49 protein-coding genes and 2 pseudogenes (1 of these 51 running past the window's edge) are annotated in these 57,671 nt (G+C 65.7%); 28 read left to right on the top strand and 23 right to left on the bottom strand.

Annotation, left to right across the window (positions count from 1 at the left end; genetic code table 11):
• From LGM42_RS01080 to LGM42_RS01065, 4 genes are all read right to left on the bottom strand, one after another.
• Window positions 1-250 carry the 5' portion of a response regulator transcription factor gene (locus tag LGM42_RS01080; RefSeq protein ID WP_226231336.1) on the bottom strand. 434 nt of this gene lie to the left of the window's left edge, so only the first 250 of its 684 coding nucleotides appear in the window; the start codon lies at window positions 248-250; its stop codon lies beyond the left edge, outside the window.
• Between the two features lie 58 nt (window positions 251-308).
• Window positions 309-1,640, bottom strand: coding sequence for a sensor histidine kinase (locus tag LGM42_RS01075; protein ID WP_226093950.1), 1,332 nt, complete (start codon window positions 1,638-1,640; stop codon window positions 309-311).
• A 79-nt stretch (window positions 1,641-1,719) separates the two neighbouring features.
• Window positions 1,720-2,397: a response regulator transcription factor gene (locus LGM42_RS01070; protein WP_059585125.1), complete on the bottom strand. Its 678-nt coding sequence runs from the start codon at window positions 2,395-2,397 to the stop codon at window positions 1,720-1,722.
• A gap of 255 nt (window positions 2,398-2,652) precedes the next feature.
• Window positions 2,653-2,862 carry a hypothetical protein gene (locus LGM42_RS01065; RefSeq protein WP_060310803.1) on the bottom strand — a complete coding sequence of 70 codons (210 nt, stop codon included), beginning with the start codon at window positions 2,860-2,862 and terminating at the stop codon, window positions 2,653-2,655.
• Window positions 2,863-3,127: 265 nt separating this feature from the next.
• Between LGM42_RS01065 and LGM42_RS01060 the strand changes: the two genes are divergently transcribed.
• Window positions 3,128-3,433, top strand: coding sequence for a DUF4148 domain-containing protein (locus LGM42_RS01060; protein ID WP_059584948.1), 306 nt, complete (start codon window positions 3,128-3,130; stop codon window positions 3,431-3,433).
• A gap of 417 nt (window positions 3,434-3,850) precedes the next feature.
• Window positions 3,851-5,020 (top strand): porin, encoded by a 1,170-nt coding sequence (locus tag LGM42_RS01055; protein ID WP_060310802.1) that lies wholly within the window; start codon window positions 3,851-3,853, stop codon window positions 5,018-5,020.
• A 209-nt stretch (window positions 5,021-5,229) separates the two neighbouring features.
• Here LGM42_RS01055 and LGM42_RS01050 read toward each other — a convergent pair whose 3' ends face one another.
• The gene (locus LGM42_RS01050; protein ID WP_226231335.1) at window positions 5,230-6,231 is read right to left on the bottom strand and encodes an alcohol dehydrogenase catalytic domain-containing protein; all 1,002 of its coding nucleotides are present in this window, start codon (window positions 6,229-6,231) and stop codon (window positions 5,230-5,232) included.
• A 135-nt stretch (window positions 6,232-6,366) separates the two neighbouring features.
• Here LGM42_RS01050 and LGM42_RS01045 point away from each other — a divergent pair, with 135 nt between their 5' ends.
• A complete protein-coding gene (locus tag LGM42_RS01045; protein ID WP_226231334.1) occupies window positions 6,367-7,251 on the top strand; it encodes a LysR family transcriptional regulator in 885 nt (294 codons plus the stop codon).
• Window positions 7,252-7,396: 145 nt separating this feature from the next.
• On the opposite strand, the gene LGM42_RS01040 is transcribed toward LGM42_RS01045, so the two are convergent.
• Complete coding sequence (locus tag LGM42_RS01040) at window positions 7,397-8,314, bottom strand: LysR family transcriptional regulator (protein ID WP_059639631.1); 918 nt, start codon at window positions 8,312-8,314, stop codon at window positions 7,397-7,399.
• 117 nt (window positions 8,315-8,431) lie between these two features.
• Here LGM42_RS01040 and LGM42_RS01035 point away from each other — a divergent pair, with 117 nt between their 5' ends.
• Window positions 8,432-9,205 carry an alpha/beta fold hydrolase gene (locus tag LGM42_RS01035; protein ID WP_226231333.1) on the top strand — a complete coding sequence of 258 codons (774 nt, stop codon included), beginning with the start codon at window positions 8,432-8,434 and terminating at the stop codon, window positions 9,203-9,205.
• Here LGM42_RS01035 and amiE read toward each other — a convergent pair.
• Window positions 9,195-9,323, bottom strand: a pseudogene (amiE, locus tag LGM42_RS01030) (aliphatic amidase); the annotation flags it as partial. The gene LGM42_RS01035 and the pseudogene amiE sit on opposite strands and share 11 nt — an antisense overlap.
• 4 nt (window positions 9,324-9,327) lie before the next feature.
• Between amiE and LGM42_RS01025 the strand changes: the two are divergent.
• The 4 genes and pseudogenes from LGM42_RS01025 to LGM42_RS01010 form a co-directional block, all read left to right on the top strand.
• Window positions 9,328-9,447: pseudogene (locus tag LGM42_RS01025) on the top strand (DNA-binding response regulator); the annotation flags it as partial.
• A gap of 651 nt (window positions 9,448-10,098) precedes the next feature.
• Window positions 10,099-11,514, top strand: a complete 1,416-nt coding sequence (locus LGM42_RS01020; protein ID WP_226231332.1) for a sugar porter family MFS transporter — start codon at window positions 10,099-10,101, stop codon at window positions 11,512-11,514.
• 55 nt (window positions 11,515-11,569) lie between these two features.
• Window positions 11,570-12,298, top strand: coding sequence for an HAD family hydrolase (locus LGM42_RS01015; protein WP_226231331.1), 729 nt, complete (start codon window positions 11,570-11,572; stop codon window positions 12,296-12,298).
• Window positions 12,299-12,444: 146 nt separating this feature from the next.
• On the top strand, window positions 12,445-13,857 hold the full coding sequence (locus LGM42_RS01010) for a mannitol dehydrogenase family protein (RefSeq protein WP_226231330.1): 1,413 nt from the start codon (window positions 12,445-12,447) through the stop codon (window positions 13,855-13,857).
• On the opposite strand, the gene LGM42_RS01005 is transcribed toward LGM42_RS01010, so the two are convergent.
• On the bottom strand, window positions 13,846-15,096 hold the full coding sequence (locus LGM42_RS01005) for an FUSC family protein (protein ID WP_226231329.1): 1,251 nt from the start codon (window positions 15,094-15,096) through the stop codon (window positions 13,846-13,848). The genes LGM42_RS01010 and LGM42_RS01005 overlap by 12 nt on opposite strands.
• 802 nt (window positions 15,097-15,898) lie before the next feature.
• The gene (locus tag LGM42_RS01000) at window positions 15,899-16,996 is read right to left on the bottom strand and encodes a branched-chain amino acid aminotransferase (protein WP_060310796.1); all 1,098 of its coding nucleotides are present in this window, start codon (window positions 16,994-16,996) and stop codon (window positions 15,899-15,901) included.
• A gap of 183 nt (window positions 16,997-17,179) precedes the next feature.
• Between LGM42_RS01000 and LGM42_RS00995 the strand changes: the two genes are divergently transcribed.
• Window positions 17,180-17,638, top strand: coding sequence for an Lrp/AsnC family transcriptional regulator (locus tag LGM42_RS00995; protein ID WP_060311668.1), 459 nt, complete (start codon window positions 17,180-17,182; stop codon window positions 17,636-17,638).
• A 135-nt stretch (window positions 17,639-17,773) separates the two neighbouring features.
• Here the strand turns inward: LGM42_RS00995 and LGM42_RS00990 are convergent, their stop codons facing one another.
• Window positions 17,774-18,922 (bottom strand): porin, encoded by a 1,149-nt coding sequence (locus LGM42_RS00990; RefSeq protein ID WP_060310795.1) that lies wholly within the window; start codon window positions 18,920-18,922, stop codon window positions 17,774-17,776.
• Between the two features lie 443 nt (window positions 18,923-19,365).
• On the opposite strand from LGM42_RS00990, the gene LGM42_RS00985 reads away from it, so the two are divergent.
• From LGM42_RS00985 to LGM42_RS00970, 4 genes are all read left to right on the top strand, one after another.
• Complete coding sequence (locus LGM42_RS00985; RefSeq protein ID WP_226231328.1) at window positions 19,366-20,283, top strand: LysR family transcriptional regulator; 918 nt, start codon at window positions 19,366-19,368, stop codon at window positions 20,281-20,283.
• 215 nt (window positions 20,284-20,498) lie between these two features.
• On the top strand, window positions 20,499-21,548 hold the full coding sequence (locus LGM42_RS00980; RefSeq protein WP_060310793.1) for an Ldh family oxidoreductase: 1,050 nt from the start codon (window positions 20,499-20,501) through the stop codon (window positions 21,546-21,548).
• A gap of 151 nt (window positions 21,549-21,699) precedes the next feature.
• The gene (locus LGM42_RS00975; protein ID WP_226231703.1) at window positions 21,700-22,980 is read left to right on the top strand and encodes an MFS transporter; all 1,281 of its coding nucleotides are present in this window, start codon (window positions 21,700-21,702) and stop codon (window positions 22,978-22,980) included.
• Between the two features lie 44 nt (window positions 22,981-23,024).
• Window positions 23,025-23,756, top strand: a complete 732-nt coding sequence (locus LGM42_RS00970; protein ID WP_060310791.1) for an ABC transporter substrate-binding protein — start codon at window positions 23,025-23,027, stop codon at window positions 23,754-23,756.
• A 148-nt stretch (window positions 23,757-23,904) separates the two neighbouring features.
• Here the strand turns inward: LGM42_RS00970 and LGM42_RS00965 are convergent, their stop codons facing one another.
• The 6 genes from LGM42_RS00965 to LGM42_RS00940 all read right to left on the bottom strand — a co-directional run bounded on the left by LGM42_RS00965 (window position 23,905) and on the right by LGM42_RS00940 (window position 34,082).
• Complete coding sequence (locus LGM42_RS00965) at window positions 23,905-26,268, bottom strand: WD40/YVTN/BNR-like repeat-containing protein (RefSeq protein ID WP_226231327.1); 2,364 nt, start codon at window positions 26,266-26,268, stop codon at window positions 23,905-23,907.
• 29 nt (window positions 26,269-26,297) lie between these two features.
• A complete protein-coding gene (locus LGM42_RS00960) occupies window positions 26,298-28,595 on the bottom strand; it encodes a LamG-like jellyroll fold domain-containing protein (RefSeq protein ID WP_226231326.1) in 2,298 nt (765 codons plus the stop codon).
• 383 nt (window positions 28,596-28,978) lie between these two features.
• Window positions 28,979-30,169: a M20 aminoacylase family protein gene (locus tag LGM42_RS00955; protein ID WP_226231325.1), complete on the bottom strand. Its 1,191-nt coding sequence runs from the start codon at window positions 30,167-30,169 to the stop codon at window positions 28,979-28,981.
• A gap of 85 nt (window positions 30,170-30,254) precedes the next feature.
• Window positions 30,255-31,589: a DUF3100 domain-containing protein gene (locus LGM42_RS00950; protein WP_059584932.1), complete on the bottom strand. Its 1,335-nt coding sequence runs from the start codon at window positions 31,587-31,589 to the stop codon at window positions 30,255-30,257.
• 48 nt (window positions 31,590-31,637) lie between these two features.
• Window positions 31,638-33,155 carry an aldehyde dehydrogenase family protein gene (locus LGM42_RS00945; RefSeq protein ID WP_060310787.1) on the bottom strand — a complete coding sequence of 506 codons (1,518 nt, stop codon included), beginning with the start codon at window positions 33,153-33,155 and terminating at the stop codon, window positions 31,638-31,640.
• Between the two features lie 54 nt (window positions 33,156-33,209).
• On the bottom strand, window positions 33,210-34,082 hold the full coding sequence (locus LGM42_RS00940) for an NAD(P)-dependent oxidoreductase (protein ID WP_060310786.1): 873 nt from the start codon (window positions 34,080-34,082) through the stop codon (window positions 33,210-33,212).
• A gap of 143 nt (window positions 34,083-34,225) precedes the next feature.
• On the opposite strand from LGM42_RS00940, the gene LGM42_RS00935 reads away from it, so the two are divergent.
• A complete protein-coding gene (locus LGM42_RS00935) occupies window positions 34,226-35,134 on the top strand; it encodes a LysR family transcriptional regulator (RefSeq protein WP_060310785.1) in 909 nt (302 codons plus the stop codon).
• Between the two features lie 160 nt (window positions 35,135-35,294).
• Here LGM42_RS00935 and LGM42_RS00930 read toward each other — a convergent pair whose 3' ends face one another.
• Complete coding sequence (locus LGM42_RS00930; protein WP_226231324.1) at window positions 35,295-36,389, bottom strand: potassium channel family protein; 1,095 nt, start codon at window positions 36,387-36,389, stop codon at window positions 35,295-35,297.
• A gap of 60 nt (window positions 36,390-36,449) precedes the next feature.
• A complete protein-coding gene (locus tag LGM42_RS00925) occupies window positions 36,450-37,784 on the bottom strand; it encodes an NAD(P)/FAD-dependent oxidoreductase (RefSeq protein WP_060310784.1) in 1,335 nt (444 codons plus the stop codon).
• 200 nt (window positions 37,785-37,984) lie between these two features.
• Here LGM42_RS00925 and LGM42_RS00920 point away from each other — a divergent pair, with 200 nt between their 5' ends.
• Window positions 37,985-38,632, top strand: a complete 648-nt coding sequence (locus tag LGM42_RS00920; RefSeq protein WP_059639643.1) for a hypothetical protein — start codon at window positions 37,985-37,987, stop codon at window positions 38,630-38,632.
• 175 nt (window positions 38,633-38,807) lie between these two features.
• Here LGM42_RS00920 and LGM42_RS00915 read toward each other — a convergent pair whose 3' ends face one another.
• Window positions 38,808-39,017 carry a hypothetical protein gene (locus LGM42_RS00915; protein ID WP_059584925.1) on the bottom strand — a complete coding sequence of 70 codons (210 nt, stop codon included), beginning with the start codon at window positions 39,015-39,017 and terminating at the stop codon, window positions 38,808-38,810.
• 475 nt (window positions 39,018-39,492) lie between these two features.
• Between LGM42_RS00915 and LGM42_RS00910 the strand changes: the two genes are divergently transcribed.
• From LGM42_RS00910 to LGM42_RS00895, 4 genes are all read left to right on the top strand, one after another.
• Complete coding sequence (locus LGM42_RS00910; protein ID WP_226231323.1) at window positions 39,493-40,347, top strand: helix-turn-helix domain-containing protein; 855 nt, start codon at window positions 39,493-39,495, stop codon at window positions 40,345-40,347.
• Window positions 40,348-40,470: 123 nt separating this feature from the next.
• Window positions 40,471-42,144 carry an ATP-dependent helicase gene (locus tag LGM42_RS00905; RefSeq protein ID WP_226231322.1) on the top strand — a complete coding sequence of 558 codons (1,674 nt, stop codon included), beginning with the start codon at window positions 40,471-40,473 and terminating at the stop codon, window positions 42,142-42,144.
• 191 nt (window positions 42,145-42,335) lie between these two features.
• On the top strand, window positions 42,336-43,547 hold the full coding sequence (locus tag LGM42_RS00900; protein WP_226231321.1) for a DUF6402 family protein: 1,212 nt from the start codon (window positions 42,336-42,338) through the stop codon (window positions 43,545-43,547).
• A 26-nt stretch (window positions 43,548-43,573) separates the two neighbouring features.
• Window positions 43,574-43,945, top strand: a complete 372-nt coding sequence (locus LGM42_RS00895) for a hypothetical protein (protein WP_226231320.1) — start codon at window positions 43,574-43,576, stop codon at window positions 43,943-43,945.
• Between the two features lie 159 nt (window positions 43,946-44,104).
• Here LGM42_RS00895 and LGM42_RS00890 read toward each other — a convergent pair whose 3' ends face one another.
• Window positions 44,105-45,664 (bottom strand): methyl-accepting chemotaxis protein, encoded by a 1,560-nt coding sequence (locus LGM42_RS00890; protein ID WP_226231319.1) that lies wholly within the window; start codon window positions 45,662-45,664, stop codon window positions 44,105-44,107.
• A 146-nt stretch (window positions 45,665-45,810) separates the two neighbouring features.
• Complete coding sequence (locus tag LGM42_RS00885) at window positions 45,811-46,809, bottom strand: quinone oxidoreductase family protein (RefSeq protein WP_060310782.1); 999 nt, start codon at window positions 46,807-46,809, stop codon at window positions 45,811-45,813.
• A gap of 131 nt (window positions 46,810-46,940) precedes the next feature.
• On the opposite strand from LGM42_RS00885, the gene LGM42_RS00880 reads away from it, so the two are divergent.
• The 4 genes from LGM42_RS00880 (at window position 46,941) to LGM42_RS00865 (ending at window position 50,428) form a co-directional block, all read left to right on the top strand.
• Window positions 46,941-47,813 (top strand): LysR family transcriptional regulator, encoded by an 873-nt coding sequence (locus LGM42_RS00880; protein ID WP_226231702.1) that lies wholly within the window; start codon window positions 46,941-46,943, stop codon window positions 47,811-47,813.
• Between the two features lie 80 nt (window positions 47,814-47,893).
• Window positions 47,894-48,466, top strand: coding sequence for a GNAT family N-acetyltransferase (locus LGM42_RS00875; protein WP_226231318.1), 573 nt, complete (start codon window positions 47,894-47,896; stop codon window positions 48,464-48,466).
• 9 nt (window positions 48,467-48,475) lie between these two features.
• Window positions 48,476-49,324 carry a MerR family transcriptional regulator gene (locus LGM42_RS00870; RefSeq protein ID WP_059584919.1) on the top strand — a complete coding sequence of 283 codons (849 nt, stop codon included), beginning with the start codon at window positions 48,476-48,478 and terminating at the stop codon, window positions 49,322-49,324.
• A 123-nt stretch (window positions 49,325-49,447) separates the two neighbouring features.
• Window positions 49,448-50,428, top strand: coding sequence for a sulfonate ABC transporter substrate-binding protein (locus tag LGM42_RS00865; RefSeq protein ID WP_059639649.1), 981 nt, complete (start codon window positions 49,448-49,450; stop codon window positions 50,426-50,428).
• A 79-nt stretch (window positions 50,429-50,507) separates the two neighbouring features.
• Here the strand turns inward: LGM42_RS00865 and speB are convergent, their stop codons facing one another.
• Entirely contained in the window at window positions 50,508-51,476 is a 969-nt protein-coding gene (gene speB / locus LGM42_RS00860; RefSeq protein ID WP_226231317.1) for an agmatinase, read from the bottom strand.
• Between the two features lie 359 nt (window positions 51,477-51,835).
• Here speB and LGM42_RS00855 point away from each other — a divergent pair, with 359 nt between their 5' ends.
• From LGM42_RS00855 to LGM42_RS00835, 5 genes are all read left to right on the top strand, one after another.
• Window positions 51,836-52,507: a lysoplasmalogenase gene (locus LGM42_RS00855; protein ID WP_226231316.1), complete on the top strand. Its 672-nt coding sequence runs from the start codon at window positions 51,836-51,838 to the stop codon at window positions 52,505-52,507.
• Window positions 52,508-52,753: 246 nt separating this feature from the next.
• Window positions 52,754-54,334, top strand: coding sequence for a flavin-containing monooxygenase (locus LGM42_RS00850; protein ID WP_124657881.1), 1,581 nt, complete (start codon window positions 52,754-52,756; stop codon window positions 54,332-54,334).
• A 21-nt stretch (window positions 54,335-54,355) separates the two neighbouring features.
• Window positions 54,356-55,279, top strand: a complete 924-nt coding sequence (locus LGM42_RS00845) for an SDR family NAD(P)-dependent oxidoreductase (protein ID WP_226231315.1) — start codon at window positions 54,356-54,358, stop codon at window positions 55,277-55,279.
• Complete coding sequence (locus LGM42_RS00840) at window positions 55,276-56,181, top strand: metal-dependent hydrolase (protein WP_226231314.1); 906 nt, start codon at window positions 55,276-55,278, stop codon at window positions 56,179-56,181. Before LGM42_RS00845 ends, LGM42_RS00840 begins: the two co-directional genes overlap by 4 nt.
• A gap of 4 nt (window positions 56,182-56,185) precedes the next feature.
• Window positions 56,186-57,124 (top strand): alpha/beta fold hydrolase, encoded by a 939-nt coding sequence (locus LGM42_RS00835; protein ID WP_226231313.1) that lies wholly within the window; start codon window positions 56,186-56,188, stop codon window positions 57,122-57,124.
• On the opposite strand, the gene LGM42_RS00830 is transcribed toward LGM42_RS00835, so the two are convergent.
• Window positions 57,085-57,639, bottom strand: coding sequence for a putative glycolipid-binding domain-containing protein (locus LGM42_RS00830; protein WP_226231312.1), 555 nt, complete (start codon window positions 57,637-57,639; stop codon window positions 57,085-57,087). The two genes, LGM42_RS00835 and LGM42_RS00830, sit on opposite strands and share 40 nt — an antisense overlap.
• Between the last annotated feature and the right edge of the window lie 32 nt (window positions 57,640-57,671).

The following is a 57,671-nucleotide window of genomic DNA, read 5'->3' as shown; positions in this document are numbered from 1 at the left end:
CCTCGCCGATCAGCACCACGAGCGCGGCGCCGCCGCCGTCGGCAACGAAACGCGGCAGCATCGCGATCAGCGCGGCATCGCCGCCGGGCTCGAACGCGGTCGCGACGATCGCGTCGAACGCCTCCTGCGAGGCGAGGAACAGGCCGTCGCGCGGATCGTCGGCGCGCTGCACGCTGTGCCCGCTTTCCTGCAGCGCCTTGTGCAGCCACGACGCTTCCGGATGCGGCGAAGTCACGAGCAGGACACGCATCGTCAACCGGCCTCGCGGCGGAAATACGCAGGCACGTGCGGCCTCGTCCGGACGGCCGTCATCCCAGCGACCTCGGCCAGCATTCGATCGTCACGCGCGTGCCGGGCTCGGCATTGCCTATGCGCAACGTGAAATCGTGCACGTTGACGACCGTCGACACGATGCTCAGGCCGAGCCCGGCCCCGGCGAGATGCCCGGTACGGCGGCTGCGGTACCGATACCGCAGCACCGCCTCGCGCTCGTCGGCCGCGATGCCCGGGCCATTGTCGATCACGTCGATGCGCGGACCGCACGGCGTGTCGTGAAGTTCGAGGCGTACCGTATCGCCCGACGTCGTGTACTTGAGCGCGTTGTCGAGCAGATTGCTCAGTGCCTCGAACAAGAGGGCGCGATCGCCGTGTATCCGCGCGACCGGCTCGACGGCCTGCACGAAGCGGATCGCGCGACTGTCCGCGAGCGGTTCGAACAACTGCCCGACGTCCAGCACCAGATCCTCCAGCGACAGCGCCGCGAACCCGCCTCGCCGCTGCAACGAGCCGATTTCGGCGATACGCAGCATCGCGCGGAAACGGCCGAGCAACACGTCGGTCTCGTTGCGCGCACGCGAAACGAGATTCGCCAGCACGGCATCGTCGAACCGCGCCGCACGCTGCGCCGCCTGCGCGAGCAGCGTGTGCACGTGCGCGAGCGGGGTTCGCAAGTCATGCGCGATGCCGTCGCAGACACCCTTGACCTCGTTCATCAGGCGCTCGATCTCCTCGAGCATATGGTTGACGAGATGGGACAGCAGATCGATCTCGTCGTGTCCGCCGACCGGCAGCCGCTGGCCGAGGTCGCCCTGCGCAATACCCTGCGTGATGCGCCGGACCTCTTTCAGACGCCGCATTTGCCGCACGCTGAGCATCAAGCCGCCCACGACGCCCGCGCCCAGGCAAAGCAGCCCGCCGCCGACCAGCGCCTGGATGATCGCCGCGCGGATCCGCAGGATATGCGTGAGGTCGCGACCGAGCACCAGCACGTCGCCGTTCGCACGCCGCTCCGCCATCGCGCGCACGACCGGCGGCACCTGGTCTCCCGAGATCGGCATCGTGTGATCGAGCGTCACGCCGTTGCGGGTCGGCCGCATGCCCGCGGGCAACGCCAGCACATCGCCGGCAATATGCCTGCCGTCCGCGGTAAAGAGTCCGTAGTAGTTGGTGTGCATTCGCTCGTGCTCGATCCGGTGCTGGATCGCGGCGGGAAGCTGGCCGTCCTGTATCGAATCGAAGTAGATCATCTGCCAATCGATCACCGTATCGGTTTCCCGCTCCATGTCGTGCGTGATCACCGATGCGATGAAACCGAGCAGCAGCATGACCGACACGGAGAACGTGACCGCATAGACCGACACGAGCCGAAACGTACTCGAATACCAGCGTCGCGCGGGTGCCGGGTGGACGTGATGCGCGACGGACGCCACGGGATCCGGCTCAGCCAAGGCGATACCCTGCACCGCGTACCGTCTGGATCATCTGCTTCGCATCGGGTGGATCGATCTTCCGGCGCAACCGGCCCATGTGCACTTCGATCAGGTTCGTGCCGGGATCGAAGTGATAGCCCCATACGGCCTCGAACAGCATCGTCCGCGTGATGGTTTGCCCGGCATTGCGCATCATGTATTCGAGCACGCGATATTCGGTCGGCAGCAACACGATTTCTTCGCCGTCGCGAAACACCTTGCGCGAGATCAGGTCGAGCTTGAGCGGACCGACGACCAGCGTCGTGTCGAGCGCGGCCGGCGCGGCGTGGCTTCGCCGCAGCAGCACCTCCAGGCGAGCGGCCATTTCCTCGGGATCGAACGGTTTGGTCAGGTAGTCGTCGCCGCCCGCGCGCAACCCGCGAACCCGCTCGTCGACATCGCCGAGCGCACTCAGCATCAGCACGGGGGTGCGCACGCCGACGCTGCGCATCGTGGTCAGGATCGTGAGGCCATCGACGACCGGGAGCATCCGATCGAGCGTGATCACGTCGAACTCGTTGCCGAGCGCGCGGACCATGCCGTCGCGCCCGTTCGCCACCCATTCGACCGTAAAGCCACGCCTCTCCAGCTCCCCGACGATTTCGTTCGCGGTGATTTCGTCGTCTTCGATCGCGAGTACGTGTGCGATGGCCGCTCGGCCCTCGGCCGGCTCGTCGGGCAGCGCGGGCTCGTTCACCGGGAAAGCTGATGATGCCATGTACGATTCTCGTCTTCGTCGAAAGGGAGTTGCGTGTCGATACCCAACGGTCGAACGCGCTCGAGTCGAGCTTATACGCGCACGCGTAAAGGATGCGCATCCGCTTCATGAAGAAAGTTTCATGTCCGGCAACATCGCGCGCCGGCCGTCGTGGACACGCGCCGTACGAAGCGCCGCAACGCGACATCAGCCCGGGTGCGATCGTGTGCCCGATTTGTCCGCGCGATGCGATGCGAGATCACGTGCGGCATCGCTCGCACGATCCCGCTGTTCGGCTTTCGCGTGCGCGAGCGTCACATCGGCGACCGCGAGCCCGGTGCCCTGCACCTTCGCGAACGCCGGTAGCGACGCACACGCCAGCGTGACGAGTCCAGCCATCATGACGATTGACTTCATTGCATTCCCTCCTTGTGCGCGGCATCGATCGATTCGTCGCTCGACGATACGCCGCTGTTCCTAACCATCCGGAAACACGCGCATGAAGGATTCTTTAACTTCCCATGCATGCGGCAGCCCGTGCATGGCGCGATCCGGGCTTGCCTAAAACATGTTTCATCATCGCGCTGCGGTTTAGATAGCCCTGCCTCCGTAATCTTCGTCCTGCGGCCGACGCAGGCTCCCTGCCGTGCGGCCTCGACCCAACGCTATCCAGGAGCCGAAGATGAATCATCCCGTCCGTTACCTCGCTTGCGCCGCGATGCTCGCATTGAGCGTCTCCGCACATGCCGAGACGAAACTCACGTCGGCGCAATGCCACGACTACCCGTTCGTGCACGCGAAAGGCCCGGTCTCGCACCGGCAGCTCGTCAATGAACTGAACGAGCTGGAGTCGGTCGGCTACAACCCGTCGTCTGGCGACGAAAGCAGCTATCCCGACGATATCGATTCGGCACAGGCGCGCCTGATGCAGAAGTACCGGCAGGATTGCGTCGGGGCCGCCAATACCGTCGCATCGAGCGGTAACTGAATCCTCTCCGGCAACCGTTCTCCGAGTTTGCGCGCGAGCCTCGCGGCCGCGCGCTTTTTTTTGAATTGATCCGACTCGATCGTCGACGGTGATCGGCAGATCGCCACGTGGATCGACTTTTCCGACATGCCGACGTTTCACGCGAATAAAATCTCGATGTCAACCGGAGGAAAATTTAAAACAACACGTCGCCAAGCGTGTGATCGCCATCGAGGCTTCAAAACACTCCATCTTTTCGCACGACATTTAGCGGTACATGACACTTTCGAATACTGAAAGATAGTCTTTCCGTGCACGTTGCGGCGACCGCTTTTCCTCTGCCTACACTGCCTCGTCCGCCGAAATCGCATCTCGGGACGACATCGACGTCAGCGCCATCCGGTGCCGACTATCCAACCACACCATCAGAGCAACTAAATGAAACGTCAATCGATGAAATTGCGCTGGCTCGCATTCGCGCCGGCACTCCTGCTCGCCGGTGCGGCGCACGCACAGCAGAGCGTCACGCTATACGGGCTGATAGACGAAGGCCTCAACTTCACGACCAACGCAGGCGGTCATCGCGCATGGCAGCTGTCGAGCGGAGACACCTTCGGCAGCCGCTGGGGCTTGAAAGGCAGTGAAGATCTCGGCGGCGGCGACAAGGCCATCTTTCAACTCGAAAACGGCTTCAACGTGAACAGCGGCAAGCTGGGTCAGGATTCGAGCATGTTCGGCCGTCAGGCGTTCGTGGGCCTGTCGTCTTCACGGTATGGCACGCTCACGCTCGGACGCCAGTACGACACCAGCGTCGACGCGCTCGGCTTCGGCGGTATCACGGCGGCCGGCAACTGGGCGGGCGACATCGCGACCCACCCGTTCGACAACGACAACACGGACTGGGATTTCCGCGTCGACAATGCCGTCAAGTATGTGACCCCGACATACCGTGGACTCACCGCGGAAGCGATGTACGGCTTCAGCAACCAGCCCGGCGGATTCTCGAACAATCGCGTGTGGGGCGCCACGCTGAACTACCAGAACGGCAACCTGACCGCGGCGGCGTCCTATCTGAAGCTCGACAATCCGGGGCTCGCGGCGGGTGGCGCGGTCACCGGTGGCGATCTCTTCAACGGGTCGTCGCAGCAGGACATCGGCGTAGCGGCTTCCTACCAGTTTACCCACGTACTCGTCGGCGCCGCTTGGTCCCATGTCGATGTCTACAACCCCGTCGGCAACGCATGGATCGACAATACCGCCCTGCAGAATGGCGCGACGTGGAATGCATGGAAATTCGACAACTTCGAACTCAACGCGCAGTACTACTTCACGCATGCCATGTGGCTGGGAGCGGCCTACACGTTCACCATGGCGCATCTGTATACGTCCGACACGAAATATGTGCCCAAGTGGCACCAGATCGCCCTGATGCTCGACTATGACCTGAGCAAACGCACGTCGCTGTATCTGCAAGGTGCGTGGCAGCATGTCGTCAGCGCGCGTACCGGGACCAGCTTCGACGAGGCACAGATCGTGGATGCGTCGGCTGGCGCGTCATCAGGGCCGAACCAGATGGTCTATCGCATGGGCATGTTGCATCGTTTCTAGCCGCCTGACGCCCGCATCGGAACTTGCGCAGCGCGGCGCCGGTGCGGGCGCCGGCGGGTCAATCGAAATTAATGCGAATCAGCATCCCGGCCAGGATATCAAGCAAGGTCGGCCGCACTTGCCGCCGCCATGAAACACCGGCTTCCCGACTATCGCCTGGCAGGCGCATCGACGGGCGAACCCGAGACCGATACGCCCAATCGATGGCTTCATGATCGGCTTGTCAGTACCGCCTTTCGACCGTCGATCGATTCGTACGCCATGGCGTCGTCAATCCGATCAAGGCTGAATTCCTGGCCGACGCGCGTCCTGAACACCGGGTCGCCGATCATGCCCTCGAGCGCACTCAGAGCAGCCACCAACCTGTCGTGCTCTCGCACCGTCCGGCTTTCGAAATTGCTGAAACGCCGCATCCACAGATCCTTCGTCATGAAAAGCGGCGCCGACACGGGAAACGGAACGGGGCCGGCCATCGTGCCGTAGAAATATATCGACGAGCGCATCGGCAAACAGGTTGCCATCTGGCCGGTCAGCACACCGCCCACGCCATCGAATACAGCCGTCGTTCCAAGCTCGGAGGACAGCTTTCCGAGCGTGTCGACAAAGTCTTCATCGGTGCGCACGACATGCTCGATACCGCAGCGTTGCAGCGTTTCCTGCGCCGCCTGCCCCCTCACCATGGAGATCGTCGGCATGTTTCTCCGACGGCCGAGTGCCGCGAGCGCCAGCCCGGTTGCCGAGTTCCCCGCCGTGGCGATCACGCCCCGGTGCCCGGCCTCGGCAATCGTTTCGAGAAACGCGTAGGCCGTCATCACGTTCACGAGCGACCCACAGTAGTCGCGTACGCTGACGTGTTCGGGCAAGATCAGGCAGCTCGTGTACGGCACCTGCGCTTTTTCGCACCACAGCCCGACGTTGTACGCGCTACGGTTCAGCGAGCGATAGATCGCGACGCGTCTACCCATATAACGCGCGGGAACGCCGGCACCCGTCGCCGCCACCGTCCCGGCGCCGGAAGCGCCCCATACGCCGTACTGGCTCGCCGCGAGCGCGTTGCTACCCTCGGCACGCGCACGCAAAAACAACTTGTCTCCATGGTTGATCGCAGATGCCTCCATGTCGATCAGCAGATGGCCTGCTTCCGCCCGGCTCGGTGGCCGGATATCCTGTACTTCCAACGAGCGTTCAGCGGTAACGCAGATAGCTTTCATGACGCGTTTCTCCAGCGGCAAACAGTGATGGCGGTAACTGCACAGGCCGTAAGTTAAACAAGTGCGCCTGTTGCCGAAACGCAGCCGCCCGGCATACCATCGATTCCAGTACAGAATGGATCGATACGAATACTCATGGATCGCCTGAATGCAATTCGCCTGTTCGTTCGACTGGTCGAATGCGGCAGTTTTTCCGCTGTAGGGCGAGAGGAAGGCATTGGACAACCGACCGTAAGCAAGCAGATTGCCGCGCTGGAGGAGTATCTCGGCGCTCAGTTGGTGTTGCGAACGTCGCGTCAGGTAGTGATCACCGCAGCAGGCCACGCGTTCTATGAATCGGCCAAGCCCTTGATGGAGGGCTTCGATTCGCTGGAATCATCGGTCGGGACGCGACAGCAATCTCCACAAGGCCTGGTTAAATTGACGACGGCGCCCGCCTACGGCCGCCTATGCGTGACGCCATTGCTTCCCGGTTTTTTTCGACAATATCCGCACGTTGCGCTCGAATTATCCGTATCCGAGCGACAGGTCGATCTGGTCGGCGAAGGATTGGACCTGGCGATCCGCCATGGGCCACTGATGGATTCCTCGCTGACAGCGAGAAAACTATCGGAGACGGAATCGCTGCTCGTCGCCAGTCCGGGCTATCTCGCGGCCAAAGGCAGGCCTACCCGGCTGGCCGATCTGGACGGACATACAGGCGTCGTCTTCGCTCAAAACCACGAGCGCCGCCCTTGGCGCTTCAAGGTCGGACGGGAAACCGTTCATCGGGTTCCGCACGGATCGTTTTTGACGGGCGACGCAGAGCAGGTGCGCGCAGCGGTCCTGCACGGGCTCGGCATTGCGCAGGCCCCACGATGGCTCTTCGGAGCCGAAATCGATGCCGGACAAGTCGAAGTCCTCCTGCCTGAATTTCAGCCGGAACGCATGGCAACCCACCTCGTCTATCCAGCCGGTCGACGCGTACCGGCGCGAGTCAGGGTGGTGATCGATTATTTGATGTCGTCGCTCGGAACGTGACGGTGGTACTTGCAAGCGCAAGGCGTCAGCAATCGGGGACGACAAACCCCGCTTCGTCCTCGTATCGAACCACGACGGGCCGCACTCGAAACGGCTTGTATACGATAGGGGTTACACGCCCTTGTACCGATCGCCGGAAACAAGACTACCCTTTCATACTTCGATCCCAGGGAGGCTCGTTGCCGAACGCCGCGGTCAGGTAGTCAACGAACCGTCGAACCTTGAGCGGTATGCGCCGCGCACTCGGGTAGACCGCCTGTATCGCCAATTCGGTCGCTCGGTAGTTCGGCAGCAGGGCGACGAGCTCGCCTCGCCGCAGATGCTCCCCGAAGACGAACGTGGGGCCGTACGCGACGCCAGCGCCCGCCAACGCGGCAGACATGAGCATTTGGGTGTTGTTGGCGGCGACTCGGCAAGGCCCTTCGATCACATGCGCGCGGTTTTTCGCATCGAATAGCGTCCAATCTCCGGCCGAGACGGCTTCGCTGAAGACGAGCCGCTGTGCATGACGTAAATCACTTGGCCTACGCGGTGTTCCATGCCGCTCGATGTACGCGGGGGACGCGCACATAACCATTCGACATGGCGCGATGCGACTTGTAACGAGCCCGTTGCCCTGAAGCTTCCCGATCCGGATGGCGACGTCGATACCGGCCTCCAGGAGGTCGACATAACGGTCGCCGAGCAGCACTTCCACGTTGACCTGCGGGTGGTCCTCGAGATAGCGGGCAGTGACCTCGCCCAAGTGCATCGCACCGAACGTGACAGGCGCCGCGATTCGCAACACGCCGCGCGCCGTGCGTTGCGAATCGTGCGCTTCCCGGCCGGCGTCTTCAAACGCTTCCAGAATTTGCTTGCTGCGAACGTAGTATGTCTGACCGATATCGGTCAGACTCAAGCGCCGCGTGGTTCGTTGTAGAAGCCGCGCATTCAGTTGGGCTTCGATCGCACTCACATGTTTTCCCGCCATGGCCGGCGACAACCCGAAACGCCGCGCGGCCGCAGCCAGACTGCCCTCTTCGACCGCAGCGACGAACACGCCAAGGCTGGTCAATCGGTCCATTTTCGCATCAACCTGATTCGATCACGCCATTATCGACTGCCGCTATCCCGCGTGCAATTATCAAATTTCAGGCTCGACGCTACGATTGCCTCATCCAACCGAGAGGAGGCAGCGCAAATGGAAATCGAAGTGAATGGCACGCGAATCCACGTCACCCAAGCCGGCCACGGCGATCCTGCCCTGGTGTTCCTGCATTACTACGGCGGCTCGTCGCGGACATGGCAACGTGTGACAGACCGGTTATCGAGCCGATATCGCACCGTTGCCACCGACCACCGGGGCTGGGGCAAGTCCGCTGCACCAGCGGATGGCTATGGCATTGCCGATCTCGCGGCAGACGCCGAGGGCATCATCGAGACATTGGATTTGCAACGCTACGTACTCGTCGGTCATTCCATGGGCGGCAAGGTCGCGCAGTTCATCGCGTCGCGACGGCCGACTGGGCTTCAAGGCCTCGTGCTCGTCGCGCCATCACCGCCCTCGCCGATGCTGCTTTCCGCTGAAGAACGTGCGACGCTGACGGGCGCCTATCGATCGCGCGAGTCGGTCGAATTCGTCATCGACCACGTACTCACCGCCAAACCGCTCGACGCCGCCTGTCGTGAAATGATCATCGAGGATAGCCTGAACGCTGCGCCGCAAGCTAAAGCCGCTTGGCCGGAGGTGGCAATGCGCGAGGACATCCGTGCTGCAGTAGCTTCGATCGACGTTCCGACGATGGTCATCTCCGGCGAACTGGACCAGGTGGATCGCGTGGTCACGTTGCGGACGGAACTGTTGCCGCGCATTCCGCAGGCGACCATGCACGTTCTTCCCGGTGTCGGCCATTTGGCGCCGCTAGAGGCACCGGCCGAAGTTGCGCGAATCATTGAAAACTTTCTTGCTGCATGATCTCGCCGCGATTGTCGATCAGCACGAGCGTGTTGTACGGTGACTCGCGTGGTGGCACTTCGTGGCGCTCGCCCGTGATCGAGAACACACCCCACACGTTGGCCTTGCGGCACGCCGCCGGCGATCTCGGCATCGCCCCGCGCACGGTGAACAAGCATCTCGAACACCTGTTCCGCGAGTTGCATGTCGAGACCCGTGCGGGGGCGGCCGCCGCGGCGCTCAAGATGCTCGAGCGCACGTGAAAGGACCGGATCGCGGAATCGCCCCGTTCCCCAGCCCGGGCTGCTCGCCCAGACATGATTTTGTAGACTTGATCTTTTGCTCCGTTTCTGGATAATTGTTCATGCCTCGCGCGACATGCTCCTTTGCATCGCTCGCCACGGGACCCTAGCCCGCCAGCCCCTCCCGGCTGGCATCCCCCGTTTCGGCGCCTGACCGACCGGTCCGCCGAAATACCGACACGATTCCATCCGGCAACGGCGGAATCGTTCGCCTGCAACGCAGGCCGTGAAGCGCCAGAGGAGACACTGGCGCCTTGCTCCAAGTGCGGCTTCAGATCGTGCTCAACCAGAGGAATCGTCGCGCCCTCGACCCAAACCGGTTTGAATGGGCCGTGAGCGATTTCCCTACTCGGTGACCGACATGACCAGGCAATCACCCCCCGTACAAACCGGAAGTCCTTCTCATCGGCGCGTGCCATTTTCCCGGCGCGGCGGCATGCCGTCCTGCCACGTCCACGCGCTCGCCTGAGCGTCCGTCCGCGCCGTCCCGCTGCGCGACTCGATCAAAGCGCCGCCGCACATGCGGTGGCGACTGTTGCCGCAGCGGACACATGCCGTCACGTCACGCGTTCGTTCGCCCATGCGACGAACCGCATCACAAGGAAAACCGTCATGGCTTCTGATTCCGCCCTTCCCGACACACCCGCGGCCCGTCCCCGGCCCACGCCGTCCGCCTACATGCGTACGGTCGCATCGATCGCGGCGATCGCCGGCGGGCTCTATGGATACGACACCGGCATCATTTCGGGCGCGCTGCCCCTCATCGCGCGAGACTTCGGCCTCGACTACCGCGCGCAGGAACTCGTCGCCGCGGCGATCCTGCTCGGCGCGGTGATCGGTGCGCTGGCCGGCACCCGCATGTCGGCCGCGCTCGGACGCCGCAAGACCATCACGATCGTCTCGGCGATCTATGCGGCCGGCGTGCTGGCTGCCGCGCTCTCGCCCGACGTGTGGTCCCTTGCCGCTGCCCGGCTCGTGCTCGGATTCGCGGTCGGAGGCTCGACGCAGATCGTGCCGACCTACATCGCCGAACTCGCGGAGCCGGACAAGCGCGGCCGCCTGGTCACCTACTTCAACGTGTCGATCGGCATCGGCATCCTGCTCGCGGCATTGATCGGCGTCGCGGGTAACGACCTGTTTTCCTGGCGGGCGATGATCGGTATCGCGGTCGTCCCGTCAGTGATCCTGATGGTCGGCATGACGCGGCTGCCGCGCAGCCCGCGCTGGCTCGTGGAGCAGGATCGCATCGCCGACGCGCATGGCGAGTTGTCGAAGGTGCGGGAATCTCGAGCTGCCGTCCGGCACGAGATTGCCGATATTCGGGATGTGGTCGAGCGACAGCAGAACAGCGCGACATCGGGCTGGCGCACGATGCGCGAGCCCTGGGTGCGCCCCGCCCTCGTTGCGGGCCTCGGCGTCGCCGCGTTCACCCAGCTCAGCGGCATCGAGATGATGATCTATTACACGCCGACGTTCCTTCGCGACGCGGGGTTCGGCGCGTCGGCATCGCTCTGGGCCGCGCTCGGCGTCGCCATGACGTATCTCGTGATGACCTTCATCGGCAAGCTGATCGTCGACCATGTCGGCCGCCGCACGCTCAGCCTGGCGACGCTGCCCGTCGCGGCAGCCAGCCTCGTGCTGCTTGGCTGCCTGCTGCGCGGCGACGTCGCCTTGCCCATGCAGCAACTGTGGATCGTCATCTGCCTGATCGCGTTCATGGTGTTCAACGCCGGCGGTATCCAGGTCATCGGCTGGCTGACGGGCGCGGAAATCTACCCCGTCGCGATCCGCAACCAGGCCACCGGCGCGCACGCCGCGATGCTATGGGGCTCGAACCTGCTGCTGACCGGCACGGCATTGACCGTGACCCAATGGCTCGGTGTCGGCGGGGCGATGTGGGCGTACGCGTGCCTCAACGCGCTCGCATGGGTGTTCATCTACTCGATGGTGCCGGAAACGCGCGGTCGCAGCCTCGAGGACATCGAACGCGCATTGAAGCGCGGAACGTTCGGGCCGCGCCAGTCATGAGCGAACCGGATCAAGCGAGCCGCGTCTTTCCCGCCTTCTCGTCACGGAATCCAACATGAACGAACGCATTGCCACACGCCAACTTTCGGATCATGCGCTGATCAGCGATTGCGACGGCGTGCTCGTCGATAGCGAGGCCATCGCCGCACGCATCATCGTGACGCGCCTCGAGCATCTCTGGGGGCTCGCCGGCCTTCGCGACGTCGTGCGTCCCCTGCTCGGCATGCGAGCCGAGCAACTGCTGCGCACGGTCGCAACCATCGTCGATCGGCCGCTCGACGACGATACGGTCGACGCGATCCGCATGGACGTGCACGCAAACGCGGTGAATGCGCCGGCCATCGACGGCGTGCGCGACGCGTTCGCCGCCATCCCGCTCGTCAAGGCGTGCGCGAGCAACAGCGATCTTGCCTACGTGCGCAGCGTGGTCGACCGGATCGGCCTGGCCGACATGTTCGGCGAACGCCTGTTCACGGCCGACCAGGTGCCGTCGCCCAAGCCCGCACCCGACGTCTATCTGGCCGCCGCCCGTCGCATGCATGTCACGCCCGAACGGTGCATCGTCGTCGAAGACAGCGCGACGGGGACGGCCGCCGCGATCGCCGCCGGCATGACCGTGCTCGGCTTCGTGGGCGCCGCGCACGCGGCACGAACGCAAACGGACAAGTTGCACGCCGCGGGTGCATACGTCGTCTTCAACGACATGGCCGCGCTGCCGTCGCTCGTCGAACGCTGGCTGCGGCGCATGCACGACACGACGCCCGCGTTGCGCGAACGCGCCTGACCTTCCTCATCGAGAAACACCTCGCGATCATGAACGACAACGCATCCCCTCCGGCGCGCGAAGAGGGCCCGCTCCATCCGCTCTCCAACGCAACCCTCGGACGCGCGGCGCCACACGTCGCCGTTCCCGCATACGACCGTCGTCGCTTGACCGCAGGCATCGCGCATATCGGCGTCGGCAATTTCCATCGCGCCCATCAGGCGCGCTACATCGACCATGTGCTGCATCTGCCCGGTCACGCAAACTGGGCAATATGCGGAATCGGCCTCGGTAACGGCCCGGCCTCGGTCGCAAAGGCCGACGCGCTTCGCGCGCAGGATGGCCTCTATACGCTGACGGAGTTCTCGAGCGACGGCGCGGCAGCCGTGCGCGTCATCGGTGCGATGATCGAGTATCTGCACGCACCGGCCGATCCGGAAGCCGTACTGACCCGGCTTGCCGATCCGGCGATCCGGATCGTATCGCTGACCATCACGGAAGGCGGTTACAACCTCGACGAGACGACCGGCGCATTTCGGTTCGATACGCCCGACGTCGCGCACGATCTTCTGGGAGGACCACCGCGTACCGCGTTCGGGTTCATCGTCGAAGCGCTCAGACGGCGCCGGGCCGCCAACGTGCTGCCGTTCACCGTGATGTCCTGCGACAATCTGCGCGGCAACGGCGATACCGCGCGACGCGCGGTGCTCGATTTCGCGCGGGCGATCGACGTCGATCTCGCTGCCTGGATCGAGCGTTACGTCGCGTTCCCGAACAGCATGGTCGACCGGATCGCGCCGCAGGTGACGGACGCGGTCCGCCTGCACGTCAACCGGTTGTCAGGCATCGACGACACGGCGCCCGTCGTTGCCGAAGCATTCTCGCAATGGGTGGTCGAGGACAGTTTCAGCGCCGGACGCCCGGCCTTCGACGCGGCGGGCGTCGAATTGCGCGACGACGTCCATGCGTACGAAGCCATGAAGGGGCGCATGCTGAACGCTTCCCACATGTTGCTCGCTTACCCGGCGATTCTGCTGGGACATCGCTTCGTCCACGACGCCATGGCCGATCGCGATCTCGCCGCGCTGCTCGACACCTTCCTTGCCCGGGACGTCGCCCCGATCCTCACGCTGCCGCACGGCGTGTCCGCGGCCGCCTATGCGGGAAATACGCTCGCGCGCTTTCGCAACGCCGCACTGGGCGACCAGTTGCTGCGCGTCGCGCACGACGGCGCGTCGAAGATCCCGGTATTTCATGAAAAGACCATCGGGGCACTGCTCGCGCGCAACGGCGACATGCGCCGTGAAGCCCTGCTGCTGGCCTGCTTCCAGCATTACCTGCAGGGTGTCGACGATCTCGGCAACGCGTTCGTCGTCAGTGAACCGCAATTCGATGCAGCGGATCTCGAGCGCGTGCGAAGCGGCGACCCGCTCGCGATCCTCGACTCAAAGCCGTTCGCCGCACTCGGGCTCGATACCAACGCGGGATTCGTCGGGCTATTCCGCACGATGCAGACAGCCGTGGCAACACGCAGGACGCGCGATGCGATCCGGCTGGCGCTCGATTCTTCAGACGCCTGAACAACGTATCGCTTCCCGAACATCGGTGGCGCGAACGCTGCTGTCGGACCCATGCGGCCGTGCCTCTTCGGTATTTCGTCCGAACAGCGCGTCCTCGAATGCCCGGTTGAGTTCGCTCAACTTCGCGTCGAGCCGAGCCAGTTCCCGATGGGCCGGTAACGGAGGATCACCGGCTATCGCGCGCGTTGCGTGCCCGACGTTCGCATCCGCGTCGCGTCGCACCGGGCTGCTGCGATCCAGATCGCTCATCAACGCATCGATTCGCGTGGCGAGGGCGGCGCGCGCACGCCGCTCGACGGCGGCCACCGCGCCACCGGCTTCAACAGGCAGAAGCGTCGCCACGATTCGGCCATGAAGCCAGCAGACCAGCAGCGTGTCCGCCAACCGTCGGGCATCGCCGGATACACGGAGCATGCGCCACGCGGCCAGCGGCCTGATCGCCATGCGCACGTCGTGAAAACGGCGATCGGCCGCGCGTGTGTGCGCGGCCCCCGGCCGCGTGCCGTCGTCGTGTTCGTGCACGAGTTCGCGCAGCGCCGCCAACAGGCCGTGCGAGCGCGTCGCGATGTGGCGCGACGCCGCCAGCGGCATCACCAGCATCGCCGCCGCGAGCGAAACCGCGCAGCCGATCAACACCTCCCCGATCCGCAGTTCCGCCAGCGCGCCGATCTCGAACCCGAGTTGCGCATAGACGAGGCCGATCAGCACCGTGAGAAAGAAAACGCCGCGCCCATAGGCGTGCAGGATGTGGTACGCCCAGGCGAACACGCACACGCCCATGACGACCGCCACGAGCGCATTCGCATGATGAACGGCGCCGACGACGAGTACGCTCGCGAGCGCGCCGGCGAGCGTGCCGGCGACGCGTTGCGCGCCGCGGTAGATCGTGTCCGCGCACGAATACGTGCCAAAGAACACGACGAACGTGCTGAGCACCGCCCACATCCATCGCTCCGACGACAGCGTCTCGCCGATCAGCATGGCGGCACACGCAGCTGCAGCCGCGCGGAACGCCGGCAACCATGCAAGCGTGCGCCAGCCGGCGCTCCACCGCACCGCACGCGCGGGCCGCGGCATCGCGGGCGCAGGTGCGGCGGCCATGCGCGCCGCCACTGCGTCGGCGACGCAATCGAAGCGGACGATCGCGGCGCGTAGCGCCGCGGCGGCGGCATCGGTCCGATCGTGGTTCAGCACGCGCCGGGCCGACGCGATCTCCAATGCGACGAGCGCGGTGTGCAATGCATGCGCGTCGTGTTCATCGAGTGTCGATGCATGATGCTCGAGCGCGATGGCGGCTTCGTTCAGCGCCAGAAGATGTGCGATCGCATTCAGTGAGCCGGCGTGCGACACGTCGCTGCGTGCGATGCACGCCGCCTGCAGCGATACCGAGCGCGCGATGCGCCGGGGCGTGGGCGCCGCGTGCACCGGCAACAGCATCCGGCACACGAGCACGACGCTTGCGGGGCCCGCGATCGACATTGCCAGCATGCGGCTCGCCTGTAGCGCGGTCGGATGCAGATAAAGGCCGAGGTAGTACATCGCGATCGCGAGAAACGCACACCCGATCGCGCGCGGCCCGCGGGTCTGACACAGCATCGAACAGAACAGCACGGTCACGAAACCCGCCTTGCCGACGGCGGGCCACGCGCTCACGACGGCGGCCGCGGCGAAACTCGTGCATGCGACGCCGTACTGCCACGCAAGCGATTCATACCAGTCCAGCCGATGAGCATCGCGCAGGAAGAGCGGCGCGATCATCGCGAAAAGTATGCCCACGGCGCCGGTGGTGATCGCCAAACCGAGGTGCAGCGCCGACGCAATGCCGAGCGCGCCGGCAAGCATGCTCGCCAGTGCGGCGCGCGCACCGCCCAGCAGCCGATGAAGACCGGGGTCGACGATAAGCAGGCGGTCAATGGCCCGCGACAACGAAACAACCGACATGATCGAAGCATTCCAGGAGGCAGCGCGGCGACTTCCGGCCGGGATACCGGCCGAGCTTTCATGGCGGCCATCGCGGGTCGCGCGGGCCGCCGTGCCGAATTCAAAACACGCGGTCCACCCAGCCGTGGCGATCGGCTTCGCGCCCGTTCTGGATATCGAGCAGCGCCGCCTTCAGGCGCGATGTGACCGGCCCCGCGCCCCCTTCGCCGATCGTGAAGTCGTACGCGCGGCCCTTCACCCGGCCGATCGCCGTCACGACCGCCGCCGTGCCGCACGCGAACGCCTCGACCAGCCGACCGCTGCGCGCATCCGCCTGCCATTGCTCGATCGTGTAGCCTTCCTCCCGCACCGTGTAATTCAGTTCCCGGGCCAGCGTGATCAACGACGCGCGCGTGATGCCCGGCAGAATCGTCCCGTTCAGCGGCGGCGTCTGGATCGACCCGTCGTCGAACACGAAGAACACGTTCATCCCGCCCAGCTCCTCGATCCAGCGGCGTTCGACCGCATCGAGAAACACCACCTGCTCGCAGCCTTCGCGGATCGCCTCCGCCTGTGCGGCCAGGCTCGCCGCGTAGTTGCCGCCGCATTTCGCGTCGCCCGTTCCGCCCGGCGCCGCCCGCGTGTAGTGCTCGGACACCCACAGCGTCACGCCCGACGCGCCGCTCTTGAAGTACGCGCCGACCGGCGTCGCGATCACGCAGTACAGATACTCCGGCGACGGCTTCACGCCGAGCACCGCCTCCGTCGCGATCATGAACGGACGCAAATACAGCGCCGCGCCGTCGAACGCCGGAATCCAGTCGCGATCGGCCCGGACCAACGCACGCACCGATTCGACGAACATCGCCTCCGGCAACGGTGTCATCGACAGCCGCTCGGCCGAATGGCGAAAGCGCCGTGCATTCGCATCGGGACGGAACAGCGCCGCGCCGCCGTCCGGAAGCCGATAGGCTTTCAAGCCCTCGAAGATTTCCTGCGCGTAGTGCAGCACGAGCGTCGCCGGATCGAATCGGAACGGTTCGCGCGGCCCGATTTTCGCTTGATGCCACCCTTGTTCCGCCGAATACCGGATCGTCACCATGTGATCCGTGAAGACCCGGCCGAAACCGGGATTGGCGAGCAGCGCGGCGCGCTCCGCCGCCGCGACAGGGTGAGGATTTTGTTCGAATTCGAAGTGCTGAACGGAATCGGTGCTCATCGTTTGCCCCTTGATCGGCAGCGGGACCGTCCCGGCTGCTACGGGCAAAAATTTATCGCAGAAAAAATAATTTCAGGTTGCGTGTTCGACTTAAGATGGGCGCGATTTGGCAATTCCGTGCCTCAAGAAGCGAACATTCGGGCACCGCGTGCCTCAACCCAATCTGTCGGATCAATGGCGATGATCGAGCTGGACGAAATGGACCGTCGCATTCTGCGCGTGCTCCAGGAAGATGGGCGAATCCAGAACGTGGAACTGGCGCAGAAAGTGGGCTTGTCGCCGTCGCCGTGCCTGCGTCGCGTCAGGCAGCTGGAACAGGCCGGCGTCATCGAGCGCTACGCGGCGCTGCTCGACGCATCGAAGATCGGCGCGGGGTTGACCGTCTTCGTCCGCATCTGGCTGACGAGCCAGGACGCGAAAACCGTCGACCGTTTCACGGAGGCGGTTCAACGTCTTCCGCAGGTTCTCGAGTGCCACCTGATGGCGGGCGATTGCGATTGCCTGCTGCGCGTCGTGACGGCCGACATCGACGCCTATCGGAAACTCCAGATCGACCACTTGACCCGGATCGACGGCGTGCAGAGCGTGAAGACCGAGATTCCGATGCAGAGGATCAAGCAGACTTCCGTGCTTCCGCTTTGATCGCGCATGCGGTGCAGCGCTCCGCGGATCGCGGGGTGTCGCCGACGACGGCGGGTCGGTCACCCGCCGCAGCGAGATCGGATGAATGCGCGTATCGTTCGCGAAGCCGCGCAGCTTACGCGAACGGCATGGGCGTCAGAAATGATGCAGCAGCGCGATACGCGCGACATATTGATTCGGGCCCGACGAAATGTCGGCCGCGCCCGGAATGTACGCGTAGTCGAAGTCGGTTCCCGTGTGCGCGTTCATCGCATGCTGATAGACGCCCTCCACGAATACCGACGTGCGTTTCGACAAGTCGTAATTCAACTTCGTGCTCAGTTGATGCCACTTCGGATTGAACGCGCCGACCGTCGACGCGACGCGGGCCTGGGTGTACGTGTATGCCGCGCCGACGTAGAACGCGGTCGTGAAATGATAGAGGCCGTTCACCTCGAAGTTGTCGAACTTCCACGATTTCCACGCACCGCCCGCCGGCTGCGTCGTACCGGTGAAATATGCGTTCGAAGTCGGGTCGTAGACGTCGACGTGCGAATACGTGAATCCCACCAGCGCATTCGAGAACGCGTAATTCACGCCGATGCCGATGTTCTGCTGCGACGATGCGTCGAACGTGTTGTCGCCGGTGATCGCCCCGGTCGAATCGGTATTGCGTGCGTTATTGATCTTCAGATACGACGTGCCGACCGTCAGCCCGCCCTGCTGGTATTGCAGCGCGGCGCCATACACGCGGTTGTTCGCGAAGCCGCCCGCCTGATTGCTGAATCCATACATCGCCTCCGCGGTCACGCCGTGCCACACCGGCGACACGTACTTGACCGCGTTATTCACGCGGAACGAGTAGTCGGTGTTGTCATTGTCGTATGGATGCGAGAACAGGTAGCCGGTCCAGTTGCCGTTCGCGGTGAGCGGCGAGAAGAGGTCGACGCCCGGATCGTACTGGCGACCGAACGTCAGCGTGCCGTATCGATCCGACGCGATGCCGACGAAGGCCTGGCGGCCGAATTCCCGACCGCCCTGGTTCATTTTGCCGGTGTTGACGTCGAAACCGTTCTCGAGCGTGAAAATCGCCTGGTAGCCTGCGCCAAGGTCTTCCGTGCCCTTGATACCCCAGCGGCTGCCGTAGTCATAGCCGCTTTGCAGTTGCACGGTTCCGTGGCCGCGTGCGTTGCTCGTGTAGTTGATACCGTTCTCGATCTTGCCGTACAGGGTCACGCTGCTCTGCGCATGTGCGGCAGCAGCAAGCAAGGCGGCGGGCGCGATGATCCCCCAACGCTTGTTCATGACGATTTCCCCCCAGGTTTTTCGTTTGCCGGTCGTAACGCTTGCGCGCTGCGTATGTGCCGCGTCGAGGCTTCTCGGCGATGCGACGGGCGCAGTGTAATGAGCCGATTTTCTGCTGTTAGCCCTGCGCGGCGGGAAGGTGCTCTTCAAAATGGGGGGTATTTGTCAGCGCGGAAAGCGGCTAGCCGGCGGTTGAAAGCAGGCATGAGTCCGTCGAGCCTGCACGCGACATGGCCCGCTTGCGGGCTTCGGCTGATTTGGCGGTGGTTACTTGAATCGGGATGCTTCGCACGCCGGGCGCCGCAATGGCGCACGAAGAACGGGATTGGCTCGCCGCAAGACAGGTTGATGCGCCGGCGAATTCGTGTGCCATACGCACGAATTGACAGCCCCAATCGGTGCGCTGAAACTGAGCATCCCTTTTCATCGCGGTGATCATCGGAATGAATTTCGAGATATCGGACTTGCGGGCCTTTGTCGCGACGGCCGACCTCGGCAGCTTTCGCGCCGCGGCCGACACATTGCATCTGTCGGCGTCCGCACTATCGCGCCGGATAGAAAAACTCGAGGAAGTGCTGGGCGTCAGACTGTTCGAGCGAACGACGCGGAAGATGGACCTGACGATCGTCGGTCGCGGGTTTCTCGAGCGCGCTCACCGCATCCTCAATGAAGTCGACAACTCGATGCTCGAGTTCGACGATCTTGCACGCAAGATGACCGGCGAACTCACGGTCGCGTGCGTGCCGTCGGCGGTACGCTACTTCCTTCCGGAAACCATCGCGACCTATCATCAGCGTTACCCGGGCATTCGCCTTCGTCTCATCGACGAGCCGTCGTCGATGGTTTTTCTGGCCGTCGCGCGTGGGGAGGCAGACTTTGGCCTGACTTACGTCGGCACCGACGAGCCGGACATCGAATTCACCCCGCTGCTCGATGACCCTTTCGTTCTCGCTTGCCCGCGCAGTCATCCGCTCGCAAAACGCAAATCCGTCGCGTGGGCGGAGCTCGCCAGCCTCGAGTATTTGGCCATCGCGCAAGGCAGCGGCAATCGCGCGGTCATAGACGAAGCGCTGGTAGGCGTCGCCGACCGGCCCAAATGGTTCTGCGAGGTACGCCATGTGCCCGCGCTCGTGAGCCTGATCGAAGCGGGCCTGGGCGTCGGTGTCGTACCTCGGCTCGCCATGCCCCGCGGCCCGCACAAGGCGCTCGCCAGCGTCGCGCTCGTCGATCCGCCGATACGGCGAACGCTGGGTGTCATCCAGCGGCGCGGCCGCGGTTTGTCCTCCGCAGGCCGCTTCTTCCTTCAGTTGTTGACGGAGATGCGCGCGCCCGATGTGCCGCGCACAAGCGCTGCCGCATAGGCGAAGCGCCGGGCCACGGCTTCGGGTGGCACGGCGAAGCCTTCGCGGGCATCTGGTGGTTGGGTTCGATTCGTGCGCACGACGCACCAATCGAACGAAAATATGCGTTTGTTGCGTGAGCCGCTCCTGCTCGATCATGTGCGAAACGCAAGCGTCGTGCTATTCGCAACCGCTTGAACCGCACGGTTTTCAAATCGAAGGAGACAACGCATTCCATGACCCAGCCCACTCCCACCCATGGCGTCGTCAGCCGCGCACATCTGACCGAGTTGACCATCGAAGCTCTCTGCGCGCTCGGCCTGACGCGCGCCGATGCGACGGACACCGCCACGATCCTCGTGCTTGCCGACCTATTCGGTTTGCGCACGCACGGCACGAGCCGTGTCGAGTCATACGGTGCGCGCCTGCGCATCGGCGGCATCAATCCCACGCCTTCGATCACCGCCGAACAGGTGGCGCCGGCGCTTCACCGCCTCGACGGCGACAACGGCATCGGCCCGCTCGTCGGCCATCGCGCACTCGACCTGGCGATGACCGCCGCACGCGAACACGGCATTGCCTGTGTATTCGTGCGCGGCAGCAATCACTTCGGCCCCGTGTCGCCGTATTCGTACCTCGCCGCGATGCAGGGCTTCGCCAGCATCATCGGCAGTAACGCGACGACGACGATTGCGCCGTGGGGCGGCACCGACGCGCGCCTGGGCAACAGTCCTGTCGGCTTTGGCGTCCCGAACCCGAATGGTCATCCGTTCATGCTCGACATGGCGATCAGCGTCGCGGCACGGGCAAAGATTCGCAACGCGCTCAAGCGCGGCGAACCGATTCCCGGCGATTGGGCAACCGACGCGCAAGGCAAACCGACCACCGACCCGAAAGCCGCACTCGACGGCTTTCTGCTGCCGATCGGCGGCCACAAGGGCTACGGCCTCGCGCTGGTGGTCGATCTGTTCGCTGGGCTGCTTTCCGGCGCGGCGTATCTCACGCACGTCAAGTCGTGGGAAGACGATCCTGAACAACCGCAGAATCTCGGCCACTTCTTCATTCTCATCGATACGACGCGACTCGGCAGCACCGAGTGGCTCGCCACGCATATGGCCGACTATGCGGCGATCCTGCACGGCTCCAGACCCGCGGATCCGGATGCGCCCGTGATCGTGCCCGGCGAGATCGAACTCGGTCGCCTGGAACGTCAGATGGCGGAAGGCATCGATATCGGCGCGGCACAGCTCGCCATGCTGGAAGCGATCGCACGTCCGCAACGCTGAACGCCTCGTTCGCGGCGGCGCGGCTCACCACGCTCGCGCCGTTCCGAACGCGCGGCGCGGCTGCGAACCGACAAGCGACGAGCCGGGCAGCGCGTTCGCGCGCCCGACCGTCAAGCACATAACAAGCTCCAAGGAGCGACAGGTGAGACAGGTGACAAACATTCGATGGCGCATCGTCCTGCTGCTGTTCATCGCAGGCTTCATCAATTATCTCGACCGTGCGGCGCTGTCCGTCGCCGCACCCGCCGTCATGCGGGAACTGCATATGTCGCCGAGCAGCCTCGGGCTGTTGTTCTCGACGTTCTTCATCGGCTACGCGGCATTCAATTTCATTGGCGGATGGGCGGCGGATCGCTGGGGCGGCAAACGCGTCTTCTCCGGGGCCGTCCTGACGTGGTCGTTGCTATGCGGCGCGACCGGCCTTGCCAGCGGCTTCGGATCGCTGCTGGCCGTCCGCACCCTGTTCGGCATGGCCGAAGGTCCGCTCGCGACGACGATCAACAAGATCGTCAACAACTGGTTCCCGCATAAGGAATCGGCGACCGCATTCGGCTTTGCCAATTGCGGCCTGCCGCTGGGCGGCGCGGTGGCGGGGCCGGTAGTCGGCCTGCTGACAGCCGCTTACGGCTGGCGCGTCGCATTCGCCGGCATCGCGTGTTTCGGCTTGCTCTGGCTGGTTTTCTGGGTGTTCATGGCGACCGACAAGCCGCACCAGCATGCACGCGTATCCGATGACGAACGCCGGCTGATCGAATCCGACCGAAGCGTCCCTGAAAGCCCTGCAGACCTGAGGCCCCTCGGCTTCTATCTCAAGCAGCCCGCCATTCTCGCGGCGATGATTTCGTACTTCGGTTACAGCTACATCCTGTTTTTCTTTCTCACCTGGTTCCCGACCTTTCTGACGATGGACCGCCACCTGAGCCTGAAAAGCATGAGTCTCGCGACGGTGCTGCCCTGGCTGCTGGGGTTCATCGGCTACGGGCTGAGCGGCGTGCTGTCCGATCTGATCTTTCGCCGCACGGGCAACGCGCTGCTTGCGCGCAAGCGGGTATTGATCGCCTGTCTCGGCACGGCGGGCGTGTGTGTCACGCTGGCCGGCGCCGTGACCACGACGCTCGGCGCGCTGCTGTTGATGGCCATTGCCGTGTTTGCACTTTATCTGAGCGGCAGCGCCTATTGGGCACTGATTCAGGACACGATTCCCGGCCCGAAACTCGGCAGTGTCGGCGGATGCGTACACGCGATCGCAAACTGCGCAGGCATCGTCGGTCCGGCTGCAACCGGCTTTCTCGTGCAGGAAAGCCACACGTTCCTCAGCGCGTTCTTTCTCGCGGGCGGTATCGCGCTGGCCAGCGTGCTGGCCGTAGCGATACTGCTGAGGCCCCGAGCGCTCGCGCCACGCAAGTCGAGCGACGCGCGGGTCTGCGGCTGACGGCCCGTGTCTCCATACGATTTTTTGTTCTTCACGCTATCGACATGAAACCCGACCCATCCGTCATTCGCGCATTCACACCTGCCGGCAAGCTGCGGGCATCGATCAATCTCGGGAATCCCATTCTCGCGGGCAAGGACACATCGGGCGCACCAACCGGTGTTTCGGTGGACCTGGCGTGCGCCTTTGCCGCAACGCTCGGAGTAGAACTTGAACTGGTGGTGTTCGATACGGCGGGCAAGTCCGTTCAGGCGGTCAGCGATGAGCGGGCTGACGTCGGCTTCTTCGCCATCGATCCACGGCGAGGAGAAACCCTCGCGTTTACCGATCCGTACGTGTTGATCGAAGGCTATTACCTGGTGCGAGACGGATCGTCGATTCGCTCCAACGACGATGTCGACCAGCCGTCGATCCGCGTGGCGGTTGGCGAGGGAAGCGCTTACGATCTGTTCCTGACGCGCGAATTGAAGCATGCGCGGATCGTGCGCGCACCGTCATCTCCGGCCGTCGTCCGAACGTTCCTCGATCAGGGCCTCGAGGTCGCCGCTGGCGTGAAGCAACAGCTCGAGGCAGACGCACGTCAAACCCCCGGCCTGCGTTTGCTCGACGAGCGATTCATGGTGATCCGTCAAGCGATGGGTTTGCCGAAGCGCCGCGGTGCGGCGGCCGCCGAGACATTGCGGGCATTCGTCGAGCAAGCGAAGGCATCCGGGTTCGTCGCTCAGGCGCTCGATCGACACAAGATTGCCGGCGCATCGGTTGCGCCCGCTGCGTAGGTCGACGCTGCCCGTGCGTGCCGACTCAGGTGTCAGTCCGAAACGCGTGCAGTCGATCGCGTCCGGGCCGCGCCAACGGCAACGACCATTTCACCCACGCTACCGTCCGGTTGCAAACGCAACCGGACGGTCGACAGGCCGATCAACCTCAATTGCTGAAGATCAGACCGCGCGCGGCGCCATTGACGTAAATCCGGCCGTATGTGTTCCAGTCACCGGCCATCACGCCGGAGTCGCCGAATTGGTGCGCGTCATCGTTGAAGCGCGCCCACGTCGCACCGCCGTCGTCGGAATGGTAAATGCCCCAGACGCCGTTCACTGTGCCTTCCACATAGACCGCGGCCGAGTACGGAGAACCGGTCGGCGCCCTGCCCAACGCGATCACGGTGGCGCCCGGTGTGTCGTTGGTCGACGCAAAGGCGCCGAGCTTCGTCCAGGTCGCCCCCGAGTCCACCGAGTGGTACACGGCCGTGCCGTCGGCCAGCCACAGATCGCCCTCCGCGTTCGGATTGACCGCCATCGACGTATCCCGCCACGCATTCCAGGCCAGGTTCGCGTTCACCGAGCCCTGGCTCAGCGTGAACGTGTGGCCGCCGTCGTTCGACACGTAGATCTTGCCGCGCTGCCAGCTCCACGATGCACCGCCGGAGTCGTAGGCATAGACCTTGTTCGGGTTCTTGCGGTCCGCGGCCAGGCGGTAGGCACGCGGGAAGCCGTTCCATTTGGCGCTGAACGCCGGCAGGTTGGTCGACGTCCAGCTGGCACCATTGTTTGTCGTGTACGACGGCACCGAGTCGGGCGGTGCCCACGTCACGTTGTTGCGCGACGGGACGACCAGGTTGCCTACGTTGCTCTGGCTTGCCGCGGCGCCGTCAGGCAGCGACGCGAACGTCGCCCAGGTATTGCCGCTGTCGCCCGACCAGAAGCCCTTGGTGGCATGGCCGTTGGCGTTGTCGACGCCTGCAGCGGCGATGTACGTCGGATCGGACCACGACATGTCGGCCGAATTGCCGCTGCTCCACGTGTTCAACGGGCCTTTCGTCGGCCTCGTCGTGAGATCCGTATTGACCCACGTGCCGATGTCGCCGGCGCTGTTGATGAACTTGTACGACGCACCGGGCGGCGCCGTGACGAGCGCCAGCGTCACGGTTTCCTCGAGGTTGTCGACCTTGGGGCGCCAGGTTGGCGTGGGCGACGAGGCGTTCGTGGTTTCGCAGATGCCGCCGCCGTGGACGTGCATGATGTGATCGCGATTGGCCGGGTCTATGGTGACGCCCTCCACCCAGCCGGCGCAGCCGCCCGAGGCAATGCCGGTATGCGGCATGCCGGCCTCGATTTCGCGCCACGTGCTGCCGCCGTCGTCGGATAGCTGAATGGTCTTGCTGGTGTCGCTCCAGCCGGTCATGCCCAGTGCGATGCGGGCGGACGCGCCCAGACCGGAGACGGACAGGCCGCCAAAGCCGTTGCCGGTGGAGCGGTTGAGCAGCGTCCAGTTGCCGTTGTTGCTGCCGCCGAACCTGTAGAGATAGCTCGGTCCGCCGATACCCTGGCCGACGCCCGCGTTGAACACCACGTAAAAGTTGCCGTCGGAAGTGCGCACGACGTGCGGGATGTAGTAGCCGGACACCGTCGGCGGGACGGGCACCGGCGTCCACGAGAAGCCGCCGTTGGTGGACTTGTACAGGGTCGACGTCAGGCCCGCCGCGTTCGCGTAGTCGGGGGCGACGGTGGCCCACATGATCCAGGTCGGCTGGCCACTGCCCTTGCCCGACGTATCGAAGATCACCTGTTCGACGCCGATCGGGGAACCGCCGCCGCTGATCGTGGCGGGGGACAGGCCCGAGACCTGCGCCCAGGTGCGACCCGAATCGGCACTCTTCCACAGGCCGGCCGTGCGCGATCCGTAGAACAGCGTCGACGGATGGTTCGGATCGACCTGCAGGCGCTCGCCGGTGGCCCGACCGTTGTCGTTGCCGCCGACCGGAAACGGCACGTCATAGTGCGTCCAGGTGTTGCCACGATCGCTCGAGATGTAGATGCGGCCGTTGTGACCCTGCGTCACGGTAATGCCGGTCATCATGTAGACGAGCTGGTCGTCGTTCGGATCGAGCGCGAGACTTTCGACGCCGTGGAAATCGCCCTCGCCTGCGCCGAAACCGATGCCGTCGGTGATGGGCATCCACGTCGAGTTGGTCGCGTTCCAGCGGTACGCGCCGCCAACGTCGGTGCGTGCGTACAGCAGGCTCGCGTTGGCTGGATGGTAGATCAGGCCGGTGACATAGCCGCCCCCGCCCCACTTGACGCTGGTCCAGCTGGCCGCCGGCAGGTTGCTGCCGCCGCCATTTCCGCCGACCTGACTACGATTGGCGGCTACGTTGGCACTCATTTTGTTCACGCCTGCCGCGCTATCGGATCCGTCACCACAGCCCCATAACGCACACGCCATCGCCGCAGCGGCAATCCATCGTTGAGAAAACACGGTCATCAGAAGTCCGTAAAGAAAGAAGTCCATCGCAGGGCCCGCCATCGAGCCCTGCACGATCAGTTCGCCATGAGCGATGCAATCTGCGCAGCGCTGAGCGCACCGCGATAGAGGCGGAAATCGTCGATCAAACCGTTGAACGTGGCGTCGGCACCGTATTGCGATTTGCCCAGCCAGTTCTGCGTGGTGCGGCCAAGACGGAACGGCGCCTGGAACATCGCCGTGTTGGTGCTGACGGGCGTGCCGTCCACGTACATCGTGCCGGTCGAACCCGATAGCGTGACGGCCACATGCACCCATCGCTTGCTCGGCAGCGCGGTGGGGGCGTCGATGATCTGTTCCGGAGGGCCGTCGCCGGGGCCGTTGGCCGTCATGGCGAAGCGCATGCCGGCCCAGCCGGTGCGCGACTGCCCGCGCGGCGTGAACATCATGTAGCGGTGAAAACCGGTGCCGAAGTCGAACAGGCGTGCCCACGTTTGCGAACCGTTCCAGAACACCCAGCTCGCGATGGTGAAGTCCGATACATCGGCCAGCAGATCGTCGGGCAACGCCACATACGCGCCCGAGCCGTTGAGCGAGACCGCGTTGCCGCTGCGCCCCACGGCCCACGTTGCGCCGTTGAGCGTGCCATTGCGCCCGTTGCCCGAGCTGTCGGCGGCCGTGACGCCGCCGCCTTCATCGAACGCGAGGTGCGCGAGCAGTTGCTGCGCCGTGATCACTTTCACTTCGTTGGAGAGCGCCGATTCGCCCGCAATCGTTTGCGCCGTCACGACATAAAAATACGTGCCGGCACCGGCCGGCATATCCGTATAGGTCAACAGGTCGGTGATGCCGCTTTGGATGGTGCTGTACGGTCCGCCGGCCATGGTGGCGCGCTTGACGGTGTAGCTGACGGCGTTGCTGCTGCCCCACCACGACAGCACTACCTTGCCCGCGCTGGCATAGCCGGTCAGGCCGGTCGGCGTTGGGGCCGGGGCGCCGGGATCGAGCGTGCAGGTGAGCGTGCCGTAGCCGAGCTGGTCGAAGCCGCCACTGTTGGGGCCGTAGTTGCCGCCGCCGCCTTCCGGCGCCACCAGCTCGGCGGCGCGCCTGGTGTAAGGTGCCGCCAGACCTTTGCGGTTGATGTAATGGTTGGCCACCAGCGCCCAGCAGGGCCGCCCGAGGGCGCCGCCTTGCCCGCCGGTGGAGAACTGCGTCTGGATGACGCCGGCGCTGTTCTGGTACGTGACGAAAGGCACCGTGTAGACCGTGCCGTCCGCCTGCTTCAGGTTGGCCTTGGCCACGTATTCGGCGCCCGCCAGAAAGCGATTGTTGTCATAGCCGTACAGGTCGATGCCCTGATTCCACGCCATCTCGCAAATGGCGCCCGTCAATGCAATGCCGAGCGTGCTGTGGCCCTGGTCCCGGCCGGCTTCCTGCCATTGCCCGAGGTTGCCGGGGTGCAGGTAGTACACGGCTTGCCGGATACAGCCATTACTGCCACCGGTCTTGAAATGGGTGACGGCCTCGTCGACGAGCTCGGCATCGTCGCACAGCACGCCGATGGCCAGGACACACGCGATGTTGGCCAGACCCCAGTTGGCCCAGTAGTGCGTGTCCATCGCGGTGTCGATACGGGTCAGGAAAGCATGGCTGACCGGGTAGAAGACATTGCGCATCATGGCCTGAAACGCGGCGAGTCCGGCCGGACTCCAGCCGCTGTAGCCGCGCATGATTTCGGCTGCGTTGGCGAACTCGTAGCCGTAGATGCCGGCGGCGAGCGCCACGTCGCTGCCGCCAAGCGTCGTCAGCGTCGACGCCCATTGGTCCAGATACTCCACGGCCTTGTCGGCATAGCGTGTGTCGTTCGACACCTTCCAGCGCAACGCGTCGCCATAGGCGGCGGCGATGTCGTTGTAGAGGGCGCCGTAGTTCTGACCATGCGTCGGATCATTGCCGCGATAGATGCCGACCTGCGGGTTCGGCTTGTTCGTCAGGCGCGTGTGACCGTTGGCGACGAGCACGTTCCAGCTATCGATCCACGGGGAAGCCTGCGCGGCGACTTTAGCGCGCATGCGTTCGAAATCAGCGTCGGTATGCAGCAAGCCAGGATGCTTGAAGGTGCGGGTTTGGGCGGTGCCTGCCGACTTCGCGCCTGCGCCGCTACCGTCCGAAGCCGGAGCAACCCCGGACGCCTGGCCGCTGCTGGTTGCCGATGTACGCTCGCCGTCTGTAACCGCGCTACCTCCGTCGCCGCCGCATCCGGCCACAAGCGTTGCACCGAGCCCCATCACGAAATGGCGTCGTGCAATATTCTCGATGCCGCCGAGTAGAACGATTTCCTCGGACAGCAGCGTCGCTGCTCCCTTGTCTCGCATGTCTGGATCCTCTGTTTTTTTGCTATGGTCGAAGCGACAAAATGTACTAACCATTCCGTATTTATCGGAACGGGTAGCATTCTATCCAGTGCGACCGGGATCCAATCAAGCGAAAAAAACAAATTCATCAATGACACTAACGTGTCACATCGGTGATGCAGGGATCGAGGGATGCGCGAAGTGGTTGGGCAGAACCAAGCAAAGGTCGTCACCGTTTGCGGAGTAAAAATGTCACTTCATCGGTCGACACCGACGCGGAATCGGTAAACTCTCCCGTAATCGTGTCTTTTCGTTGGACGAAATAAAATCGTCAGCGACCGCGGTGTCGCGAAGAGCGGTGTCGCCTACGCCTCCGCCTCCGCTGCCGTGCCTGCATCACCGCCCTACCGCCCCAGAACCCGCTCCACCAACTTCACGAAATAACTCGCCCCCACCGGCAGCAACGCATCGTTGAAGTCGTAACTGGCGTTATGCAGCAGGCACGGCCCGCCACCGTGCCCATGCACGCGATGATCGCCCGCCCCATTCCCAAGGAATGCATAACAACCCGGCTTCTCGCGCAGCATGAACGAGAAATCCTCCGCCGCCATGGTCGGATCGACGGCTGCGTTCACATGCGCGTCGCCCACCAGCTCGCGCATTACCGCCACCGCCACCGCCGTCTGCTCGGCGTCGTTCACGGTGGCCGGATACTGGCGCTGGAAATCCACCTCGCTCTCGCAATCGAAGGCCGCGGCCGTCGCGGCCACCACGGCGCGCATGCGCGTCTCGATCAGGTCGAGCGTCGCATCGGAGAAGGTCCGCACCGTGCCGCCGAGCCAGGCATCGGTCGGCACCACGTTCATCGCCTCGCCTGCATGCACCTGCGTGACCGACAGCACCGCGCCGTCGATCGGATTGCGGTTGCGCGTGACGATTCCCTGCAGGGCGCTCAGCACCTGCCCCGCCACGAACACCGGATCGCGGCCCAGGTGCGGCATGGCCGCATGGCAGCCGGCACCGCGCAAGTCGATCCGGAACAGGCTGGTCGACGCCATCAGCGGCCCCGGCCGCACCGCAAAATCGCCGGCCGCGATGCCGGGCCAGTTGTGCAGCCCGAACACGGCATCCACGGGGAAACGCTCGAACAGGCCGTCCTCGATCATTGCGCGCGCGCCGCCGCCCGCTTCCTCGGCCGGCTGGAAGAACAACTGCACGGTGCCGTCGAACTCGCCATGCCGGGCCAGATGGCGCGCGGCCCCCAGCAGCATGGCGGTATGCCCGTCGTGGCCGCAGGCATGCATCGCGCCGGACACCGTCGACCGATGCGCGAAGGTGTTGGCCTCCTGCACGGGCAGCGCATCCATGTCGGCGCGCAGGCCGATCGCACGCGCACTGTCGCCGCGCTTCAAGGTGCCGACTACGCCGGTGCGGCCGACGCCGCGCGTGACGGCATAGCCCCATTGCTCGAGCCGCCCGGCAACGAGTTCGGCGGTGCGGAACACGTCGTAGCCCACCTCGGGATGGGCATGGATATCGCGGCGTAGCGCCGTCAGTTCGTCGGCGTGCGCGACGATGGAATCGATCAGTTTCATGCGGATGGGAGCGCTTTTGTCAGGTCGTCGCGGCGCGGCGGCGGGCCGGCCCATGCCGCCCGCCGCCGTGCCGCGAGGCATCAGATCAGATATGGAACAGTTGCGCCACCAGGGTCGCGCCGATGAAGGTGCCGGCATTGGCCACGAAGGATACCAGCACGATGCGCCAGCCGAGCCGGCGGAAGGCCGGGATGTCCTTGGCGATCGACAGCCCCGCGAACACCAGCATCGGCGTGGTCACCCCGAGGAAATCGTTGTGCGAGCTGAGCGCGGCGATCTGCGATGCCCACGGGGACCACGGCGAGGTCAGGAACATCGCTACCACCGACACCCAGCAGACCGCCGGAATCCGCCGCCCCGTCACGCGCGCCAGCGCATCGCCGACGATCGTCGCGCCCACCATGATCGCGATTCCCGGCAGTCCCGCCAGCGGTGTGGTGCCGTGGGCGATCCAGTCGCACACCAGCGCCATCGCGGCCGTCACGATCCAGGCCAGCAGCTTGCCGCCGTAGCCGAGCGCGGGCGCCTCCGTCCTCACCTCGCCCAGCGACGGGCTGGCCGCCTCGGGCTGCGCCGAGGCCTTGGTGGTGCGGCCGATCAGCGGCTCCAGCACGCGATAGCCCCAGACCGCCAGCGGCAGCGAGATGAACAGCGTGAAGTACGTGCCGATGGTGGTGGTGATCAGGTTGCTGGCCGCGGCGAACGCGAGCACCGATTTCGCCGTCTCCGGGTCCTGCTGCGCGGCGATCGCGCCCGAGGCGGCCGCCATCATGCTGCCCGAGCCGACACCCGAGCCCATCGCCAGCGCGAGCGGATCGAAGATGCCGAGGCTGGTCACGAAACCCGCGAACACGGCGATGAACACCGCACCGAACACGGTGCCCGTCAGGTACTCGGCCAGCACGCCGCGGCCCTCGGCGGAATCCATGCCGTATTTCTCGCCGATGATCGCCAGGCTCGGCTCGCGGCCCACCGAGAACGTCGCGCCAATCGCCTCGCGCTTGATGCCGAGCAGCAACGCGAGCGGCAGGCCGAGCAGGATGGTGCCGACGAAGTGGCCGAATTCCTGGAAGGCCAGTGCCCAGCCCGCCGACGCCAGCTTGGGCAGCGCGCTGCCCACCATCAGCCCGAGCTTGGAGACGAACAGCAGCAGCGCCGGCTGCAGGATCGCCGCCGCGAAGAACTGGTCGGGCACGCTCAGGCGCGCGCTGCCGTTCCAGCGCGCGCTGGCGAGCCCCACCGCGGCGCCGAGCAGCAGCGCCCAGATCATCGGCAGCAGCACGACCTTGCCTGGGCCGAGCTTGAACGTGAACGAGCCGATCCATTCGGCGACCAGCAGGATGCCGGCCGCGTAAAGCAGGACCTTGGCGGTGGCCGCGCCGCCCAGCTCGCGGCGCTCGATACCCAGTGCGTGTTCCATGACGAGTCTCCCCTTGAAGCCCGGCTGCCGTCGAATGCGGGCCGGTGGTTACAGATAACCGAACGCGGTGGGCGGCGCTTCGGCCGTCTCGACCCACACGCTTTTGGTCTGCGTGTATTCGTACAGCGCCTCGACCCCGCTCGAGCGGCCGTAGCCGCTCATGCCGTAGCCGCCGAACGGCGACGCCACGTTGATGGTCTTGTAGCCGTTGACCCAGAAGGTGCCGGCATTCACCTGCGCGGCCACGCGATGCGCGCGCGCCACGTCGGTGGTCCAGGCCGCGCCGGCCAGGCCGAAGTCGGTGTCGTTGGCGATCGCGATCGCCTCGTCCTCGGTGTCGAACGGGATGGCGGCCACCACCGGCCCGAAGATCTCGGTGCGCGCCACCTCCATCGCGTTCGACGCGCCGGTCAGCACGGTGGGCGCCACGAAGTAGCCGCCGCGGCCCTCCGCGACGCGCTCGGCCGAGCCGCTGGCGAGCGTGGCGCCAGCGGCCACACCGCGCTCGATCATCGACATCACGTGGTCGTACTGCTTGCGATTGTTGATCGGGCCCACCTCGGTCGCCTCGTCGAGCGGCGCGCCGACACGGATCTTCTTCGCGCCGGCCGCCACCATCGCGACGAATTCGTCGTAGACGGCGCGCTGCACCAGCAGGCGCGAGCCGGCCACGCAGCTCTGGCCCGCGCCGGCGAAGATCGCCGCCTGGGCGGTCAGCGCGGCGCGCTTGAGGTCGGCGTCGGCGAACACGATATTGGCCGACTTGCCGCCCAGTTCCAGCACGCAGGGCAGCACGCGCCGCGCGGCGGCCTCGGCGATGCGCGCGCCGGTGGCCGGCGAGCCGACGAACACCACCTTGCCGACCACGCGATGCGCGATCGCGGCCTGCCCGGCGGTGTGACCGAAGCCGGCCAGCACGTTGACGAGGCCGCGCGGCAGCCCGGCCCGCTCGCCGAGCCGGGCGACCGCCAGCGACGTGAAGGGCGTCAGCTCCGAGGGCTTGAGCAGCACGCCGTTGCCCATCGCCACCGCGGGCGCCACCTGCCAGCCGCAGGTGAATACCGGCGCGTTCCAGGGCGTGATCTGCAGCACCACGCCGGCCGGCTCGCGGCGCGTGTAGTTGAGGTGCGAGGTCGGCACCGGAATCACGCTGCCGTAGAACTTGTCGGTCCAGCCCGCGTAGTACTCGAACATTTCGGCGACCTTGCCCACCTCGCCGCGGCAGTCGCGAATCGGCTTGCCCGAGCCCAACGCCTCCAGCCGCGCGATCGCCTCGGCCTCGGCACGGATCGCGCGCGCCACCTCCTGCATCACGCGGCCGCGCGCGGCATGCGTGAGCGCCCACCATTCGCGCTGCGCGCGGCGCGCGCTTTCTGCGGCATGGTCGATCACGGCTGCGCCGGCGTCGCGATAGGCGAGCGTTTCGTCGCCCGTCGCCGCATCGTAAAGCTGGATCGTGTCGCCCTGGCCGGCGACGAGTTCGCCGTCGATATACGAGCCGATCGTGGCGGCACCGGGGAAGAAATGCGCGAAGGCGGCGAGCAACTGGTCTGCGTGCTGGGTCATGTCGGGTTTCCGTACAGGTGAGTCGAGCGGGATCGTGGCGCGGGCGGCCCGGCCTCAGGCCGGGTCGAGGAAGTCGACGATGCGGTTGAAGTCCTCGCCGTCGGCGACGGATGCCTCGCTGGCGGCCCACACGCGCGCCGCCTCGCGCGCCACCGGCGCGACGCTGTCGAACTGGTCGAGCAGGCCCAGCGCGAGCCGCACGTCCTTGCGCATCAGCTTCATCGTGAAACCGGAATCGAATTTGCCGTTGAAGATCCAGGTCGGGTAGTTGGTCAGCGTCGCGCTGTTGCGGCCGGAGCCGCCGTTGAGCGCCTCGACCAGCTTTTCCGGATCGACGCCGGCCGCGCGCGCGGTGCGCACCGCCTCGCTGGCGGCCAGCAGGTGCACGCCGGTCAGCAGGTTGTTGAGCAGCTTGGTGACGTGGCCGGCGGCCACCGGGCCCACATGCACGCGCTTGGCGCTGATCACCGCGAGGATCGGCTCGATGGCCGCGATATCGCTGTCCGAGCCGCCCAGCACCATCGTCATGGTGGCGGTGGCCGCGCCCTTCGGGCCGCCGCTCACCGGGCCGTCGACGAAGCCGATGCCGCGCTCGGCCAGCGCCGCCGCCACGCGCCGCGTGCTGTCCGGATCGGCCGTGGTGGTGTCGATCACGATCGTGCCCGGTCTCGCGCTCTCGAGCACGCCGCCCGCGCCCAGCACCACCGCCTCGACCACCGCCGAGGTCGGCAGCGACAGCAGCAGCACGTCGGCGTCGCGCGCGATCCCGGCCACCGAATCGCGCGCCGACAGTACCGCCTGTTCGGCCAGCGCGAGCGCCACGCCGGGCGCCGCGTCGTAGCCGAGCACCGTGTAGCCGCCGCGCCGCAGCGAGCCCGCCATGCCGCGCCCCATGTTGCCCAGACCGATCACGCCCACCGTTTTCATCCGACGACTCCCGATAGCTGTTGGTTCGAGGCCGGCGCGCCAGCTTGCGCCCGCCTTGCATGACCACGATGTTCGGCCCGGCGATCCGTATAATCAATCAACGCCAATATTGAGATTGTTCTCTTTTTTAGAACGCCAGGATCATGAGCGATACCCTGACCGACAGCCGCATCGTCTATTTCTACGAGGCCGTGCGCTGCGGCACGATCCGCGCCGCGGCCGATTGGCTCGACGTGGCGCCCTCGGCGGTGAGCCGCCAGATCGGGTTGCTGGAGAAGGAGCTCGACGCCACCCTGGTGGAGCGCCACGCGCGCGGCGTGACGCCCACCGAAGCGGGACGCTGCGTGATCGAGTATTTCCGCGAGCAGCTCGCGCACCGCGACGACCTGATCTCGCGTCTGCAGGAACTGCGCGGGCTCAAGACCGGCGAGGTCAGCCTGGTGCTCGGCGAGGGCTTCGTCTCGGATCTGCTGGCCGGGCCGATGCAGCAGTTCTGCCGGCAGTTCCCGGGGATCCGCGTCAACCTCGACGTGGGCAGCACCAACGACGTGATCCGCAAGATCTCGAACGACGAGGGCGAGATCGGCCTGGTGTACAACCCGCCGGCCGAGCCCAAGGTGGTGTCGCGCGCGTCGAAGCGGCAGCCGATGATGGCGATCGTCGGCCCCGATTTCCCGCGCCGCACCCACAAGGTGCTGACGGTGCAGCAGCTCGCCACCTACCCGCTGGCGGCCACTCACCCGTCCTACGGTACGCGGCAGATGATGGAGGCCGTCGAATACGCCGAGCGTGTGCGGCTCACGCCGGTCGTCACCACGAATTCCTTCGCGATCCTGAAGGAGTTCGTGAAATCCGGGCTCGGTATTTCGGTGATGCCGGCCTTCGCGGTGACGGCCGAACTGCAGGCCAAGGAGTTGTTCGCGATCGAGATCGCGCATCCGATCCTCGAGAACGCCGAAGCGCACATGGTCACGCGCGTGGGCCGCAAGCTCTCGGTGGCCGCCAACAAGATGCTGCAGATGATGACGGGGCAGATGCGGGCGTTTCGTTAGCGGGGGCTGCTCGTACGCCGTCCGGCGACGCGAGGCCGGGCTTGGAGACGGTTTCCCCAAGACCGCTGATTCCGCTGCAAGGTGTTCCGGCAGATCACAGCTGCAGCCGAATTCGAGAAAGGCTTCATGGTCATGGGCACATGACCAAAGTCAAACGCCGTCAAACATCCGGATCCTGAATCCGCGCCGACTGAATCACCACCAGCGTATCGCCCGCCTCGATCCTGCACGGCGGATCCTCGTAAAACGAATAGATCTTCCCGCAGCGATCGAGCCCGACCACGATCGCGCCCGGCACCACGTTCGTCAGGCAGCCGATCTCATGCGGCAACGCCTCGCGCTCCAGCAGCGTCGCGCGCCCGCGCGTCGACAGCATGTCGTTCACGAACGGCACGATGTAGCGGCTGTGGACCGCATCCGCGAGCAACAGCGCGCCGATCTTCGTCGATGACACGATCACGTCCGCGCCCGCCTGCCGCAATTGCCGCTGGTACAGGTTCTCCTGGATCCGCACGACGATCTTCGTATCGGGCGCGATGCTGCGCACCGACAGCGTCAGCAGGATCGCGGTCGGATCGTCGGTCACCGAAATGATCACGGCCTTCGCCGCGCGCACCTGCGCCTGCTGCAGCAGATCCTCGTGCGCCGGATCGCCGAGCAATCCGGTCACGCCGAGCGACGTCGCCGCCTCGAGGGCCTGCTGCTGCGAATCGATCACGATGATCGTCGCCGGATCGACGCCGCTTTCCAGCAACTCGCGCACCGCGATCGATCCCGACAGGCCATAACCGCACACGACGATGTGATCGGACAGTTGCTTCTGCAGGCGTTTCATGCGGAATTCCTCGATGACGCGCTGGATCACGAACTGATACGCCGTGCCCAGGAAAATGAACCAGATGCCGATACGGATCGGCACGATGAAGAACGCATCGAGCAGGCGCGCGCGCGCCGTGACGGGCACGATATCGCCGTAGCCGACCGTCGCGACCGTGACCATCGTGAAGTACACGAGATCGGCCACCGTCATCGGCGTGCTCTTGGTCGAATCGCGCAGGCCGTCGCGATCGAGATACAGCACGAGGAACGCAAGCGTGCACAACAGCACGACCGCGCCGAGACGGAACAGCAGCGTGCGCCGCGGCGACGTCGCCGGGCGCGTGAACAGCGTGCGCGCGCGCGGCGCCTGCCACGGGTTGCGGGCGCAACGCAGGCGCATGCGCAACGAGCGGCGCTGATCGGATGGCGTGGCCAACGGGGAATCTCCTGAAGGATGCGGGCTCGATTCTACGACGGGAACGCACGCGCGCAGCCGTCACAGCATGCTGCGCGGCCGCACCATCGTCCCGTCGACGAAACGCCGCGCGCGAAACGCCGACAGGTCGAGCGACGGCGCGCCCGTGTCGATCCATTCGGCGAGCAGCCGGCCGACGATCGGCCCCATCGCGAAACCGTGCCCGCAGAACCCCGTCGCGATCGCGAGCCCCGACGGCGTACCCGGTGCATCGATCACCGGGATGCCGTCGGGCAGCACGTCGATCAGGCCGGCCCACGCCTCGACGATCTGCGCATCCTTCAGCGCAGGAAAGATCGCCTTGAGCTTCGCGAGCGCGCGCGGCGCATGCGCGCGATTCGGCTGCGGCTGCGGATCGCGCGGCTCGATCGGCCCCGTCGCGCCGCCGATGCGCGCGAGCACGTCGCGCCATGCGGACGCATTCAGGTGCAGCCGGAATTTGTCGCGTTGCGACCAGAATTGCGGCCAGAAGAGGCTCAACCCGCGCAGGTGGCCAAGCGTCAGATCGACGTCGACCTGCATGTCGTCGGCAAGATTGATCGCGCCGTTCGTGCGCTGCCGGATGCCGAGACCATGGCCCCACATCGTCGCCGCGGACACCGGCGGAACCACGTTGGTGCGCATGCAGGTGCCGCGCACGGCCTGCTGCGGCAGCCGGATGCCGACGCCGTCGAGCAGCCGGAAACTGGTCGCGCCGGCCGCGCAGATCACGCGCCGCGTGCGGATCGCGCCGCGCTCGGTCGCGACGCCGACGACCGCGCCGCCAGCCGTCTCGATCGCCGTCACGCCGCAGCCTTCGAAGAAACGCGCGCCCGCCTCGGTCGCGCGCGCCGCGAATGCGGCGGCCACGCGACGCGGCTCGGCCTGCCCGTCGGTCGCCGTATACAAGCCGCCGAGGGTACGGGCCTGCGCCGACAGCCCGCTCACGCGTTCGTCGATCTGGGCGCGCGTCAGCGTGCGCGTGTCGAGCCCGTGTTCGCGCGCCACGGTGAGCCACGCCTGGAACGACGCCCAGTCGTCTTCGTTGTCCGCCATATAGAGGCAGCCGCCCTGCCGCCATTCGAGATCGAAGCCGAGCGCCTGCTCCAGACCTTCCCAGATCCGCATGCCGGCCATCATCAGCGGCACTTCGGCGGACTCGCGCCCCTGTTGCCGCACGAAGCCCCACGCGCGCGTCGATTGCTGGCCGGCGATGCGCGACTTGTCGAGCACGACGGCTTTCAGGCCGCGCAGGCCGAGGTAGTAAGCGGCCGCGCAGCCCATGATGCCGGCGCCGGCGATCACGACGTCGGCTTCGGTCGGAAACGCCGTTTCGGCGTGGGTCAATGCGTCGTGCAGCGGATAGGTGGTGGTCATTGTTCTCTGTCGGGAATCGGTGCATGGCCGGCAAAGCTTATCGCGGCAACGTCATCCGATGAAGCGAGCGCCGCGCAACGATCCCGGGCGCCTTGCGCATCCGCACACGCGTCTTTCCGGCCGTCCCCGTTTTTTCGGCTTGACGCCCCCGGATCGTCACGCGACGATACTGGATATCCATACAGTATCGTCGCAGCAAAATGATCCTCCCCCCATTCGATCCGCCCAAGCTGAACGACCTCACCGAATGGTGGACGCAGTGCACCTACGCGGACGTCCAGCGTCTGATACTCGAAGTGCAGCACCTCCGCCTGACGCTGTGGGAGTTGAAAGCCCACGTCGCGGACGCATCGCGCCGCATCCGTGTGCTCGATCCGGACATGCTCGCGCATGGGTCCGCGCTTCGGCGGCTCGGCTACCTGCTCGACAAGGAGATCGAGCGCGCCAATCCGATCGGGCGCACGCGCGACGTGTATGCGCCGTTTTCGGACGAGTGGCGGGCTCGCGCGGCACTGCGCTGCGCATTGCGCGGGCAGCCCGAGCCGGCCGACGCAGGCACGCTGCCGCGCACGATTCCGGAATTTCAGCGCATCACCTGGGCCGAGCTTCGCGATCGCTGGCGTCACCTGAGCGACAGGAAATCGAATCGGCAGAACGTCGAGCAACGGATGGTGCTCGAGATCGCCCGTCAGCGAACCGTGATCCTCGCGCGGGCGCGCAAGCTGGTCGACGCCGCGATCGCCGAGGCGGCGGCAGAGGGAAACCGGTTATTCGCGCTGGATCAGCTCCAGCGGCTCCTGGCGGTCGAGCGGGAGGACGGCGAGCCGTTCATGTACATGCCGCCGTAGCGCGAACGCCGTGAACGACGGTCTGCATGCACAAAGTGGACATTCGCAGCCTCCAATCGCGTTGCCTTCGGACGATCGATACCTCACGACGGGAGCCGTCAATCTACGAATTTCCGGGGGCATTCGCAATATTCAGGCAGGAATTCCGGCCGTTCGGGGCGCCGCACGCGCTGCACTACGCATAGCGGCTCAGCCATTCTTCGGAGAATCGTTTCGCGTACGCGACGGCCTCGGCTTCGGTGTCGAATTCACCCAGCTTGCGGAACGCGGCTTCACGGCTGAAACCCACCTTCGTGACCTCGACCTGCGCGGCGTATTTGCCGGCCTCCGTCACGCGCGGCTCGCAGTTCATCTCGTAGCCGCGCATCAAGAATTTCTTCTGCATCGGTTCAACACTTTTTTGAGACGGCGAAATCGTAGCACGCAGCGCCGCGGGCGCCAAAAAATGTATCCGCGCTGGTTTCACTAGAAGAAACCATCGATTGTTCGTCCTGCAGGTGCTTCGGCCGTTCGCCGCGCGATATCCTCGGAACATCCCGGCCGGACGTGATCGCGCCCTGCGTTGGTGCGTCGCGTTGCGATTACCTGCCGCCTCGTGGGGAATCACACGCCGGCCCATGGGAATGCAGCCCAAAGGTGCCGAACGCACCGTCGCGCGCACGCGCCGACGCAGGCCCGGCGTAACTTCATGACACACCTTTCACACAAACGCACCTTTCACCACACTGAATGACGACCATTTTGCGGTAAAGTTATCTTTTCCGTGCGTGGCCGGTCGGCTCGCCATTGGACGTCATGAAGACTGTCCGCCGAGACTGCCGCAAGGCGTCGTTCTGAACGTCACGATCCGTTCCCGTAGCATGACCACTGAAGCAATCACCACGGATTCCCTCGCGGTTGCCGAGCGCGTGCGCGAGCTGATGACCCGCAACGGCATCGGCAAGCGCCAGCAGACTACCGAGCTGTGCCGCATCCTCGATCTGAGTTTCTCCCAAGGCCACCGCAAACTGCGCGGCAGCAGCCCCTGGACGCTCGCGCAGATCAAGAAAGTCGCCGAAGCGTACGGCGAACCCGCCGCCCAGCTGTTCGGCGCGCAAACGCTCGACCCGGGCATGGTCGGCGCCTATAGCCAGGAAGCCGTCCTGTATGCGGGCGTCGCCGAGATTCCATGCACCGCCTGGATCGGCGCGCCGCTCGAAGCCGGCGCGCGCCCCGAGTTCGTCGCGTACGAACAGAACGGCCGCTGGCGCGTGCTGCGCCATACCGGCGTGCTGTACCAGAACGCATACGACGTGCACAAGATCGAGATCTATCCGCGCCGCGCGGAAAGCGACAAGCTCGTCGTCGCGGTAATCGACCCCGATCGTGTCAGCGCAAACGAGCTGTGCCGCTATCTCGAACGGCAGGGTTTCGCGACGGCCGCGTTCGACGGTCTCGCGGCATTCGTCGACGCGCTGCAGGGCCAGGCTTTCGACGCAGTCCTGACCGAATGGCTGTTCGACGACGGCACGGCCGCCACCGCGATCAAGGCCGTGCGCACGTCCGACAACCCGGGCGCGCCGGTTTTCGTGCTGACGGGCGCCCTGCTCACCGGCCGCGCGAGCGAAGCCGACATCAGCGAAGTGATCCGCGCGTTCGATGTGGTGTGCTACGAAAAGCCCGCGCGCATGGCGATCCTCAGCGCCGATCTCGCGAAGCGGCTCGCGCGCGGCTGACGTTCGCCGGGCCGGCCGCCCGTCGAACGGCCAACGCCCGCGCGGCGCCGCGGGCATGAACCGGTTCCTCAGTACAATAGCCGCACCCGTTCACGCCCACGCCGGCATCCGCCGCCCGACGCCATGGCCCGCCTCATCCCCGACGACTGGAAAAGCCTCGCCGCGACCGGCGCGGCCGAACGCGAGCGCGAAACGCTCGCCGCGCTCGAACACGCGCTGCCCGACAGCTACACCGTGTATCACGGCGTCCACTGGACGCGCGCCGATCAGGCGTTTTCGGTATTCGGCGAAGCCGCGTTCGTCGTCGTGAGCCCGGCCGGCCGCGTGCTGCTGATCGAGCAGAAGGCCGGCTTCCTGCGCGAGACCCCGAAAGGGCTCGTGAAGGTCTACCTGCAAAAGGAGCGCAACGTCCCGATCCAGCTCGCACGCACGCAGGAGACGCTGCACCGGCGCCTGACGGCCGCGCTCGGCGCGGGCGTCTACGGCGTCGAGGCGCTGCTGTACTGCCCCGACTACTCGATCCGCGACGCGTCGATCGCCGGCGTCGCGCCCGAGCGCATCGTCGATGCGTCGCGCAAGACGCAGCTCGCGCAAGTGATCCTGCAGATCCTGCCCGAGGACGACGAACACTTTCCGAACGCGCCGAAGCTCCACCATTTCCTCGCGGACGAGCTCGCGCTCACGCCCGACACGAGCGCGCTCGTCGGGCAGGCCGGCACGCTCGTCACCCGGCTGTCGGGCGGGCTCGCCGCATGGGCGCGCCAGCTCGACTTCGCGCCGTTCCGGCTGCGCGTGACCGGCACGGCCGGCTCGGGCAAGACCCAGCTCGCGGTCCAGGTGATGCGCGACGCCGTCGCGGCCGGCAAGCGCGTGCTGTATGTGTGCTTCAACCGGCCGCTCGCCGACTACATCGCGCGCATCGCGCCGCCCGGCGCGAAGATCGCGAACTACCATCAGCTGTGCGACTGGGTCGCGCGCGATGGCGGCTATACGCCCGACTTCCAGGCGCCCGGCGAATTCGAACGGCTCGAGGCGCGTTTCGCGCAAGCGCCGATCCCCGAGCGCTGGCGCTTCGACGTGCTGGTCGTCGACGAAGGGCAGGATTTCCACGCACCGTGGGCGGCCGCGCTGGAGCGCCTGCTGGCGCCGGACGGCGCATGGTGGTGGCTGGAAGATCCGCTGCAGAACCTGTACATGCGCGAACCCGTCGCGCTGCCTGGCTGGGTCACGCTGAAGGCGCTCACGAATTACCGCAGCCCGCGCGACCTGCTCGAATTCGTGCGCGACGTCGTCGGCCGCGTCGAGCCGCTCGCGGCCGAACTGCGCTCGGGCAGCCCGTTCGACGGCTCCGAACCGTCGGTGTCGGCCTACGGCGAAGACGGCGCGTCGGACGACGCATTGGCGCAAGCCTGCATCGATGCGACCAAGCGCGCGATCACGCATGCGTTGTCGCTCGGCTTCCGCAAGCAGGACATCGCGGTGCTGTCGTACCGCGGCCGCGAAGGCTCGGTGCTTGCGCCGCTCGACCAGCTCGGCCCGCACCGGATCAAGCGCTTCACCGGCAAGTACGACTTGTTCGGCAATCCCGAGTATCGCGAAGGCGACGTGCTGCTCGATTCGATCTACCGCTTCAAGGGTCAGTCGGCGCCGTGCGTGATCCTCACGGAAGTCGACTTCGACACGCTCGACGCGCGTGCCGCGCGCAAGCTGTTCGTCGGCGCGACGCGCGCGACGATGAAGCTGCTGATCGTCGCGTCGTCGCGCGCGGCCGCGCAACTCGCGGACGCGGCGGGTTGACGCGGCGGGCGGGCGAACGCACGCCCTGGACTAACTTCGACATCGTGGCCGTTGACACAATCGGGCACATTTCCCGACGCCCCGCACCCTTGCCCACGCTCGTTTCAACCTGTTTCGGCAATCCCTGACGCTTTGTCCGCTTGCAGCCGGCCGCTACGATGCCAGGCCATTCGTTGCACGCGGAATATTCGATGGCCGACGTAAAAAAGCTGCCTTACTACGAACCGAAAAAGGGATTGTTCGGATCGGAGTTGAAGGAATACAAGGGTTCCCGAGGGTGTGTCCCGCTCGATACGCAAAGGAGCGTATCGATCGACCGGCTTGCACCGGGGGAAAAGCCGCCGCCGCCCAAAGCGATTTCCAGGCCTTCGATTGCTCCGGAGCCTCCTGCATCACCTCAACCGCCGCCGCAAGCCGATCAGGCGATAACCAAACGACCGCAGACGCAGGCGGAATCGGAGGTTTGCGAAAATCCGCCCCCTTTCGATCTCCAGGACGTGCCAATCGCGATGGACAATCTGGGCTGGAAGGTTTCGGCCAGGCTTGCGCGGATCTGGTTCGCGGGCGCTGCGCATGTTTACAACGACGATCCAACGTCAGCCCAGCCGCTGAATGACGATGACGTTACCCTCGAATGGATTTTGAAATTCGGAAATGTCAGAAAAAAGTACAATAAACTTCTCGCGAGCGATATCTACAGCGAACGTTCCATACGAACAGCATCAGATATCACCAAGTCTTTTGTCAAAGAGCTCTTTTTAGAAAGAAATTCTACGTTCAACTTCAACACCGCCTCATTCACAAGAAATTTGCATAAATTTCACAACGACTGGCAATTCCAGCTATCGAAAATAGGAAATTGGGACACCCTGGAGAACCTTTCCCCAACGGATCTCACGGGGGCGCTGGCCAATTTCAACATTTATGCAGCCATTGGAAATGTTGAAATTTCAAGCGAAAAATACTTCAAATATGAAAAATCAGGTACGCTTTACTGCCTAAGCGCCACGGGTAGAATCACGCATATATATGTTTACGTGAAAGACAACTACTCATTCAACGGAAAACAATATTTAGGCCACTGGAACAAACATGGCGTCATCATCGCCCCGGGGTCAATTCTTACAGGATCAAGCTCGCCAAAACGAGAATCCGACATTGACATTTGGTCAAAAAACATCAACAAACCTGTCGACACACGAAGAAGTATATTAGGAAAATTCAAGACGTCCGATGTTTATTTTCCAATCCATAATGCAGACTACAGTCGATGGCGAGAAAGACATCACAGGGGCAGGGACTTCATGATATATTCGAATCCAGTTTATTTGAAACTGAAGAAACCGATCGATCTTGATCTTGGTGAAATATGCAGAATAGAGCCATCAGATACATTGGCTTAGCCATTGTCATTTACGTATGCGCAGGTTTGATCGTTCATTTCAATCGCCCCGCCTATGGACGGTGTGACTTCTATGATCGCCCGGAGACATTAGATGGCGGTATAAAAAACATGAATGGCGTTTGGTACCGATTCAAGCTGTGCGGCACCGGCGGAAATGATCAGGACGCGACGAATGACAACATTGAGCTAAGAGTGTTTAGTGAAAAGGGCGAGCTTCTTGCAAAGCGATATTTCTCCGTCAACTGGCATCATGGAGAAAGCTCTCACCCGCCTCTGGGTTACGAGGGCAATCTGGTACGCTATATCGACTTGGCCGATGAATCGAATTACAAAAAACATCTGATGATTCCGCCCTCCAAGTGGGATTGGCTTCGTGCCAGACTACCTTTGTTTTAAAGGTTGCACATCAAATTTTGATTTACAAAAAACAAAGCCCCGGTAGCGGGGCTTTGTTTCTCAACAGACTGCTCGCTCGATCATACGACGATAGCATCGACCCACCCGTGAAACAGGTCGCATCAGCCGACAGATCCGCTGCGATTCACCTCTCCCTGCTCAAGCCACCCGGAACGCCCCCACCGCACGCCGCAACCCATCCGCCTGTTCCTCGAGCGACGCGGCCGCGGCCGCCGCCTGCTCGACGAGCGCCGCGTTCTGCTGCGACACCTGATCCATCTGCGACACCGCGCGGTTCACCTGCTCGATCCCGTCGCGCTGCTCGCTCGAGGCGGCCGCGATCTCCGTCATGATGCCCGTCACGCGGCCGATCGCCTGCTGGATGTCCTGCATCGTCGCGCCGGCCGTACTGACGAGCCGCGAGCCCGTCGCGACACGCTCGACCGATTCGCCGATCAGCGTGCGGATTTCCTTCGCCGCGGACGCCGAGCGCTGCGCCAGCGTACGCACCTCGCCCGCGACCACCGCGAAGCCGCGGCCCTGCTCGCCCGCCCGCGCGGCTTCGACCGCCGCATTCAGCGCGAGAATGTTGGTCTGGAACGCGATTCCCTCGATCGTGCCGATGATGTCGGCGACCTTCTGCGAGCTCTGGTCGATCTCGTTCATCGTGCCGATCACCTCGCCGACGACCGTCGCGCCGCGCGTCGCGATCTCGCTCGCACTGTCCGCGCAGGCCTGCGCCTCGAGCGCGTGGTCGGCATTCTGCTTCACGGTCGCCGTCAGTTGCTCCATGCTCGCGGCCGTCTGCTGCAGCGCCGACGCCTGTTCCTCGGTGCGCTGCGACAGGTCGGTGTTGCCGGCCGCGATCTGGTGCGTCGCCGTCGAAATCGCCTCGGAACCCTGGCTGACCTGGCGCACCGTGTCCGCGAGGCTGCGCTGCATGCCCGTCACGCCCTTGACCAGTTCGGCCATCTCGTCGCGCGACGACCAGCGCAGTTCCGACGTGAGATCGCCGTCCGACAGCCGGCGGAAATGCGACAGCAGGCGATTCACCGGTTGCGTGATCGCGAAATGCAGGCCGATCGCGCAGCCGAGGCATGCGGCCAGCCCGAATGCGATGCCCGCGATCGCGCCGATGCGCATCCAGCCGTAATAGGTCTGCGCGGTGTCGTACACGTCCTTGCCGCGTGCCGCCTGGTACGCATCGAGCGCGTCGGTCGCCTGCGTGAGCGCGACCGACAGCGGCGGCGCGACCGTCATCAGCAACCGGTCGGCTTCGTCGCGCCGCCCTTCGCGGATCGCATCGATCATCGGCTTCAGCGCCTGCCCGATCAGCGCCTGGCGCGCGGCATCGAGGCGGCTCGCGAGCGGGCCCTCGTCGCCGTCGTGCGGCATCGCCGCGTAGTTGCGCCATGCCGTGTCGGCCTTCGCGAGATAGCCCTCGGCCTTCTTCACGAGATCGGGAACCTCCGCCGCGTCCGGATGCAGCAGGGCACGGTCGAGCGTCGTGCGCACGATCGTCAGGTTCAGGCTCGCCGCGGACAGCGCGGTCTTCGCCGCCAGTTGTCGCGTATAGGCCTCGTCGAGGGCGCGATTGGAACTCTGCATGCCCGCGAGGCCGATCAGCCCCGACACGACGAGCAGCACGGCGACGAGGCCGAGCGTGGAGAAAATCCGCGTACGGATCGAGAAACGGGAAAACAGGGCGTTCAGGTTCATGACGGCACGTGAGCGATGAAAAATGCCGCGGCAATCGGTCCGCGGCCCTCTGTATTACGGTTTGCCTGCACAAAACTTGAGTCCGTCCCTGCTTCGCGGCTGATCGTCGTCAATTTTTCGGGCAGGCAAGCCGCCCGCGCCCGCCGTCACGCCAGCAGCACGACGCCGCCCGTGGTCGCGCGCGACTCCAGCAACCGGTGAGCATCGGCCGCCTGCTCCAGCGGCAGCCGCGCGCCGATCTCGACGTGCATCCCGCCCGCCAGCCGGTCGAGCGTCGCGCGCGCGGCGTCGCGATACGCGCCGACGTCGCGCGCGATGAAGCCGAGCACGCTCGGCCGCGCGAGCGCGATCGAACGCGCCGGGCCCAACTCGTCGAGATCGAACGTCTGTCGCGCGCCGATCGCGGCCACCTGCCCGATGCTCGCGACCATCCCGAACGGACGAATCGCCCCGAGCGTGCGGGTCAGCACGTCGCCGCCGATGCCGTCGATCGCGTAGTCGACGCCCGCACCGCCGCCGAACGCACGCGCCGCCGCGACGAAATCCTCCTCGCGATAATCGACCACCGCTTCGGCGCCGTGCGTGCGCACGAGCGCGGCCTTCGCGGCCGAGCCGACGGTGCCGATCACCCGCGCGCCGAGCGCACGCGCCCATTGCGTCGCCAGCAGTCCGACGCCGCCGGCCGCCGCATGCACGAGCACCGTATCGCCGGCGCCGACCTGCCGCACGCGATGCAGCAGCATGTACACCGTGATCCCCTTCAGCAGCCCGGCGGCAGCGGCTTCGTCGCTCAGGCCGTCTGGAATCGGCAGTACGCGCTCGGCCGGCATCGTGCGCAGGCTCGCATAGCTGCCGGTCGGCATGCCGGCATAGGCGACGCGCCGACCGGGCACGAGATCCGGCACGCCCGGCCCGACCGCGTCGATCACGCCGGCCGCCTCGACGCCGAGCGCCGCCGGCAGCGCAGGCAATGCATGCGCGCCCGTTCTGAAATAGATGTCGACGAAATTCACGCCGATGGCGGTCTGGCGAATCCGCACTTCGCCGGCGCCGGGCGGCGCGACGGGCGCATCGACGCGGCGCAGCACGTCGGCGTCGCCGTAACGGTCGATCCCGATCTGGATGGCTTGGGTGGTTTGGGACATGACGTTCCTCGCTGTCGAATGAAGTGACACGATCATCCCATCGTGCATAATTCGACGGAATTCACGTTTAACGCCCACCTACTGTGCAAAATTCGACCGACCGCGATCTTGCCGTCTCGCCCGTGCTGCCGATGAGCTGGGACGACATCCGCTACTTTCTGGCGGTGATGCGCGGCGGCAGCCTGTCGGCCGCCGCCCGCGCGCTGCAGGTCCAGCATTCGACGGTCGCGCGGCGCATCGACGCGCTGGAATCGGCGCTCGGGATCCGGCTGTTCGATCGGCTGCCGCGCGGATGGCCGCCGACCGACGAAGGGCTGCACCTCGCCGAGCACGCCGCCCGCCTCGAAGCCGACGCGCATGCGTTCGCGCGCGCCGCGCAGGGCGCGACCGCGCTCGACGGCGTCGTGCGCGTATCGGCGTCGCCGGTGTTCGCGAGCCATTTCCTCGCGCCGCGCCTGGCCCGTGCGCAGCGCGCGTGGCCGGCGCTGCGGATCGACCTGATGGGCGAGATGCATGCGGCGAACCTGTATGCGCGCGAAGCCGATCTCGCGGTGCGGCTGTCGCGGCCGAGCGAGCCGGGGCTCGCCGCGCGCCGGCTCGGCACGATGCGCTTCGCGCTGTGCGCGGCACCGGAATGGGCGGATGCGCCGCCCGACACCTGGCCGTTCGTCGGCTACGACGACGCGCTCGCGCAAACGCCGCAGCAGCAGTGGCTCGAACGCTTCGCGGCCGGGCGCCGCTTCGCGTTCATCGCCAACGATCTGGCCGCGCAACATCGCGCGTGCGCAGCCGGGGCCGGCGTCGCGCTGCTGCCGCGCTTTCTCGTCGACGATCCAACGGCGCACGCCGGCGCGCCGCTCGTCGAGCTGACGGCCGCCCCGCGTTGCGACATCGCGCGCGAGATCTGGCTCGTGGTTCATCCGGACGTGCGCCGATCGCCGCGCGTGCAGCGCGTCGCCGACGCGATCGCCGACGCGGTGCATGCGGCGGACGGCCGCCTGTAAGCCGCCGAAACCGCAAACGGCTTTGCCACGCGCGTCGGCGGCCGGCATAGTAGCGCTTTCACTTCATTCGCCCCGCCGCCATGTCCACCGCCTCCGCCTCCGCCTCCGCCTCCGTCGTGCGTGACGCGACCGACGCCGACCTCGATGCCATCCATGCGATCTATGCGCACCACGTTCGCCACAGCGTCGCGTCGTTCGAGGAAACACCGCCCGACGTCGCCGAACTGCGCGTACGCCGCGATGCGGTGCTGAACCACGGGCTGCCGTACCTCGTCGCCGAATGCGACGGCCGCGTGGCCGGCTACGCGTACGCGACGCCGTACCGCACGCGCAGCGCGTACCGCTTCACGATCGAGGATTCGATCTACATCGACGATGCGCAACGCGGGCGCGGAATCGGCCGCGCGTTGCTCGCGGCGCTGATCGCGCGCTGCGAAGGCGGCCCGTGGCGGCAGATGATCGCGGTGATCGCCGACGGCGGCACCGGCGGCTCGACGTCGCTGCATCGCGCGTTCGGTTTCGAGCCGGCCGGCCTGTTGAAAGCGGTCGGCTTCAAGCACGGCCGCTGGATCGACACGGCGCTGCTGCAGCGCCCGCTCGGCGACGGCGCGAACACGCGCCCCGCCTCGCCCGAGCCTGCCGCGGCGCGCTAGAATGGCCGCATGTCAAAACAGACTCATTCCACGCCCGACGAGGCCGCGCCGGATTCCCGCAACGAATACACGGTCGACGAGCTCGCGCGCGTGTCCGACACCACCGTGCGCAACGTCCGCGCCTACCAGGATCGCGGGCTGCTCGCGCCGCCGGAGAAACGCGGGCGCGTCGGCATCTACGACGACACGCACGTCGCGCGCCTGAAGCTGATCAACCATCTGCTCGCGCGCGGCTACACGCTGTCGAACATCCAGGATCTGATCAAGGCGATCGACGAAGGCCACGATCTGCGCTCGATCCTCGGCCTCGAGAATGCGATCGGCGGCCGCTGGTCGCACGAGTTGCCGAAAACCTACTCGCTCGCGCAACTCGCGCAGATGTTCGGCCCGCAGGCGACCACGCAACTGTCGCGCGTGACCGAGCTCGGGCTGCTCGAACGGCGCGGCCTGTCGTTCGTCGCGAAGAGCCCCGCGCTGCTCGAGGCGGCGGCCGCGATGACGAAGGAAGGGATTCCGCCGCGCGAGCTGCTCGACGTGATCAGCCTCGCGCGGCCGCATTTCGACGCGATCGCGCGCCTGCTCGTCGATCTCGTCGTGAAGCGGCTCGACCGCTACGACGCCGGCACGCTGCCGCCGGCCACCGACGTGCCCCAACTGGTCGACGCGATCTGGCGCCTGCGCCCGCTCGCGGCCGTGTTCGTCGAAGGCGAGACGAACCGCGCGCTCGAAACCGCGGCCGGCGCATATCTCGGCGGGCGGGTCGCGACGATCCTCGACAAGAAGCTCAGCGACGAAGCAGCGCGGCAGTCCGGCACGACGGACACGCCCGATCCGGCGGGCGGCGGCGACAAAGCATAGGCCCGACGCCGTCATATCCATATCGGCAATGCTTCGTTTGCGGGCGCGATCGCCCGTGCGACGATTCTTCCAACCGAGCGGCGCCGGCCGCTCCCCGAAGATGCCTCGCATGGAGTTCGTTCGATGATTCGTTTCACCCGCTGGATCACCCGCGCCGCCGCCGTCTCGCTCGTTGCCCTGTCCGCCGCGTCGGCGTTCGCGCAAGGCGGCGCCGACAAGATCGTGCGCATCGGTTATCAAAAGGCCGGCCTGCTGTCGGTCGTCAAGGCGCAGGGCGCGCTCGAAGCGCGGCTCAAGCCGCTCGGCTATGGCGTTCAATGGTTCGAATTCCCGGCCGGCCCGCAACTGCTCGAGGCGCTGAACGCGAACAGCATCGACTTCGGCTACACGGGCGCGCCGCCGCCCGTGTTCGCGCAGGCGGCCGGCGTGCAGTTCGTCTATGTCGGCGCGGAACCGCCGGCGCCGCACAACGAAGCGGTGTTCGTGAAGGCCGATTCGCCGATCCGGACGGTGGCCGGCCTGCGCGGCAAGAAGGTCGCATTGCAGAAAGGCTCGAGCGCGAACTACCTGCTGCTCGAGGCGCTGAAGAAAGCCGGCGTGCGCTATGACGAAATCCAGCCGGTGTATCTCCCGCCGGCCGATGCGCGCGCCGCGTTCGAAAGCGGCAACGTCGATGCGTGGGCCGTGTGGGATCCGTACTACGCGGCCGCGCAAAGCGCGCTGAAGGTGCGCACGCTGTCCGACTACACGGGGCTCGCCGCGACCAACAATTTCTACGAGGCGACGCGGAGTTTCGCGCAACAGCATCCCGACGTGGTCGGCGCGATCCTGAAACAGGCGCGGGAAACGGGCCAGTGGGTCAACGCGCATCCGGCCGACACGGCCGCGCTGCTTGCGCCGAAGGTCGGGTTGCCGCAGGCGCTCGTCGAGACGTGGATCAAACGCGTGCCGTTCGGTGCGGTGCCGATCGACGAACGCATCGTCGCCGCGCAGCAAGGTGTGGCCGATGCGTTCCACGCGGCGAAGCTGATTCCGCAGAAACTGAGCGTGGCCGAAAACGCCTGGGTCGACAAAAGCGTGGCGGGTGCGCTGGCGGCGAAGTAACGCGCGCGGCCCCCTGCATCGGCAGGCCGGCCGGGCGCGCTGCCCCGCCGGCCGCTGTCGCGTGCCGCGCGCCACGCGCTCAACGCAACGCCCCCGCCACCTTCTTCTGCCGCCACAGACACAGCAGATCGCACGCCACATGCGCGGCCGCGATCGCCGTGATGTCCGCGTGATCGTACGCCGGCGCCACCTCCACGACGTCCGCCCCGACCAGATTCACCGCCCCGAGCGCGCGCACGATCGCCAGCGCCTGCGCGGACGACAACCCGCCCGCGACCGGCGTCCCCGTTCCTGGCGCGAACGCCGGATCGAGGCAATCGATATCGAACGTCAGGTATGCAGGCCGCGTACCGACGATCTCGACGATGCGCTCGACCGCCGCCCGCGCACCCTGGTCATGCACCCACGCGGCATCGAGCCGCTCGATCCCGAGAAAATCGTCGTTCCACGTACGAATGCCGACCTGCACCGACGTCGCGGGATCGATCAGCCCTTCCTTCACGGCCTTGTAGAACATCGTCCCGTGATTGAGGCTGTCCGGGTCGTCGTCGGCCCACGTATCGCAATGCGCGTCGAAATGGATCAGCGACAGCGGCTTGCCGTGGCGCTCCGCGTGCGCGACCAGCAGCGGATACGTGATGTAGTGGTCGCCGCCGAGCGTCAGCATCTTCGCGCCCGAGCGCAGGATCGTGCGCGCATGCTCGACGATCGCCGGCTTGATCGACAGCGGATTGTGCGCGTCGAACCAGCAGTCGCCGTAGTCGACGGCCGCGAGGTCGTCGAACGGATCGAAGCCCCACGGATACGGGTTGAGCTCCGCGAGCTGCACGCTCGCCGCGCGGATCGCGGCCGGCCCGAGCCGCGCACCGGAGCGATAGGTCGTCGCGAGATCGAGCGGCACGCCGGAGATCGCGACGTCGACGCCGTCGAGCGCGCGCGAGTAATTGCGGCGCATGAACGACAGCACGCCCCCATAGGTGTTTTCGATCGAGGAACCGTACGGCGTCGTGCGACGGATCGCGCCGTCGCCGTGGAGAAGTTCGGTCATGGTCGGACCTGTTTTCGTGGCGGCCGCGCCGCCCCGCTTCGAACGAGCGCGCGGGCCGGGCACGGCGGGGATTCATCGGGCATGCATCGGCTCGCGCATTCAGTCGCGAGGCGACGCGGGACATCGACAGCGACAACGGCAATACCGCGGCGATCATAGCAAGCCGAATCGCAGCCGTTGCCCCGGTTCCGCCGGGGCAACGCGCGGAAAAATCCGGTGCCGCAGCGCAGGCCGCCGTCGTCGTTTCCTAGAAGGATTCGCCGGTTTTGGCGTGCTCGTTCTTCCGGATAATGGCCGGCAGCCGCGCCCCTGACGGCGCGTCGTCCACCGCAGACGACAACAAACCGGAGACACCCGCCTTGATCGCCACGCTTCCCGCCACCTACCGCCGGCTCTGGCCGCTCGCCATCGCCGCGGCGCTGCTGTACGGGCTGTCGCTCGCCGCCGCCCCCTATCCGGGCCAGGCCGCCGCGAAAGCCGCGATGGGCATCCTGCTGCTCGCGGCGGGCAGCACCTGCGGCGCGCCGCGCGAACGCGTATGGCTGTGCGCGGCGCTCGCGGCCGCCGTGCTCGGTGACGTGCTGCTCGCGCTGCCCGACTGGCCGCTGTCGTTCGTCCTCGGCCTCGGCGCATTCCTGCTCACGCACGTGTGTTATTGCGCGATCTTCTTCCGATGGCGCGCGCGGCCGCACGGCTGGCGCATCGTTGCGCTCGTCGGGCTGTGGATCGCCGCGCCGGCGTTCTACGCGGCGTTCTTCCCGCACCTCGGCGAGCTGCTGGCGCCGGTCGCCGTCTACATGCTCGTGCTGTGCATGATGGCGAGCTTCGCGCTCGCCGCCCGCACGCGCGGCCCGCTGGTCGCCATCGGCAGCCTGATCTTCGTCGGCTCCGACACGCTGATCGGCGTCGGCCGCTTCCTCGGCGTTTTTCCGGGCATCGACTATCTGATCTGGGGCCTCTATGCGCTCGCGCAGGTCACGATCGTGGCCGGGGTTTTCCATGAGATCGCCGGCCGGTCGATCAGCCCCTGATACCGTTTCAAACGGGCCGCCGCGCGCGGGCGGCCCCGGTTTTCCCCTGTCTTGCCCTGCCGACGGCCTTTTCCGCTCATCCCGCATTGCGGAAGCCGGACCGTTCCAAACCCCGCTCAGCCTTTTCCCGTCTGGCTTCCGGCCCTTAGAGCGCCGCCTCTACCCTCTTGCGGTTTCCGGGTTCACCCACTATCGTTACATCAATCAATGTAACATTAAAAAATGAGCCAGATCGGAGACACCCGGATGAATGCTCGCACGTTGCCTTTCGGTCCACCCGGCCACGACGGCCTGGACGAAACCATCGACATCGCCATCATCGGCACCGGCTTTGCCGGCCTCGGGATGGCGATCCGCCTGAAGCAAACGGGCGTGACCGACTTCGTCGTCCTCGAGAAGGCCGCGTCGGTCGGCGGCACATGGCGCGACAATCATTACCCCGGGTGCGCATGCGACGTGCAATCGCATGTCTACTCGTTCTCGTTCGCGCCGAACCCGCGCTGGACGCGCATGTTCGCGCCGCAGCCGGAGATCCGCGCGTATCTGGAAGACTGCGTGCAGCGCTTCGGCATCGGCCCGTACCTGCGGCTGAATCACGAGTTGCAGCGCGCCGAGTACGACGAAGCCGCGCAACGCTGGCGCCTCACGTTCGCGAACGGCAAGCGGCTGTCCGCGCGCGTGCTGGTGTCGGGAATGGGCGGGCTGTCGCGCGCCGCGCTGCCGGCGATCCCCGGTGTCGAAACCTTCCAGGGCCGCGCGTTCCATTCGCAGCAGTGGGATCACGACTATCCGCTCGAAGGCAAGCGCGTCGCGGTGATCGGCACCGGCGCGAGCGCGATCCAGTTCGTGCCGCGGATCGCGCCGCGCGTGAAGTCGCTCGCGCTGTTCCAGCGCACGCCGCCGTGGATCATGCCGAAGCCCGACCGCAACCTCACCGGCTTCGAGAAATGGCTGTTCCGCACGCTGCCGTTCACGCAGAAGGTCGTGCGCAGCGGCATCTACTGGATGCTCGAATCGCGCGTGCTCGGCTTCGCGATCCATCCGTCGCTGATGAAGAACGTGCAGAAGCTCGCGCTGCGCCACATCCGCAAGCAGATTCCCGATCCGGAACTGCGCAAGGTGGTGACGCCGAACTACACGCTCGGCTGCAAGCGCGTGCTGATCTCGAACGACTACTATCCGGCGCTGTCGCGCAAGAACGTCGACGTGATCACGACCGGCATCGACCATATCGAAGCCGACGCGGTCGTGACGACCGACGGAAAGCGCCATGAAGTCGATTGCCTGATCTACGGCACCGGCTTCCAGGTGGCCGACCCGTATCCGCGCGGCGCGATCGTCGGCCGCGGCGGCCTCGACATCGTCGACGCCTGGCGCGACGGCGCGCACGCGTATCTCGGCACGACGCTGCCCGGCTACCCGAACTTCTTCATGATCGTCGGCCCGAACACGGGCCTCGGCCACAACTCGATGGTGTTCATGATCGAGTCGCAGATCGAATACATCCTCGGCGCATTGCAGGCGATGCGCCGCGAGCACGCGGACGCGATCGAGGTGCGCCCGCTCGTCGAGGCCCAGTTCAACAACGACCTGCAGGGCAAGCTGAAAAAGGCGATCTGGTCGACGGGCGGCTGCAAGAGCTGGTACCTCGACCCGCGCACCGGCAAGAACACGACGCTGTGGCCGGGCTTCACGTGGCGCTTCCGCCAGGCGACCGCGCGCTTCTCGATCGCCGATTACCACGCGTATCGCGCACCGCACGACACGACCGCGCGGCCCGCCGCCGCGCCGGCCGCTTCCGCTTCCACGTCCGCCGAAGCGGCCTGAGCCAGACAAGGAGCCACCGACATGAGAGATTTCGCCAACAAGGTCGCCGCGATCACGGGCGCCGGCTCGGGCATGGGCCGCGCGCTCGCGATCCAGCTCGCGCAGGCCGGCTGCCACGTGTCGCTCGCCGACAAGAACGGCGTCGGCCTCGCGGAAACCGAACGGATCGTCCGCGCGATCGCGCCGAACGTGCGCGTGTCGACGCGCGTGCTCGACGTCGGCGATCGCGACGCGATGTTCGCGTGGGCCGACGACACCGCGAAGGAGCACGGCAAGGTCAACATGATCTTCAACAATGCGGGCGTCGCGCTGTCGAGCACGATCGAAGGCATGGAATACAGCGATCTCGAGTGGATCGTGAACATCAACTTCTGGGGCGTCGTGCATGGCACGAAGGCGTTCCTGCCGCACCTGAAGGCGTCGGGCGACGGCCACGTGATCAACACGTCGAGCATCTTCGGGATCTTCGCGCAGCCGGGCATGAGCGGCTACAACGCGACCAAGTTCGCGGTGCGCGGCTTTACCGAATCGCTGCGCCAGGAACTCGACATGATGAAGTGCGGCGTGTCGGCCACGTGCGTGCATCCGGGCGGCATCCGCACGAACATCGCGCAGTCGAGCCGCGTCGCGAAAAACATGGTCGGCTTCATCGTCGAGAGCGAACAGCAAGGCAAGGACAGCTTCGAGAAGTTCTTCATCACGAGCGCCGACGACGCCGCGCGCACGATCCTCGCCGGCGTGCGAAATAACAAGCGCCGCGTGCTGATCGGCCGCGACGCGAAGGGCGCGGACTGGATGGCGCGCATCCTGCCCGCCGCCTACCAGGCGCTCGTCGTGCTCGCGACGCGCCGCGAGGCCGCGAAGGCCCGCCGCGCCGCACGCGGCACGCCGGCGCCGGTGCACGCCACCTACAACAATGCAGGCAATCAGGGAGAACAATCATGACGACACCGAACATGATGCCCGTGCGGCGCGACATCCGTTTCGCGCTGCCGCCCGAACGCGCGAAGGACTGGCATGTGCAGGGCGTACCCGTCACGCACTTCATGAATGCGCTGTCGCTGCTGTTTCCGGCCGGCGAACGCTTCTTCATGGATTCGGTGCGCAATTACCGCGACCGGATCGAGGATCCCGAGCTGAAGAAGCAGGTGGTCGGCTTCATCGGCCAGGAAGCGATGCACACGCGCGAGCACATCGAGTACAACGACCTGCTGCAGGCGTCCGGCCTGCCCGCGCACAAGCTCGACAAGCGGCTGTGGACGATCCTCGGCTTCTTCAAGAAGACGCTGCCGCATTCGATGCAGCTCGCGATCACGATCGCGCTCGAGCACTACACGGCGATCCTCGCGAACCAGTTGCTGTCGGGCCACGAGCACCGGATCGACGGGTCGGTCGAAGGCTATCAGCAGATGTGGATGTGGCACGCGATGGAGGAAACCGAGCACAAGGCGGTGTCGTACGACGTGTGGAACGTCGTGATGAAGCCGGGCCTCGGCAGCTACCTGCTGCGCACCGGCACGATGCTGCTTACGACCGTGATGTTCTGGACGATCGTGTTCGACTTCCACGTGCGGCTGATGCTGTCGCACCGCCGCAAGCATGGCAAGTTCGGCGGCATGTGGCGCCTCGTGAAGTATCTGTACAGCCCGAGGAATGGCGTGTTCCCGAGCATCGCGCGAGAATGGCTCGACTATTTCCGGCCGGGCTTCCATCCGTGGGACCACGACAACCATCAGTATCTGCAGGGGCTCGACACGCTGCTCGCCAACATCGACGCGACCAACGCGCGTTATGCGGCGCAGGCTGCGCCGCGCCGCGTGCCGCTGCATCCGGTTGCGCAGGCATGACGCGATGGCGCGCGCTCACGAGATGCTGACCGTCCCGTCCGGCGACGTGAAACTCGCCGTCTACGTCAGCGGGCCGCGTCGCGCGCCGCCGCTGATCCTCGTGCATGGCTACCCCGACTCGGCGGTCGTGTGGGCGCCGATCCGCGCGCGGCTCGCGAAGCGCTACCGCGTGATCGCGTACGACGTGCGCGGTGCCGGCGCATCCGATGCGCCGCGCCGCCGCGCCGACTACACGCTCGAGCGGCTCGCCGGCGACCTGAAGGCGGTGGCCGACGCAACCTGCGGCGGCCGGCCGTTCCACCTCGTCGGCCACGACTGGGGCTCGATCCAGTGCTGGGAGGCCGTGACCGACCCTGCGTTGCGCGGCCGCATCGCGTCGTACACGTCGATCTCGGGCCCGTGCCTCGATCACGTGTTCCGCGCGAAGATGCGGCTCAAGCAGAGCCTGAAATCGTGGTACATCGCGTTCTTCCATCTGCCACTCGTGCCGTCGCTGGTGTGGCGGCTCGGCGGCGCCGCGCTGTGGCCGCGCTGGCTGCAGATCACCGAGCGCGTGCGCGCCGAGCGCGATCCCGCGCAACTGAAGAACGCGCTGAACGGAATGCAGATGTACCGCGCGAACTTCATCGCGCGGGCCAGCAAGCCGCGTGAACGGTATGCGCAGGCGCCGGTGCAGATCCTGGTGCCCGTGCGCGACCGCTACGTGACGCCCGAGATGTCGGCCGACCTCGACCGCTGGCTCGGCGAGCACGTGCGCGAGGAAATCGACGGCGCGCACTGGATCGTGCTGCGCCATCCGGACCTGATCGCGTCGCGGATCGACCGGTTCGCGTCCGCGCATGAAGGGGCCGCGGTCGCGGCAGTACCGGCGGCGACGCCGGCCATGCGGACGGGAGCGGCCATTCAGCGCAGCGGCGGCAAACGCTTGAACAGCGTTTCGTAGTCGATCACGAGCCCGTCGTCGTCGATGTCCATCTCCGCCGTGAAATTCCGGAAGATGCCTTCGTATCGGTAGCGGCGGCCCGGTTCGATGCACGCATAAGCCTGCTTGACCGGCGTGACCTTCAGATCCGGCGTCGAGATGTACGCGACGTCGATCGGCCGTCGCTCGCCGCGCGCGAGGCCGAGGCGGCCGATCGGCAGCGAATTCGTGAACGGCGTCGCCGCGATGTCGATGTCGATGCAGCCGTCGAGCTCGTGCAGTTCGCGGCCTGAACCGTCGCGCCAGTGCCCGGCCCCGTCGCCGCGCAGTTCGAGCGTGCCACCGCCCATCACCTTGAGCACCGCGTAGGTCACGCGCCATTGCGCATCGCACTCGACGCGATACACCAGCCCGTATGCACGGCCGTACCGCTGGCCGACCACCGCGCTTTCGACGACGATGCCGGAATCATTCCGGTCAAACGTCAGATGTTCGATTCCGTCGCCCTCGAGCGACGCCCACCGCAGTTCGCGCATTCTGCCGCCTCCTTGTTACCGCACATCGAGGC

It is taken from the genome of Burkholderia sp. AU39826, from assembly GCF_020419965.1.
Lineage (GTDB): Bacteria > Pseudomonadota > Gammaproteobacteria > Burkholderiales > Burkholderiaceae > Burkholderia > Burkholderia semiarida.
Note: the sequence above shows the minus strand (reverse complement) of the source record. Positions and strands in the feature narration are given on the sequence as shown.

What these genes read in the sequence shown, in the direction of transcription:
- LGM42_RS00980 (WP_060310793.1), top strand. Translation starts at nt 20,499, where the DNA reads ATGACCCAGCCCACTCCCACCCATGGCGTCGTCAGCCGCGCACATCTG.
- LGM42_RS00940 (WP_060310786.1), bottom strand. Translation starts at nt 34,082, where the DNA reads ATGAAAACGGTGGGCGTGATCGGTCTGGGCAACATGGGGCGCGGCATG.
- LGM42_RS01060 (WP_059584948.1), top strand. Translation starts at nt 3,128, where the DNA reads ATGAATCATCCCGTCCGTTACCTCGCTTGCGCCGCGATGCTCGCATTG.
- LGM42_RS00985 (WP_226231328.1), top strand. Translation starts at nt 19,366, where the DNA reads ATGAATTTCGAGATATCGGACTTGCGGGCCTTTGTCGCGACGGCCGAC.
- LGM42_RS01045 (WP_226231334.1), top strand. Translation starts at nt 6,367, where the DNA reads ATGGATCGCCTGAATGCAATTCGCCTGTTCGTTCGACTGGTCGAATGC.
- LGM42_RS00870 (WP_059584919.1), top strand. Translation starts at nt 48,476, where the DNA reads ATGTCAAAACAGACTCATTCCACGCCCGACGAGGCCGCGCCGGATTCC.
- LGM42_RS00915 (WP_059584925.1), bottom strand. Translation starts at nt 39,017, where the DNA reads ATGCAGAAGAAATTCTTGATGCGCGGCTACGAGATGAACTGCGAGCCG.
- LGM42_RS00970 (WP_060310791.1), top strand. Translation starts at nt 23,025, where the DNA reads ATGAAACCCGACCCATCCGTCATTCGCGCATTCACACCTGCCGGCAAG.
- LGM42_RS01065 (WP_060310803.1), bottom strand. Translation starts at nt 2,862, where the DNA reads ATGAAGTCAATCGTCATGATGGCTGGACTCGTCACGCTGGCGTGTGCG.
- LGM42_RS00955 (WP_226231325.1), bottom strand. Translation starts at nt 30,169, where the DNA reads ATGAAACTGATCGATTCCATCGTCGCGCACGCCGACGAACTGACGGCG.
- LGM42_RS00875 (WP_226231318.1), top strand. Translation starts at nt 47,894, where the DNA reads ATGTCCACCGCCTCCGCCTCCGCCTCCGCCTCCGTCGTGCGTGACGCG.
- LGM42_RS00935 (WP_060310785.1), top strand. Translation starts at nt 34,226, where the DNA reads ATGAGCGATACCCTGACCGACAGCCGCATCGTCTATTTCTACGAGGCC.
- LGM42_RS01055 (WP_060310802.1), top strand. Translation starts at nt 3,851, where the DNA reads ATGAAACGTCAATCGATGAAATTGCGCTGGCTCGCATTCGCGCCGGCA.
- LGM42_RS00890 (WP_226231319.1), bottom strand. Translation starts at nt 45,664, where the DNA reads ATGAACCTGAACGCCCTGTTTTCCCGTTTCTCGATCCGTACGCGGATT.
- LGM42_RS00850 (WP_124657881.1), top strand. Translation starts at nt 52,754, where the DNA reads ATGAATGCTCGCACGTTGCCTTTCGGTCCACCCGGCCACGACGGCCTG.
- LGM42_RS00900 (WP_226231321.1), top strand. Translation starts at nt 42,336, where the DNA reads ATGGCCGACGTAAAAAAGCTGCCTTACTACGAACCGAAAAAGGGATTG.
- LGM42_RS00945 (WP_060310787.1), bottom strand. Translation starts at nt 33,155, where the DNA reads ATGACCCAGCACGCAGACCAGTTGCTCGCCGCCTTCGCGCATTTCTTC.
- LGM42_RS00840 (WP_226231314.1), top strand. Translation starts at nt 55,276, where the DNA reads ATGACGACACCGAACATGATGCCCGTGCGGCGCGACATCCGTTTCGCG.
- LGM42_RS00950 (WP_059584932.1), bottom strand. Translation starts at nt 31,589, where the DNA reads ATGGAACACGCACTGGGTATCGAGCGCCGCGAGCTGGGCGGCGCGGCC.
- speB (WP_226231317.1), bottom strand. Translation starts at nt 51,476, where the DNA reads ATGACCGAACTTCTCCACGGCGACGGCGCGATCCGTCGCACGACGCCG.
- LGM42_RS00910 (WP_226231323.1), top strand. Translation starts at nt 39,493, where the DNA reads ATGACCACTGAAGCAATCACCACGGATTCCCTCGCGGTTGCCGAGCGC.
- LGM42_RS00835 (WP_226231313.1), top strand. Translation starts at nt 56,186, where the DNA reads ATGGCGCGCGCTCACGAGATGCTGACCGTCCCGTCCGGCGACGTGAAA.
- LGM42_RS00845 (WP_226231315.1), top strand. Translation starts at nt 54,356, where the DNA reads ATGAGAGATTTCGCCAACAAGGTCGCCGCGATCACGGGCGCCGGCTCG.
- LGM42_RS00990 (WP_060310795.1), bottom strand. Translation starts at nt 18,922, where the DNA reads ATGAACAAGCGTTGGGGGATCATCGCGCCCGCCGCCTTGCTTGCTGCT.
- LGM42_RS01035 (WP_226231333.1), top strand. Translation starts at nt 8,432, where the DNA reads ATGGAAATCGAAGTGAATGGCACGCGAATCCACGTCACCCAAGCCGGC.
- LGM42_RS00885 (WP_060310782.1), bottom strand. Translation starts at nt 46,809, where the DNA reads ATGTCCCAAACCACCCAAGCCATCCAGATCGGGATCGACCGTTACGGC.
- LGM42_RS01040 (WP_059639631.1), bottom strand. Translation starts at nt 8,314, where the DNA reads ATGGACCGATTGACCAGCCTTGGCGTGTTCGTCGCTGCGGTCGAAGAG.
- LGM42_RS00830 (WP_226231312.1), bottom strand. Translation starts at nt 57,639, where the DNA reads ATGCGCGAACTGCGGTGGGCGTCGCTCGAGGGCGACGGAATCGAACAT.
- LGM42_RS00925 (WP_060310784.1), bottom strand. Translation starts at nt 37,784, where the DNA reads ATGACCACCACCTATCCGCTGCACGACGCATTGACCCACGCCGAAACG.
- LGM42_RS00960 (WP_226231326.1), bottom strand. Translation starts at nt 28,595, where the DNA reads ATGCGAGACAAGGGAGCAGCGACGCTGCTGTCCGAGGAAATCGTTCTA.
- LGM42_RS00865 (WP_059639649.1), top strand. Translation starts at nt 49,448, where the DNA reads ATGATTCGTTTCACCCGCTGGATCACCCGCGCCGCCGCCGTCTCGCTC.
- LGM42_RS00920 (WP_059639643.1), top strand. Translation starts at nt 37,985, where the DNA reads ATGATCCTCCCCCCATTCGATCCGCCCAAGCTGAACGACCTCACCGAA.
- LGM42_RS00965 (WP_226231327.1), bottom strand. Translation starts at nt 26,268, where the DNA reads ATGGACTTCTTTCTTTACGGACTTCTGATGACCGTGTTTTCTCAACGA.
- LGM42_RS01000 (WP_060310796.1), bottom strand. Translation starts at nt 16,996, where the DNA reads ATGAGCACCGATTCCGTTCAGCACTTCGAATTCGAACAAAATCCTCAC.
- LGM42_RS00880 (WP_226231702.1), top strand. Translation starts at nt 46,941, where the DNA reads ATGAGCTGGGACGACATCCGCTACTTTCTGGCGGTGATGCGCGGCGGC.
- LGM42_RS01015 (WP_226231331.1), top strand. Translation starts at nt 11,570, where the DNA reads ATGAACGAACGCATTGCCACACGCCAACTTTCGGATCATGCGCTGATC.
- LGM42_RS00905 (WP_226231322.1), top strand. Translation starts at nt 40,471, where the DNA reads ATGGCCCGCCTCATCCCCGACGACTGGAAAAGCCTCGCCGCGACCGGC.
- LGM42_RS01050 (WP_226231335.1), bottom strand. Translation starts at nt 6,231, where the DNA reads ATGAAAGCTATCTGCGTTACCGCTGAACGCTCGTTGGAAGTACAGGAT.
- LGM42_RS01020 (WP_226231332.1), top strand. Translation starts at nt 10,099, where the DNA reads ATGGCTTCTGATTCCGCCCTTCCCGACACACCCGCGGCCCGTCCCCGG.